General features: G+C 72.2%; 45 protein-coding genes, 1 tRNA gene and 1 pseudogene (2 of these 47 running past the window's edge). 18 read left to right on the top strand and 29 right to left on the bottom strand.

All coding sequences use genetic code 11. From position 1 onward, the window contains the following. On the top strand, nucleotides 1–298 hold the end of the coding sequence (locus ACQYWQ_RS15595; protein WP_431035263.1) for an NHL domain-containing thioredoxin family protein. 1,535 nt of this gene lie to the left of the window's left edge; 298 of the gene's 1,833 nt are visible here — the last part of the coding sequence; its start codon lies beyond the left edge, outside the window; it ends in the stop codon at nucleotides 296–298. 147 nt (nucleotides 299–445) lie between these two features. Here ACQYWQ_RS15595 and ACQYWQ_RS15590 read toward each other — a convergent pair whose 3' ends face one another. The 4 genes from ACQYWQ_RS15590 to ACQYWQ_RS15575 all read right to left on the bottom strand — a co-directional run bounded on the left by ACQYWQ_RS15590 (nucleotide 446) and on the right by ACQYWQ_RS15575 (nucleotide 5,843). Beyond that, nucleotides 446–1,252, bottom strand: a complete 807-nt coding sequence (locus ACQYWQ_RS15590) for an alpha/beta fold hydrolase (RefSeq protein WP_431035262.1) — start codon at nucleotides 1,250–1,252, stop codon at nucleotides 446–448. A gap of 135 nt (nucleotides 1,253–1,387) precedes the next feature. Continuing rightward, complete coding sequence (locus ACQYWQ_RS15585) at nucleotides 1,388–1,642, bottom strand: DUF6458 family protein (protein ID WP_431035261.1); 255 nt, start codon at nucleotides 1,640–1,642, stop codon at nucleotides 1,388–1,390. Between the two features lie 97 nt (nucleotides 1,643–1,739). Further along, nucleotides 1,740–3,047: a M18 family aminopeptidase gene (locus ACQYWQ_RS15580; RefSeq protein ID WP_431035260.1), complete on the bottom strand. Its 1,308-nt coding sequence runs from the start codon at nucleotides 3,045–3,047 to the stop codon at nucleotides 1,740–1,742. A gap of 969 nt (nucleotides 3,048–4,016) precedes the next feature. Further along, entirely contained in the window at nucleotides 4,017–5,843 is a 1,827-nt protein-coding gene (locus ACQYWQ_RS15575; RefSeq protein WP_431035258.1) for an acyl-CoA dehydrogenase, read from the bottom strand. Between the two features lie 283 nt (nucleotides 5,844–6,126). Here ACQYWQ_RS15575 and ACQYWQ_RS15570 point away from each other — a divergent pair, with 283 nt between their 5' ends. Next, on the top strand, nucleotides 6,127–6,624 hold the full coding sequence (locus ACQYWQ_RS15570; protein WP_431035257.1) for an SseB family protein: 498 nt from the start codon (nucleotides 6,127–6,129) through the stop codon (nucleotides 6,622–6,624). Between the two features lie 85 nt (nucleotides 6,625–6,709). Here ACQYWQ_RS15570 and ACQYWQ_RS15565 read toward each other — a convergent pair whose 3' ends face one another. Beyond that, on the bottom strand, nucleotides 6,710–7,084 hold the full coding sequence (locus ACQYWQ_RS15565) for a VOC family protein (RefSeq protein WP_431035255.1): 375 nt from the start codon (nucleotides 7,082–7,084) through the stop codon (nucleotides 6,710–6,712). A 266-nt stretch (nucleotides 7,085–7,350) separates the two neighbouring features. On the opposite strand from ACQYWQ_RS15565, the gene ACQYWQ_RS15560 reads away from it, so the two are divergent. Beyond that, on the top strand, nucleotides 7,351–7,695 hold the full coding sequence (locus tag ACQYWQ_RS15560) for a hypothetical protein (protein WP_431035254.1): 345 nt from the start codon (nucleotides 7,351–7,353) through the stop codon (nucleotides 7,693–7,695). A gap of 104 nt (nucleotides 7,696–7,799) precedes the next feature. On the opposite strand, the gene ACQYWQ_RS15555 is transcribed toward ACQYWQ_RS15560, so the two are convergent. Beyond that, on the bottom strand, nucleotides 7,800–7,991 hold the full coding sequence (locus ACQYWQ_RS15555; protein ID WP_431035252.1) for a DUF397 domain-containing protein: 192 nt from the start codon (nucleotides 7,989–7,991) through the stop codon (nucleotides 7,800–7,802). Continuing rightward, complete coding sequence (locus tag ACQYWQ_RS15550; protein ID WP_431035250.1) at nucleotides 7,988–8,821, bottom strand: helix-turn-helix domain-containing protein; 834 nt, start codon at nucleotides 8,819–8,821, stop codon at nucleotides 7,988–7,990. The genes ACQYWQ_RS15555 and ACQYWQ_RS15550 overlap by 4 nt, the downstream gene beginning before the upstream one ends. Nucleotides 8,822–9,117: 296 nt before the next feature. On the opposite strand from ACQYWQ_RS15550, the gene ACQYWQ_RS15545 reads away from it, so the two are divergent. From ACQYWQ_RS15545 to ACQYWQ_RS15535, 3 genes are all read left to right on the top strand, one after another. Beyond that, nucleotides 9,118–9,801 (top strand): formylmethionine deformylase, encoded by a 684-nt coding sequence (locus ACQYWQ_RS15545; protein ID WP_431035249.1) that lies wholly within the window; start codon nucleotides 9,118–9,120, stop codon nucleotides 9,799–9,801. 341 nt (nucleotides 9,802–10,142) lie between these two features. After that, nucleotides 10,143–11,333, top strand: a complete 1,191-nt coding sequence (locus ACQYWQ_RS15540; protein WP_431035248.1) for a cytochrome P450 — start codon at nucleotides 10,143–10,145, stop codon at nucleotides 11,331–11,333. A 379-nt stretch (nucleotides 11,334–11,712) separates the two neighbouring features. Then, nucleotides 11,713–12,669, top strand: coding sequence for a pirin family protein (locus ACQYWQ_RS15535; RefSeq protein WP_431035246.1), 957 nt, complete (start codon nucleotides 11,713–11,715; stop codon nucleotides 12,667–12,669). 643 nt (nucleotides 12,670–13,312) lie between these two features. On the opposite strand, the gene ACQYWQ_RS15530 is transcribed toward ACQYWQ_RS15535, so the two are convergent. After that, on the bottom strand, nucleotides 13,313–14,215 hold the full coding sequence (locus ACQYWQ_RS15530) for a sulfite exporter TauE/SafE family protein (RefSeq protein ID WP_431035245.1): 903 nt from the start codon (nucleotides 14,213–14,215) through the stop codon (nucleotides 13,313–13,315). Nucleotides 14,216–14,418: 203 nt separating this feature from the next. Between ACQYWQ_RS15530 and ACQYWQ_RS15525 the strand changes: the two genes are divergently transcribed. Then, nucleotides 14,419–15,345 (top strand): D-alanyl-D-alanine carboxypeptidase family protein, encoded by a 927-nt coding sequence (locus ACQYWQ_RS15525; protein WP_431035243.1) that lies wholly within the window; start codon nucleotides 14,419–14,421, stop codon nucleotides 15,343–15,345. Between the two features lie 212 nt (nucleotides 15,346–15,557). Here the strand turns inward: ACQYWQ_RS15525 and ACQYWQ_RS15520 are convergent, their stop codons facing one another. The 3 genes from ACQYWQ_RS15520 to pdhA (ACQYWQ_RS15510) are packed head-to-tail and all read right to left on the bottom strand — an operon-like array spanning nucleotide 15,558 to nucleotide 19,400. Continuing rightward, nucleotides 15,558–17,087 carry a dihydrolipoamide acetyltransferase family protein gene (locus tag ACQYWQ_RS15520; RefSeq protein ID WP_431035241.1) on the bottom strand — a complete coding sequence of 510 codons (1,530 nt, stop codon included), beginning with the start codon at nucleotides 17,085–17,087 and terminating at the stop codon, nucleotides 15,558–15,560. Between the two features lie 16 nt (nucleotides 17,088–17,103). Then, the gene (locus ACQYWQ_RS15515; RefSeq protein ID WP_431035240.1) at nucleotides 17,104–18,084 is read right to left on the bottom strand and encodes an alpha-ketoacid dehydrogenase subunit beta; all 981 of its coding nucleotides are present in this window, start codon (nucleotides 18,082–18,084) and stop codon (nucleotides 17,104–17,106) included. Nucleotides 18,085–18,086: 2 nt separating this feature from the next. Then, nucleotides 18,087–19,400, bottom strand: a complete 1,314-nt coding sequence (pdhA, locus tag ACQYWQ_RS15510) for a pyruvate dehydrogenase (acetyl-transferring) E1 component subunit alpha (protein ID WP_431035238.1) — start codon at nucleotides 19,398–19,400, stop codon at nucleotides 18,087–18,089. Between the two features lie 1,076 nt (nucleotides 19,401–20,476). On the opposite strand from pdhA (ACQYWQ_RS15510), the gene ACQYWQ_RS15505 reads away from it, so the two are divergent. Next, nucleotides 20,477–20,926 carry a DUF6010 family protein gene (locus ACQYWQ_RS15505; RefSeq protein WP_431035237.1) on the top strand — a complete coding sequence of 150 codons (450 nt, stop codon included), beginning with the start codon at nucleotides 20,477–20,479 and terminating at the stop codon, nucleotides 20,924–20,926. Between the two features lie 204 nt (nucleotides 20,927–21,130). Here the strand turns inward: ACQYWQ_RS15505 and ACQYWQ_RS15500 are convergent, their stop codons facing one another. Further along, complete coding sequence (locus ACQYWQ_RS15500; RefSeq protein ID WP_431035236.1) at nucleotides 21,131–22,777, bottom strand: protein kinase domain-containing protein; 1,647 nt, start codon at nucleotides 22,775–22,777, stop codon at nucleotides 21,131–21,133. A 354-nt stretch (nucleotides 22,778–23,131) separates the two neighbouring features. Here ACQYWQ_RS15500 and ACQYWQ_RS15495 point away from each other — a divergent pair, with 354 nt between their 5' ends. After that, nucleotides 23,132–24,925 carry a protein kinase domain-containing protein gene (locus ACQYWQ_RS15495; protein WP_431035234.1) on the top strand — a complete coding sequence of 598 codons (1,794 nt, stop codon included), beginning with the start codon at nucleotides 23,132–23,134 and terminating at the stop codon, nucleotides 24,923–24,925. 452 nt (nucleotides 24,926–25,377) lie between these two features. Here ACQYWQ_RS15495 and ACQYWQ_RS15490 read toward each other — a convergent pair whose 3' ends face one another. From ACQYWQ_RS15490 to pdhA (ACQYWQ_RS15450), 9 genes are all read right to left on the bottom strand, one after another. After that, entirely contained in the window at nucleotides 25,378–25,914 is a 537-nt protein-coding gene (locus ACQYWQ_RS15490; RefSeq protein WP_431035232.1) for a bacterial proteasome activator family protein, read from the bottom strand. A gap of 566 nt (nucleotides 25,915–26,480) precedes the next feature. After that, a complete protein-coding gene (locus ACQYWQ_RS15485) occupies nucleotides 26,481–27,341 on the bottom strand; it encodes a hypothetical protein (protein WP_431035231.1) in 861 nt (286 codons plus the stop codon). Between the two features lie 941 nt (nucleotides 27,342–28,282). Further along, a complete protein-coding gene (locus tag ACQYWQ_RS15480; protein ID WP_431035230.1) occupies nucleotides 28,283–29,263 on the bottom strand; it encodes an NAD(P)H-quinone oxidoreductase in 981 nt (326 codons plus the stop codon). A gap of 544 nt (nucleotides 29,264–29,807) precedes the next feature. After that, on the bottom strand, nucleotides 29,808–30,920 hold the full coding sequence (locus ACQYWQ_RS15475) for a potassium channel family protein (RefSeq protein ID WP_431035229.1): 1,113 nt from the start codon (nucleotides 30,918–30,920) through the stop codon (nucleotides 29,808–29,810). Between the two features lie 101 nt (nucleotides 30,921–31,021). Further along, complete coding sequence (locus ACQYWQ_RS15470; protein WP_431035228.1) at nucleotides 31,022–32,758, bottom strand: molybdopterin molybdotransferase MoeA; 1,737 nt, start codon at nucleotides 32,756–32,758, stop codon at nucleotides 31,022–31,024. 143 nt (nucleotides 32,759–32,901) lie between these two features. Beyond that, on the bottom strand, nucleotides 32,902–33,876 hold the full coding sequence (locus ACQYWQ_RS15465) for a DUF6457 domain-containing protein (protein WP_431035227.1): 975 nt from the start codon (nucleotides 33,874–33,876) through the stop codon (nucleotides 32,902–32,904). A 98-nt stretch (nucleotides 33,877–33,974) separates the two neighbouring features. Further along, entirely contained in the window at nucleotides 33,975–35,378 is a 1,404-nt protein-coding gene (locus ACQYWQ_RS15460) for a dihydrolipoamide acetyltransferase family protein (protein WP_431035226.1), read from the bottom strand. Beyond that, nucleotides 35,378–36,412 carry an alpha-ketoacid dehydrogenase subunit beta gene (locus ACQYWQ_RS15455; protein ID WP_431035225.1) on the bottom strand — a complete coding sequence of 345 codons (1,035 nt, stop codon included), beginning with the start codon at nucleotides 36,410–36,412 and terminating at the stop codon, nucleotides 35,378–35,380. The genes ACQYWQ_RS15460 and ACQYWQ_RS15455 overlap by 1 nt, the downstream gene beginning before the upstream one ends. Further along, nucleotides 36,409–37,674, bottom strand: a complete 1,266-nt coding sequence (gene pdhA, locus ACQYWQ_RS15450; RefSeq protein WP_431035223.1) for a pyruvate dehydrogenase (acetyl-transferring) E1 component subunit alpha — start codon at nucleotides 37,672–37,674, stop codon at nucleotides 36,409–36,411. Before pdhA (ACQYWQ_RS15450) ends, ACQYWQ_RS15455 begins: the two co-directional genes overlap by 4 nt. 686 nt (nucleotides 37,675–38,360) lie before the next feature. Here pdhA (ACQYWQ_RS15450) and ACQYWQ_RS15445 point away from each other — a divergent pair. Together ACQYWQ_RS15445 and ACQYWQ_RS15440 are read left to right on the top strand one after the other, a co-directional pair. After that, on the top strand, nucleotides 38,361–39,044 hold the full coding sequence (locus ACQYWQ_RS15445; RefSeq protein WP_431039206.1) for an Lrp/AsnC family transcriptional regulator: 684 nt from the start codon (nucleotides 38,361–38,363) through the stop codon (nucleotides 39,042–39,044). Nucleotides 39,045–39,163: 119 nt separating this feature from the next. After that, nucleotides 39,164–39,781, top strand: coding sequence for a TetR/AcrR family transcriptional regulator (locus tag ACQYWQ_RS15440; protein ID WP_431035221.1), 618 nt, complete (start codon nucleotides 39,164–39,166; stop codon nucleotides 39,779–39,781). An 87-nt stretch (nucleotides 39,782–39,868) separates the two neighbouring features. On the opposite strand, the gene ACQYWQ_RS15435 is transcribed toward ACQYWQ_RS15440, so the two are convergent. The 7 genes and pseudogenes from ACQYWQ_RS15435 to ACQYWQ_RS15405 all read right to left on the bottom strand — a co-directional run bounded on the left by ACQYWQ_RS15435 (nucleotide 39,869) and on the right by ACQYWQ_RS15405 (nucleotide 46,974). Then, nucleotides 39,869–40,669 (bottom strand): TrmH family RNA methyltransferase, encoded by an 801-nt coding sequence (locus ACQYWQ_RS15435; protein WP_431039205.1) that lies wholly within the window; start codon nucleotides 40,667–40,669, stop codon nucleotides 39,869–39,871. A gap of 1 nt (nucleotide 40,670) precedes the next feature. Then, a complete protein-coding gene (locus ACQYWQ_RS15430; protein ID WP_431035220.1) occupies nucleotides 40,671–41,957 on the bottom strand; it encodes an HTTM domain-containing protein in 1,287 nt (428 codons plus the stop codon). Further along, a complete protein-coding gene (locus ACQYWQ_RS15425) occupies nucleotides 41,954–42,805 on the bottom strand; it encodes a DUF5819 family protein (protein ID WP_431035219.1) in 852 nt (283 codons plus the stop codon). The genes ACQYWQ_RS15430 and ACQYWQ_RS15425 overlap by 4 nt, the downstream gene beginning before the upstream one ends. Nucleotides 42,806–42,827: 22 nt before the next feature. Then, a complete protein-coding gene (locus ACQYWQ_RS15420) occupies nucleotides 42,828–43,172 on the bottom strand; it encodes a rhodanese-like domain-containing protein (protein ID WP_431035217.1) in 345 nt (114 codons plus the stop codon). Between the two features lie 232 nt (nucleotides 43,173–43,404). Next, nucleotides 43,405–44,349: pseudogene (locus ACQYWQ_RS15415) on the bottom strand (hypothetical protein); the annotation flags it as partial. A gap of 378 nt (nucleotides 44,350–44,727) precedes the next feature. Continuing rightward, nucleotides 44,728–46,362, bottom strand: a complete 1,635-nt coding sequence (locus ACQYWQ_RS15410) for a DUF2252 domain-containing protein (protein WP_431035216.1) — start codon at nucleotides 46,360–46,362, stop codon at nucleotides 44,728–44,730. A gap of 198 nt (nucleotides 46,363–46,560) precedes the next feature. After that, nucleotides 46,561–46,974: a winged helix-turn-helix transcriptional regulator gene (locus ACQYWQ_RS15405; protein WP_431035214.1), complete on the bottom strand. Its 414-nt coding sequence runs from the start codon at nucleotides 46,972–46,974 to the stop codon at nucleotides 46,561–46,563. Nucleotides 46,975–47,145: 171 nt separating this feature from the next. Here ACQYWQ_RS15405 and ACQYWQ_RS15400 point away from each other — a divergent pair, with 171 nt between their 5' ends. Continuing rightward, on the top strand, nucleotides 47,146–47,793 hold the full coding sequence (locus ACQYWQ_RS15400) for an FMN-dependent NADH-azoreductase (protein ID WP_431035213.1): 648 nt from the start codon (nucleotides 47,146–47,148) through the stop codon (nucleotides 47,791–47,793). 284 nt (nucleotides 47,794–48,077) lie between these two features. Here the strand turns inward: ACQYWQ_RS15400 and ACQYWQ_RS15395 are convergent. Then, nucleotides 48,078–48,161, bottom strand: a tRNA-Leu gene (locus ACQYWQ_RS15395). An 877-nt stretch (nucleotides 48,162–49,038) separates the two neighbouring features. Between ACQYWQ_RS15395 and ACQYWQ_RS15390 the strand changes: the two genes are divergently transcribed. The 6 genes from ACQYWQ_RS15390 to pknB all read left to right on the top strand — a co-directional run. Beyond that, nucleotides 49,039–49,869 (top strand): FhaA domain-containing protein, encoded by an 831-nt coding sequence (locus tag ACQYWQ_RS15390; RefSeq protein ID WP_431035212.1) that lies wholly within the window; start codon nucleotides 49,039–49,041, stop codon nucleotides 49,867–49,869. 10 nt (nucleotides 49,870–49,879) lie between these two features. Beyond that, nucleotides 49,880–50,401 carry an FHA domain-containing protein FhaB/FipA gene (locus ACQYWQ_RS15385; RefSeq protein WP_361332684.1) on the top strand — a complete coding sequence of 174 codons (522 nt, stop codon included), beginning with the start codon at nucleotides 49,880–49,882 and terminating at the stop codon, nucleotides 50,399–50,401. A gap of 184 nt (nucleotides 50,402–50,585) precedes the next feature. Further along, nucleotides 50,586–52,127, top strand: a complete 1,542-nt coding sequence (locus ACQYWQ_RS15380; RefSeq protein ID WP_431035211.1) for a PP2C family protein-serine/threonine phosphatase — start codon at nucleotides 50,586–50,588, stop codon at nucleotides 52,125–52,127. Between the two features lie 25 nt (nucleotides 52,128–52,152). After that, nucleotides 52,153–53,574: an FtsW/RodA/SpoVE family cell cycle protein gene (locus ACQYWQ_RS15375; protein WP_431035209.1), complete on the top strand. Its 1,422-nt coding sequence runs from the start codon at nucleotides 52,153–52,155 to the stop codon at nucleotides 53,572–53,574. After that, nucleotides 53,571–55,022, top strand: a complete 1,452-nt coding sequence (locus tag ACQYWQ_RS15370) for a peptidoglycan D,D-transpeptidase FtsI family protein (protein WP_431035208.1) — start codon at nucleotides 53,571–53,573, stop codon at nucleotides 55,020–55,022. The genes ACQYWQ_RS15375 and ACQYWQ_RS15370 overlap by 4 nt, the downstream gene beginning before the upstream one ends. A 209-nt stretch (nucleotides 55,023–55,231) precedes the next feature. Continuing rightward, a protein-coding gene (gene pknB, locus ACQYWQ_RS15365; RefSeq protein ID WP_431035207.1) for a Stk1 family PASTA domain-containing Ser/Thr kinase crosses the window boundary here: on the top strand, nucleotides 55,232–56,935 show its 5' portion. It continues 252 nt past the right edge of the window; the window shows 1,704 of its 1,956 coding nt (coding positions 1–1,704); it begins with the start codon at nucleotides 55,232–55,234; its stop codon lies off the right edge, out of view.

The raw sequence follows: 56,935 nt of genomic DNA, 5'->3' as shown, positions 1-56,935 counted from the left end.
GAAGCTCGACACGCGCTACGGCCCTTCGACGCGCCTCCTGGTCTCGTCGACGCCCCCCGAACTGCTGCTCTCCGGCGAGGGCGCGGGCACCGACCTGGCCCGCCCCCTGGAGCTGAACCCGGACATCCCGGAGGGCGTCCTGCACGTCTCCGCGATGGCGGCCTCGTGCGACGACGCCGAGGACAACGAGTACCCCGCGTGCCACGTGCACCAGCAGGACTGGGGCGTCCCCGTGAAGCTCGTCACCGAGGGCGGTGAGACGCGGCTCGCCCTGGTCCTCGCCGGGCTGGACGGCTGAGGGAGCCGTGCGGTGGCGGGGCCCCGGCGGGCGGCGCGCCACCGCACGCGGCGCGCCCGTGCCCCCGCACGCACCGCGGGACCCCTCGCACGCACCGCAGGAGACCCGCGCACGCACCGCCGCAGGCCCCCGCCCGCGCCGCCGCCGCTACTTCACGCTCCGCCCCAGGAAGTCCCGCACGAGCCTCGTCGTCTCCTCCGGCCGCTCGACGCTCGGGAGGTGACCGGTGTCGCGGAGGTCCACGTACTCCGTCTCGCGCGCGCCCGTGAGCCGGGCGGGGAGACCAGCGGCCAGCGCACGGAACTCCGGGAGGTCGTGGGCGGCCGTGGCGACGAGGGTGGGCGCGGTGACGGCGGAGAGGGGGACGGGGCCGCCCTCCTCCGTACGGCCGGAGCCCTCGGGGGCGGCGAGCTGGACCTCGTAGGCGCGGCGTTGCATGCGTACGACGTCGGCCCGTACGGACGCGTCGGCGTCGGGTCCCAGCCAGGTGTCCGCCATCAGCGCGCAGGCGCCGTCGAGGTCCCCGGAGGCGACCAGCTCCTCCTCGCGCGCCGCGAGCGCCGCCAGCGCCTCGGTCTCGACGAGCCCGGGGGCCGCGGGGCACAACAGCACGAGGGCCTGGACCCGCTCGGGCACGAGCCCGGCGATGCGGAGCGCGACCCGGCCCCCGTACGAGGAACCGACGAGGGCGAAGCGCTCGACGCCGATGCCGTCGAGGAGCCTGAGGACATCGCGCGCGTCGTCGTGCGGGATGTCCTCGTCGAGCGTGCTGTCGCCGAATCCGCGCAGGTCGGGGGCGAGACCGCGGTACGTGGGCGGCAGCGCGGCGAGCAGCGGCGCCCACATGCGGCGGTCGCAGACGCTGGAGTGGAGCAGGACGACGGTGGGGGCGCCGGAACGCGCGTTCCCCGTGTCGCTGAAGTAGAGCGGCAGAGCCGGGTAGGGCGGGGTCATGCCCCGGATGGTGCGCGAAGGGACCACGAGGCGCCACCCCTTATCGCCTCACGCCCCGCATACGCCACCGGCCGCCACCCGTGGACGGTGACGGCCGGTCAGGGAGCGGCGGAAGCTGCGTAACGGAGGGGCCCGTCAGTAGCCGCCGTGCTCACGACGGATGCGCTCCTCCTCGGTCATCGGCTGCGAGGTCATGATCGGCGCGCCACCGGTCGTCGTGATCATGCGCCGCTTGCGCGCGATGCTCGTGAAGGTCACGACGCCGATGATGCCGACGACCATGAGAATCACGCCGACGATGTCGAGATTGAGCCCACTGAGGTGCCAGTCGGTCGCGAAAGCGAGGATCGCGCCGACCGCGATCAGGATGATGCATCCACCAAGTCCCATGACGAGCCTCCTTGTTGCCGTCCGTTTCGCACGGGTACCCCCGGGGGCGCACCGCACACAGCCGTGCGCCCCGTACCGGAACCGGACGGCGGGAGCCTCAGCCCTCCAGGAACGCCACCAGCGTGTTCGCGAGGTAGTACGGGTCCTTGTCCCCGCACAGCTCCCGCACGCTGTGCATGGAGAGGATCGCGACGCCGATGTCGACGGTCTTGATGCCGTGGCGCGCGGCGGTGATGGGCCCGATGGTGGTCCCGCACGGCATCGCGTTGTTGGAGACGAAGCTCTGGTACGGGGTCCCGGCGCGCTCGGCGGCCGCGACGAAGACGGAGCGGCCCGCCCCGTCGGTGGCGTAGCGGTTGTTGACGTTGACCTTGAGGATCGGGCCGCCGTTGATGCGCGGGTGGTGGGTCGGGTCGTGCTTCTCCGCGTAGTTGGGGTGCACGGCGTGCCCCGTGTCCGAGGAGAGGCTCACCGAGGAGGCGAGCGCGCGGGCACGGTCCTCGTAGGAGCCGCCGCGCGAGGCGACGGAGCGCTTGATGACGTTGCCGAGGAGCGGCCCGTCGGCGCCCGTGTCGGACTGGGAGCCCGTCTCCTCGTGGTCGAAGGCGGCGAGGACGGGGATGGAGGACAGCTCGCCCGAGCGGGACGCGGCGATGAGCGCGGCGACACCGGAGTGGACGGAGAACAGGTTGTCCATGCGCGGGCCCGCGACGAACTCGTTCTCGCGGCCGAGGTACGCGGGCGCCTCGACGGGATAGGCGAGCAGGTCCCACCCGGTGACGCTGCCGGGTTCGAGGCCCGCCTCCCGCTCGGCGAAGGCGATCAGCTCGCCCTCATGGCCCTCGCCGAGGCCCCAAACGGGCTGGAGGTGGCGCTGCCTGTCGAGCTTGAGGCCGTCGTTGACGCCCCGGTCGAGGTGGACGGCGAGTTGCGGGACGCGCAGCAGGGGGCGGTCGACGGTGAGGAGCCTCGTCGAGCCGTCGCGCAGGCTCAGGCGCCCGGCGAGGCCGAGGTCGCGGTCGAGCCAGGAGTTGAGCAGCGGCCCCCCGTACAGCTCGACGGCGACCTGCCGGAAGCCGTGCGCCGAGAAGTCGGGTTGCGGCTTGACGCGCAGGCCCGGAGAGTCGGTGTGCGCGCCGACGATGCGGAACGGGGTGTGCGCCTCGACGCCCTCGGGGACGTACCAGGCCACGAGCGCCCCGCCGCGCAGCACGTACGTGCCACCGGGCGTGCCCTCCCACGCCGCCTCCTCGGCGACCTGCCGGAACCCGGCCTCTTCCAGGCGCCGCGCCGCCTCGGCGACGGCGTGGTACGGCGTCGGGGACGCCGCGAGGAAGGTCAGGAGGTCGTCGGTGTGTGCGCGATCGAAGGGCGCGGAGGCAGGGGCGGAGGTGCTGGTCGTCATGGGGAGAGCCTAACGAGGGGGGTCCGGCCGGGACCGGGAAGCCTCGGACACCCGCACGGGGCAGCCACCCGGACACCAGACCCGCGCCCAGGCGGGACAGGCGCCCGGACACCAGACCCGCGCCTACGTGGGACAGGCGCCCGGGCACCAAACCCGCGCCTACGTGGGACAGGCGCCCGGGCACCAAACCCCCGCACCCACGTGGGACAGGCCCGCGCCCACGCAGACCCGCACCCAGGCGCGGCAGGCCCCCGGCCCGCACAGGCAGACCCGCCTACGCAGGGCAGACCCGCCATCCCACGCAAGGCAGACCCGCCATCCCACGCAGGGCAGACCCGGCCCCGGCAGACCCGGCCCAGACGCCCGCCCACGCGGGGCAGACCCCCTGCCCATGCGCGGCAGACCCGGCCCCGGCAGACCCGGCCCCCGCAGCCCCGGCCCAGACGCCCGCCCACGCGGGGCAGACCCCCTGTCCATGCACGGCAGACCCCCGCTCACGCAGGACAGACCCACACCCATGCGCGGCAGCCCACGCCCACGCGGGGCAGACCCGCCCACGCGGGGCAAACCCCCCATCCACGCAGGGCAGACCCGACCCCGACGCCCGCCCACGCGGGGCAGACCCGCCTACGCAGGGCAGACCCTCGCTCACGCAAGACAGACCCCCACTCCCGCACGGGGGGGGCAGGCCCCACCCCCCGCAGCGCCGCCCCCCACCCACTCAGGGCAGACCCCCACCCACCCGGGGGGCTCCCCTGTAACCATCCTTCCGCACCCCCCACCCCCCAGCCCCTCCTCCCGCCCAATCTGTGGATAACTCCGCCGAAGTCGCAAAACGCCCCACTCCTTCGAGTGAGAACCGTCCCCGCGATGCAGCTACGAGCGAACGAAAGACATACGAACGGCCCGCCCCACACCAGTGGGACGGGCCGTTCGGGCCGAAGCCTCAGCGTTCTGCGAGCACCGGGCTCAGAACGCCTCCTCCGCGAGGTCCATCAGCTCCAGGTCCGTCGACTCGGCGAGCGCACGCTCGACCGCGACGCGCGGCAGGATGTTCGCCGCGAAGAACTTGGCGGCCGCGATCTTGCCCTCGTAGAAGGGCTTGTCCTTCGAGGAGGCCGAGGCGAGCTTCTCCTCCGCGACGGCCGCGCCGCGAAGCAGCAGGTAGCCGACGACGACGTCACCGGCGGCGAGCAGCAGGCGCGAGGTGTTGAGGCCGACCTTGTAGATCTCGCGGGCGTTCTCCTGCGTCGCCGCGAGCTGCGTGAGCATCGCGCCGACGAGCGCCTCCAGCTCACCGGCGGCCTTCGCCAGCTCCCCGCGCGCGGCGGCCAGCGTCTCGCCGCCGGAACCCACGGCGAGGAACTTCTTGATGTCCTCCGCGACCGAGTTCAGCGCCGCACCCTGGTTGCGGACGATCTTGCGGAAGAAGAAGTCCTGGCCCTGGATCGCCGTCGTGCCCTCGTAGAGGGTGTCGATCTTGGCGTCGCGGATGTACTGCTCGACCGGGTACTCCTGGAGGTAGCCGGAGCCGCCGAAGGTCTGGAGCGACTGCGCGAGCTGCTCGTAGGACTTCTCGGAGCCGTAGCCCTTGACGATCGGCAGGAGCAGGTCGTTGAGGGCGTGCAGCTCGGCGGCGTCCTCGCCGGCGGCCTCGGCCAGCGCGATCGAGTCCTGGACGGCGGCGGTGTGCATGACGAGCGCGCGCATGCCCTCCGCGTACGCCTTCTGCGTCATGAGCGAGCGGCGCACGTCGGGGTGGTGCGTGATGGTGACCTTGGGCGCGGTCTTGTCGGTGAAGTTGGCGAGGTCGGGACCCTGCACGCGCTCCTTGGCGTACTCCAGGGCGTTGAGGTAGCCGGTGGAGAGGGTCGCGATGGCCTTCGTGCCGACCATCATGCGGGCGAACTCGATGATGCGGAACATCTGGCGGATGCCGTCGTGCTTGTCGCCGATGAGCCAGCCCTTGGCGGGGTGGCGGTCGCCGAAGGTCATCTCGCACGTGTTGGAGGCCTTGAGGCCCATCTTGTGCTCGACGTTCGTCGCGTAGACGCCGTTGCGCTCGCCCAGCTCGCCGGTCTCCCAGTCGAACTCGTACTTCGGCACGAGGAAGAGCGAGAGGCCCTTGGTGCCGGGCTTGCCGCCCTCGGGACGCGCGAGGACGTAGTGGAGGATGTTCTCCGACATGTCGTGCTCGCCGGACGTGATGAACCGCTTCACGCCCTCGATGTGCCAGCTGCCGTCGGCCTGCTCGATGGCCTTGGTGCGCCCGGCGCCGACGTCCGAACCCGCGTCGGGCTCCGTGAGGACCATCGTGGAGCCCCACTGCTTCTCGACGGCGATCTCGGCGACCTTCTTCTGCGCCTCGTTGCCCTCATCGAAGAGGATGCCGGCGAAGGCCGGGCCCGAGGAGTACATCCAGATGGCCGGGTTCGCGCCGAGGATCAGTTCCGCGTACGCCCAGATGAGGGAACGCGGCGCGGTCGTGCCGCCGATCTCCTCGGGGAGGCCGAGGCGCCAGTACTCGGAGTCCATGAAGGCCTTGTAGGACTTCTTGAAGGTCTCGGGGACGGGCGCGGTGTTCGTCTCGGGGTCGAAGACGGGCGGGTTGCGGTCCGCGTCGGCGAAGGACTCGGCAAGCTCGTTCTCGGAGAGCCGGGCCAGCTCGGCGAGGATCGACTTGGCGGTGTCGGCGTCCATCTCGGCGAAGGGACCGGAACCGTAGACCTTGTCGCGGCCCAGGACCTCGAAGAGGTTGAACTCGATGTCTCGGAGATTCGACTTGTAGTGCCCCACGGCGACGGCTCCCTTACGCGGTACGGGGAGGCTGCCCTCCACCCGGACGTATCAGACATACAAGCCGATATCAGTACGGGACGCCCAAGCGTGCCCGAGCGTACCCAGCACACCCATACCTGTACCGGCCAGTAGCTACGATGATGCTACCCGTCAGTAATAAGGCGCAAGCCCTGAAGGCCCCCAGGGGTGAGGAAATCGTCACTCGCGAGGCCCTCGCCGGAGTGTCCGGAACGGCGCGACCCCCGTGGGGGGAGCGGTGCGGGCGGCTACCCTTTCCCCCATGTACGGCTACGACCCGAACGCGGGCGCACAGCAGCAGTACGCGCAGCCGCCGCAGCAGCCCCAGCCCGGCGCGTACGGCCAGCAGCAGCCGTCGGACGCGTACGGCCAGCAGCAGCCCCCGCTGTACCCCGAGCCGTCCCCGCCCTCGCTCGCGGAGGCGGTCCGCGCGTTCACGACGGGCCAGTTCACCTCGGACGACTTCCAGCAGATCTTCGCCGCGTCGAAGGTCTACTGCCCCCGGGGCGACACCCCCGGCTTCCTGGCCCTGCACAACACGCAGCAGCCGGTGATCCCGATGTTCACGTCCCTGAAGGAGCTGCGCCGCTACGCGGGCAAGGACTCCAAGTACTTCGTGATCACGGGCGCGGAAGTCCTGGACCTCCTCCCCACGGGCTACGGCTTCGTCCTCGACATGGAGGGCGAGCACCGCATCGTCTTCGACGCGAAGGCGGTCGAGGAGATGGTCGACTACGCGATGCGAAGGATGTACGGCTGACGCCTTCGCGTCGGCGCGGGGCGAGGTGCGGCCGCGCCGGGTACGGGGGGTACGAGGCCCGGGTGCGCCGGGCGGGGCGCGGGCCTCAGGCGGCGGCGGGCGCGAACACGCAGAACTCGTTCCCCTCGGGGTCCCGCATGACGTGCCACGGAATCCCCTTCGCGGCATCGGGCTCCTGAAGGACGACCGCCCCGAGCCCCCGCAACCGCTCGACATCCCCGTACACGTCCAGGTGCATCCGGTTCTTGACCACCTTGCCCTCGGGCACGGGAATCACCCAGATCAGGGGCCCTTCCCCCGCCGCGTCGACAATCGCCACGGGCTCGTCGACGGGCTCCCCGTCCTCCCGCCGCACATACCCCATCGCGGCGCACCACCAGTCGGCCAGCGCCTGATGATCCCGCGCGTCCAGACAAAGATCCTTGAACCGAGCCGGCGCACTCCCCGAACCAGATGTCATGCCCCCAGCCTGCCGCCCACCCCACCCGCCACGCCACCCTCCGCCCCTTCACTTCGGCGCAAGGAGCGCAACTAGGGGCACTTGGGGCACACAGGGGCGCATTCACGGATACCGGGAAGTAACTGGACGGAGAATGATTTAAGGCATTACGGGGCGCACAGAAAAGCCCTGACGGGCTGTTGGCGCAACCCGTCAGGGCCGCCGACTCAGCCTCTACCAAAGGCGGGTCGGCCAGCCGCTTCAGCCCCACAACGACTGGAACGACCGTGCTGCGCGATTCTATCGCCCGCGCCCTCTGCTGGGTGCTCTGTCTGCTTTTTCCCCGCCCCCGTCCGGGCCGTCGCACCGCCGCGTATCTCGCCTTCGTACAGGCCGAGTCGCGCGTCGCCGCACGGGCCGCGCTGCGGCAGTCGCCGTGGCGCAACCCCTGGACCGGTCCCACGAAAGCCGATGCCCTGGCGCACTTCGCGCGCCACAAGAACTGCGATTCCCCCGCCGCCCAGGCCGAGTTGCGCGCCATCCGCGAACGCCGCCGCGCCGCAGCCCTCGCCACGATGGGCATCGACTACCCGTACACCTATCCAGGGGCGCACGTTCCGCCCCCGACGTGACGCCGGAGGCGGCCGCTTCAAGGCCACGCCGCCGCCCTCTCCTCGCGGAGCGGGCGAAGGCGCCGCCCCGGGCCCGCGAGGCGGGCTCGTGCGCATCTCCGGCTTCAGCCCTCGCGGACCGCGCCGAGGAAAGCGGTGAAGGCGGGACGGGTGAACTCGATGACCGGACCGTCGTCGGCACGCTTGCTGTCGCGCACGGGGACGGCGGGCTCGCCCAGCGCGACCTCTACACAGTTCCCGCCGCTGGCGCCGCTGTAGCTCGACTTGGTCCACCGGCCGGGTCGTACCTGTGTCATGAATCATGCTCCTTCAACATCGCGCGGAAGATGTCCGCCGAGGCCTGTTCACTCGCGGCGGTCATGCGCAGACGGTCGCAGATCGAGACGGCGTGCGCCACCGCCGCAGGGCTGTAGTCCACTTGCCCGCCCGAGGGCGACTCGGAATAGACGATGTCGGGATTCCTGCCCCCCATCGCGAGCATCGTGAAGGGGACGTGGCTCGGTGGCGCCCCGGCCGAAAAGGGGAGAATTTGCAGGGTGACTCGCGGTCGTTCCGCCATCTCCAAGAGATGTTGGATCTGCTTGCGCATGACCTCCGGGCCACCGACAGGGGTGCGCAACACGCCCTCGTGGATGATCCCCCACAGACTCCGAAGCGTGGGCCTCCTCAGCTCCTCCGCACGTTTCATGCGCTCCGCCACGAGCGCGCGCACCTGTACGTCCTCTCTTCTCGGCAAGCCCGCGCGAAAGATGGCCTCCGCGTACTCCTCGACCTGGAGCATGCCCATCACAAAGCCATTGCAGTAGTCAGTGATCGCTACCGCTCGCCGCTCCAAGTCAAGGTATGGCCCGAACCACTCCGGCTGCGCTTCTTCCTCAAGCATTCGCTTCAATATGTCCTGGTAGACCTCACCCGTACCGGTAGCCGCGTCCATGCTCGCCGCGAAGGCCAGCGACGGCGGCGCCGTACCGTTCTCCACCTTGGCGACCTGGGCTTGTGAGTAGTGCAGCAGGTCTGCGAATGCCCGTTGCGAAAGCCCCAGGCGGTTGCGGAGCTTCTGCACCTCGATCCTGAAGGTCCAAGTGCCCCGTGAGGAATCGGGGTCCGGAACCAAGGAATCAGTCATGCGTTCCAACACCTCCCTCTTGCGTACGCGTTGAAGCGATGCGCCAGCGATTCAGAATCGAATTCGCTAAGGCGGAATCGGTAGATAAGTACGCGCTCCCCGCCCCTGGCGCAAGCTATGTCCATGCTCAAGGAATCCACGGATCAGGTGCCGCCCACGGATTGCGCGACGTGCGCCCAACTCGCCCGTGAGGAAAGGGAGGTGGAGGCGCGCGGGGATCTTTCCCGGGCGGTCGACTGCCGCGTACTGAGGGCCCGTCACCCGTACCACGGCGGTGCGGTGTGATCGTCGCTTCGTTGGGTGGTGACGCCCACCGGGCCGTGCTGCTCGGGCGGGCGCGGGTCGGGACGCCGGAGGCGGCCGCCGCGTGGTTGCGCGGGGAGGCATTGCGGCTCGCGGTGCGGCTCGATCCGGGGCCCCGTACGCGGTGGGCGGTGGCGCCCGGGGTCGTACGGCCCGCCTACGGGCCGGGGCCCGACGCGCCGACGGCGCTGCGGGAGTGGGCGGAGTGTTCCGAACAGAGCAGGTACGTGCGGATGTTGCTGGCCCAGGGCCACCCGTACGCACGGCGATTCCAGGACCCGGGCGGCTCCTGGTACGAACTGACCGCCGCCCTCATGGAGAACGCAGGTGAAGCGATGAGCAAGTCCCCCGACGACGTGGCGCGTTGTGAGGCGACCGGACACGTGACGCAGATCGTCGGGGAGTTGGCGAGTGAGGTGACGCGGACGCCAGGGGCGCCGCCCCGGTCCCGTATCCGCTGCGCGCTGGCCCCGCATCCGACGTACGAACACCAGGGGATCGTACGCGAGTTGAGCGGGGGCGGAGGGCATGTGTGGGGGACGTTCGGGGCGGCCGTGCCGGTGTGGCGGGTGCGCGTCGCGCCGCCGTGCCCGCACTGGGCGGGGGCGCTGCGGCGCGGCTTGTACGCCGACCATCCCGGCGGGTGCGTGCCCGCGCGGACGAGCGAGCCCGCGTAGGGGAGACCACGGCGGAGCCGCCAGGACATCGCACGTTCTCGGTCGGCGGGGTCCGGCCGAGCGGCCACCCTCCGGCGGCTTCGTGCGCCGTTCGCGGCGAGGACGGTGCCCGGCCCCGTGCGCCCGGCGTACGGCGGGGCCCGGACGCCCCGGCCCGCCACCGCCCCGGCGCGCGCGCCCGCGCGGACAGCCGGTCCGAGGCGACAGGTACGCCGGGGGCGGGGAGGGCCGGGGTCCGGTGCGGTACTGCGGTGACCTGGGCAGACGTCACGTCGTTGGTCGGGGCAGGGTCCGCCCGGGGCGATCCGGGCCGACAGGACTGCCTTCACAGGAGGAACGCCGTGACCACTCCCCGCACCGCCCCCTTGCACAGGATCACCGGTCAGGAGACCGGTCCGCCCCGGCTCGTCGAACTGCCGGACGGGACGCCGGTGTGGCTCGTCACCCGGTACGACGACGTGCACCAGGTCCTCAGCGACCAGCGTTTCGGCCGCGCGCCGGTCCAGGCACCCGGGGCACCGCCCGTCGCCGACAACCCCAGCGTGCTGAAGAGCCGCGACGCCATCGGGCGGCAGGACGGCGAGGCCCACCTGCGCCTGCGGCGAGCCGTCGGCAGGGCCTTCACGCCGCGCGCGGTCGCGCACCTGCGGCCGTGGGTCGCCGACGTCGTCGGCCAGTTGCTCGACGGCCTCGTCAAGCAGGGGCCGCCCGGCGACCTCGTCAGGGACTACGCCCTGCCGTTGCCCTCCCTGGTGATGCACCGGCTGCTCGCCGTGGACGACGTGCCCTTCGAAAAGCTGCTCCACTGGTCCAGGCACGCGATGGCGGGCGCCAGCGCCGCCCCGGAGGAGGGTGCCCGGGCCCGGGCCGAACTGGCCGATTTCGCCGGTGCGTTGATCACCGCGCGCCGTGCGGCACCCGGCGACGATCTCGTCAGCTCCGTCGTCCTGGCCACCGACGGGGAGGGCGGCATCCCGGAAGCCGCGCTGGTCAATCTGATCTCCACCATGATCATCGGTGGCCACGACACGACGATGACCATGCTCAGCAACTCCCTCCTCTACCTCCTGACCGAGCAGCCCGGCGCCTGGCAACGGCTGGGTACGGGCGAGGAGGCGGCGGCGGCGCTCACGGAGCGGCTGCTGTACCTGATCCCCATCGGCGATCCCGAGGAGCGCGCCGGGCACCTCGTCACCGCGCGCGCGGACATCGGCGTCGGCGGCGTGACGATCCCGGCCGGGGCGCTCGTCACGACGGACCGCATCGCCGCGCAGCGTGACCCAGGGGCCTTCCCCGGCGACCCGCACGACCCCGAGGCGCTGTTCGCCCCCCTGCCCCGGCCCACGCTCGCCTTCGGCGCGGGGCGGCACTACTGCCTGGGTACGTGGCTCGCCCGGGCCGAGCTGCAACTCGCCCTGCACCGGCTCGCCGAGCGCCTTCCCACGCTCCGGCTCGCCGTGGCCACCGAGGAGGTCGAGTGGCGGCACGGCACGATCACGCGCAGCCCCGTGCGGCTGCCCGCGAGCTGGTGAGGCGGCGCGGGTGAGCGGATGCGGGTGAGCGGATGCGGGTGAGCGGATGCGGTGCGGGTGGTTCGGTGGCGGGGTGATCCGGGGCGGGGTGGAAGGAGGCGGCGCGGCGGCCTGGGGCGCGGTGGCCTCGTAGTGCCGTGGACTCGTGACGCGGTGGCCTCGTAGCGCCGTGGCCTCGTAGCGCCGTGGCCTCGTAGCGCGGTTGATGGGGTGGCGCGCGGCGAACGGTGCGTCCTCGCGTGCGGGGAATGTCACGTCGCTGCGGGTCGTTCCCCCTGGCGAGAAGTTCGAGATTCAACTAATCTCGGGTTCAGAAAGTTCGAGTTTCAACGGCTCGGACCAGTCGAGCCGTGCAGACGAGGACGAGAAGGAGCGCGCCATGCCCGCCGTGACCGTGGAGAATCCGCTGACCCTGCCGAGGGTGACCGTGCCCGCAGGCGCCCAGGCCCGCCCCGTGCTCGGGGTCTCGACCGCGCCGAGCGGCTTCGAGGGGGAGGGCTTCCCGGTGCGCCGGGCCTTCGCAGGGATCGACTACCGGTACCTGGACCCGTTCATCATGATGGACCAGATGGGCGAGGTGGAGTACGGCGTCGGCGAGGCCAAGGGCACGCCCTGGCACCCGCACCGCGGCTTCGAGACCGTCACGTACATCATCGACGGCACCTTCATCCACCAGGACTCCCACGGTGGCGGCGGGACGATCACCAACGGTGACACGCAGTGGATGACGGCCGGGTCCGGGCTGCTGCACATCGAGGCGCCGCCGGAGCAGCTCGTCATGAGCGGCGGCGTCTTCCACGGCATCCAGCTGTGGGTGAACCTGCCCGCCAAGGACAAGATGAAGGACCCCGGCTACCAGGACATCCGCGGCGGGCAGGTCAAGCTCCTCACCACCCCCGACGGCGGCGCGCTGCTCCGCGTCATCGCCGGTGAGCTGGACGGGCACGAGGGCCCCGGCATCACGCACACGCCGATCAGCCTCGTGCACGCGACCGTACGGCCCGGCGCGGAGGCGACGCTGCCGTGGCGCGAGGACTTCAACGGCCTCGCGTACGTGCTCGCGGGGCGCGGTTCCGTCGGCACCGACCGGCGGCCCGTGCACACCGGACAGGCCGCCGTCTTCGGCTCGGGCGGCTCCGTGACCGTACGGGCCGACGAGTCGCAGGACAGCCACACGCCGGACCTGGAGGTGTTGCTCCTCGGCGGGCGGCCGATCCGCGAACCGATGGCGCAGTACGGGCCGTTCGTCATGAACACCCGCGAAGAACTCCAGCAGGCCTTCGAGGACTTCAGCGCCGGACGGCTCGGGACCGTCCCCGCCGTGCACGGCATGTGAGCCGACGCGTTAAGGTGGACAAACGGGTGCACAAGCGCCGGGCACGGACGGTACGGCCGACAGGCCGCCGATCCCCGTAGGCCCCGGCGCGGCGCCCCTCCGGTACGGAAGGCCGGGTGTCTCTCTCCCCCGTGGGCGCCCGGCCTTCCCCGTACCCGGACACCGTGGTGCGGGGGCTCCGGCCTTGACCGGCGGGCGGTACTGCGGTGGCTCGCGCAGGACACGTACCGCGAAGTGGGCCGTCACGCGGAGCACCGGAGCACGAGGGCGGCGAAGGGGCCCGCAGCGGGCACACCCGCCACAGCGGCCCGTGCGCGTCGCGCTGGACGATCGCGACCACGAGCCGGGAAAGCACAGCACCACCCCGTACGTGCCGACGACCGCCCGCAGCCCTCGCCTGCCGGCACCCGCGACGCGCGCACGGGTGCCGCACCGCCCGGGCCATCGCAGTGGCGAGGTGACCTGCCCGTCCTTCGTGCGCCCCGCCGTCTCGCGGCGTGTCTCCCCCGCGCTCAGCCCCCCCCAGGCGCCCATCGGCGAGCGCACTCCGTGCCGCGAGCGCCCCGCCCGCCTCCTCGCCGGATCGGACGAGGAGCCGCAGGACCGCACCGGATCGGACGAGGAGCCGCACGACCGCACCGGATCAGACGAGGAGCCGCACGACCGCCACCAGGCCGATCACGATGACCGTGGTCCGCAGCACGGTCGGCGAGAGGCGGCGTCCGATGCGGGCGCCGAGGAAGCCGCCGAGGATCGAGCCGACGGCGAGGATCGCGATGACCGCCCAGTCCACGGGGGCCACGACCGCGTAGATGACCCCGGCGACGAAGTTCACGACGGCGGAGAGGACGTTCTTGAAGGCGTTGACGCGCTGGAGCGGGTCGGCGAGGAGCAGACCCATCACGCCGACGAGCATGATGCCCTGGGCCGCCGTGAAGTAGCCGCCGTAGACGCCGATGAGGAAGATCAAGACGTAGAGGAGCGGCGTGAAGGGGGCGGCTTCGGTCCCCGCAGGGGTCGTGGGGGGCGTCGCAGGGGCAGCGGCAGGGGACGTGGGGGGCGTCGCAGGGCCGTCGGCGGGTGTCGCAGGGCCGTCGGCGGGTGTCGGCTCCGCGGGCGTGATCGTCGCTGCCGCCGCCTCCGCCTCCGCCTTCGCCGCCTTTCGTTCCCTCAACCGCCGTGTCGCGAGCGGCTGGAGGGCCACGAGGAGGACCGACATGCCGACGAGGACGGGGACGATGACCTCGAAGGCGTCCTTCGGGAGCGAGAGCAGCAGCACCGTGCCGCCGATCGCGCCGAAGAACGAGGCGACGGCGAGGCGGGCCACGCGGCGGCCCTGACCGGTGAGTTCGTGGCGGTAGCCGTACGCGCCCGTGATGGTGCCCGTGATGAGGCCGACCGCGTTCGATGTCGTCGCCGTCACCGGCGGGTAGCCGAGCGCGACGAGGACGGGGAACGTCACGAGCGTCCCCGAGCCCACCACGGTGTTGATCGCCCCGGCCCACACCCCGGCGATCCCGATCAGCAAGCCCTCCCACCACATCATGGCCACGACAGTAGAGGGCAGGGGCGAGGGATGCGGGGCGAGGGCCGGGTCCCGCACCCCTTAGCACCCCACGTCGCGAGAAAAGCGCACAACTCGTGTCCGCCCACGTGCAACTCCCCAGGCCGGCTCGTTGTCTGACTGGGGTAGGCGTGTGCTGTGCGCCACTCCGGTTTTCTTCTCTCCCGCCTCTTACGGAGCATCGTGTGAACCTCGGTCTTAGTCCGCGCCGTACCGTCACCGTCGCCCTCACCGCCGGTGCCGTCCTCGTCGCGCCGCTCGTCGGTACGGCGCAGGCCGCCTCGGCGCCCTCGGTGAGCGCCAAGGGCGCCTTCCTGCTCGACACGTCCTCGGGCAAGACGCTCTACAGCAAGGCCGCCGACACCAAGCGGCAGATGGCGAGCACCACCAAGGTCATGACCGCGGCCGTGGTCCTCGACACGAAGGGTGTCAATCTCGACAAGAAGGTCACGATCAAGCAGGCGTACCGCGACTACGTCGTCAAGAAGGGCGCGAGCACCGCGGATCTACGCACGGGCGACAAGGTCACGGTCCGTCAGCTCCTCTACGCGACACTCCTGCCGTCCGGCTGCGACGCCGCGTACGCCCTCGCCGACACCTTCGGCACCGGCAAGACCGCGTCGGCGCGCACCGCGAACTTCATCTCCAAGATGAACGCCAAGGCGAAGTCGCTGAAGATGAAGAACACGTCCTACGACTCCTTCGACGGCATCCCGACGAAGAGCAAGAACTACACGACACCGCGCGACGCCTCGCTCCTCGCCCGGCACGCGCTCAAGAACGCGACCTTCCGTACGGTGGTCAAGGCGAAGAGCACGAAGCAGAAGGCGACCGCGAGCAACGGCAAGGCGCGTACGTACACCTGGTACAACACGAACAAGCTGCTCGGCTCCTACAAGGGCGCGATCGGCATCAAGACCGGCACCGCGAGCGGCTCGGGCCCCTGCCTCGTCTTCGCCGCGACGCGCGACGGGAAGACCGTCGCGGGCGTGATCCTCAACGACAGCAACCGCTTTGAGGACGCCGCCAAGATCATGGACTACGCGTTCAAGTCGAACAGCGCGAAGTCGATGAAGCTCCAGCCGCTGCCGAAGGGCGCGCAGAAGGACTGATGGCGGGGCGCGTCGGGGAGCGGATGTTTCACGTGAAACATCCGCTCCCTGCGGGCCTGTTGATGTTTCACGTGAAACATCGGGAATGACACGGGGCCCGGCCCGCACGTCGTGTGCGGACCGGGCCCCGCTTCGTGCGGTGGGTGCGGTCCCTGCCCCTGCCTCGTGCGGCGGGTGCGGTCCCTGCCCCCGCTTCGTGCGGTGGGTGCGGATCAGCCCCAGGTCAGGAGGCGCTTGGGCTGCTCCAGGACCGCCGCGATGTCCGCGAGCACCTTCGAGCCGAGTTCGCCGTCGACGAGCCGGTGGTCGAAGGAGAGCGCGAGCGTGGTGACCTGCCGGGGCTTCACCTTGCCCTTGTGGACCCACGGTTGGGGCTTGATCGCGCCGACGGCGAGGATCGCGGACTCGCCGGGGTTGAGGATCGGCGTGCCCGTGTCGACGCCGAAGACGCCGACGTTGGTGATCGTCACCGTGCCGCCGCGCATCGCCGCCGGGCTCGTACGGCCCTCGCGGGCGGTCCCCACGAGGTCCGAGAGCGCGGTCGACAGCTCGGCGAGCGAGAGGTCTTCCGCGTTCTTGATGTTCGGCACGATGAGGCCGCGCGGGGTCGCCGCCGCGATACCGAGGTTCACGTAGTGCTTGACCACGATCTCCTGGTTCTCCTCGTCCCACGCCGCGTTGATCTCCGGGTTGCGGCGGATCGCGAGGAGCAGGGCGCGGGCGATGAGGAGCAGCGGGTTGACCCGCAACCCCGCCATGTCCGGGTCGGCCTTGAGCTTCTCGACGAGCTTCATCGTGCGCGTCACGTCGACGGTGACGAACTCCGTGACGTGCGGCGCCGTGAAGGCCGAGCCGATCATGGCCTGCGCGGTCGCCTTGCGGACGCCCTTGATGGGGATACGCGTCTCGCGGGAGGGCTGCGCGGGTCCTTCCGCGGCGGAGGCGTCCGCAGGGGCCGACGCGGGGGCCGGGGACACCTCCACGGGTGCCGCGTCCTGCTGCGCGGGCTGCGGAGCGGTCTGCGGTACGGGGGTTGCCGCCGCGTGCACGTCCTCGCGCGTGATGACACCGTCCGGGCCGCTCGGGACGACCGCGGCGAGGTCGACGCCGAGGTCCTTCGCGAGCTTGCGGACGGGCGGCTTGGCGAGGGGGCGGGCGGAGGAGGCCGCAGGCGCGGGGGCGGGTGCGGGGGCGGGTGCGGGGGCGGGCTCGGGTGCGGGGGCGGGCTCGGGTGCGGCGGCGGCCTCGGGGGCCGGGGCCGTACGTGCCGTGCCGTTGACCTGCGCGGGCCGGGCCGCCTGTGCCGCCTTGCGCGGGCGCCGCTTCGTCGAGGACTCGGCGACGCCGTAGCCGACCAGGACGGGCTGGCGGGCGGCCGCCGCCTTCTCCTCGGGTGCCGCGGGCGCCTCGGCGGTCGGCTCCGGTGCCGTGTCCGTACCCGTCTCGGCCGTCCCCGTGTCCCCGTCTCCTTCGCCGCCGCCCGTGTCCACCACGATGATCACCTGGCCGACATCGACCGTGGTGCCCTCGGGGAAGCGCAGTTCGCGGACCACGCCGTCGAAGGGGATGGGCAGTTCGACGGCGGCCTTCGCCGTCTCGACCTCGCACACGACCTGGCCGTCGGTCACGGTGTCGCCGGGCTGGACGTACCAGCCGAGGATCTCGGCCTCGGTGAGCCCCTCGCCCACGTCGGGCATCTTGAACTCGCGGAGGCCTGTGGTCTGTCGCGTCATCGTCGTCATGGCTCCTTCCCGCCGCTCAGTACGCGAGCGAGCGGTCGACGGCGTCGAGCACCCGGTCGAGGCCGGGGAGGTACTCGTCCTCCAGGCGCGCGGGCGGGTACGGGACGTGGTAGCCGCCGACCCGCAGGACGGGGGCCTCCAGGTGGTAGAAGGAGCGCTCGGTGACGCGCGCGGCGATCTCCGCGCCCGTACCGAGGAAGACGGGGGCCTCGTGCACGACGACGAGCCGCCCGGTCTTCTCCGTCGTGGCCTGCACGGTGTCGAAGTCGATCGGGGACATCGAGCGCAGGTCGACGACCTCGACGGACTTGCCCTCGGCCGCGGCGGCCTCGGCGGCCTCCAGGCACGTCTTCACCATCGGCCCGTACGCGACGAGCGAGACGTCCGTGCCCTCGCGCAGGACACGCGCCTTGTGGAGCGGACCGGGGATCGACTCGCGCTCGACCTCGGCGCGGTCCCAGTAGCGCCGCTTGGGCTCGAAGAAGATCACCGGGTCGTCGCTCTGGATGGCCTGCTGCATCATCCAGTACGCGTCGGACGCGTTCGACGGCGAGACGACCTTGAGACCGGCGACGTGCGCGAACAGCGTCTCCGGCGACTCGCTGTGGTGCTCGACGGCGCCGATGCCACCCCCGTAGGGGATGCGCACGACGACGGGCAGTTTGATCTTGCCGAGCGCGCGGGCGTGCATCTTCGCGAGCTGCGTGACGATCTGGTCGTACGCGGGGAAGACGAAGCCGTCGAACTGGATCTCCACGACGGGCCGGTAGCCGCGCAGCGCGAGGCCGATCGCGGTGCCGACGATGCCGGACTCGGCGAGCGGTGTGTCGATGACGCGGCGCTCGCCGAAGTCCTTCTGGAGCCCGTCGGTGACGCGGAAGACGCCGCCGAGCTTGCCGACGTCCTCCCCCATCACGATGACCTTGGGGTCGTTCTCCATAGCGGTGCGCAGCGACTCGTTGATCGCTTTCGCCAGTGCCAGTTTCTCCGCAGCCACGGTCACTCGCCCTCTCCGGCCGAGACGTCCGCGAAGGACGCCTGGTACTCCTCGAACTGCGCGCGCTCCTCGTCGACGAGGGAGCTTCCGTCCGCGTAGGCGTTCTCGAAGATCGCCAGGCGGTCGGGGTCCGGCATGGCGCGGATCGCCTCCCGCACGCTCCGCCCCATCGCCTCGCTCTCCTCCTCCAGCGAGGCGAAGAACGCCTCGTCGGCGAGGCCCTCGGCGAGCAGGTGGGCGCGCAGCCGCTCGATGGGGTCCTTCGCCTCCCACGCCTGCCGCTCGTCGTCGGTGCGGTAGCGGGTGGGGTCGTCGGAGGTCGTGTGAGCGCCCATGCGGTACGTGAACGCCTCGACGAGCATCGGGCCCTGGCCGGAGCGGATGTGCGCGAGGGCCGCGCGGGTCACGGCGAGGACGGCGAGGACGTCGTTGCCGTCGACGCGGACACCGGGGAAGCCGTAGCCGCGGGCGCGCTGGTAGAGCGGCACGCGCGTCTGGCGCTCGGTGGGCTCGGAGATGGCCCACTGGTTGTTCTGGCAGAAGAACAGCGTCGGCGCGTTGTACACGGCCGAGAAGGTGAACGCCTCGGCCACGTCGCCCTGGCTCGACGCGCCGTCGCCGAAGTAGGCGACGACGGCCGAGTCGGCGCCGTCGAGGCCGATGCCCATCGCGTAGCCGGTCGCGTGCAGGGCCTGGGAGCCGATCACGATCGTGTACAGGTGGAAGTTGTTGCTCGTGGGGTCCCAGCCACCGTTGTTCACGCCGCGGAACATGCCGAGGAGGAGGGTCGGGTCCACGCCCCTGCACCACGCGACGCCGTGCTCGCGGTAGGTCGGGAAGACGTAGTCGTCGGGGCGCAGCGCCCGGCCCGAGCCGATCTGCGCGGCCTCCTGGCCGAGCAGCGAGGGCCACAGGCCCAGCTCGCCCTGGCGCTGGAGGCTCGTGGCCTCCGCGTCGAAGCGACGTGTGAGGACCATGTCGCGGTAGAAACCGCGCAGCTCGTCCGCGGTGATGTCCTCGACCCAGCGGTCGTACTCCGGATGGGGGACGCGGACGCCCTCCGGGGTGAGGAGCTGGACCAGCTCGGGGTCACCGGCAGGGGTGGCGGGGGCGGGCGCGGCGGGGGCCTTCTTCGCGGGGGCCTTCTTCGCGGGGGTCGCCTTGGACTTGCGAGCCGTGGCGGGCGATGTGGCCGCCGAGCCGCGGCGGGCGGGGGCCTTGGCGGCGTTCTTGGCCGGGGCGGCGCCCCTCGATGTGGCGGCGCTCTTCGCCGGGGCGGGCGCTGCGGCTCGGGCCGGCGCCTTCTTGGCAGTCACGTGTGTTCCTCCGTCGGTCCGGCTCCCGGGATCTGCCGGAAGCTGGGTATCCCTCCGTCTCCTGGGACGGAGAGGGAAGGCGCCTGCTCCCCTCCCGCGCACGGGGTGGGTGCGGCTCGGCCGGGAACAGGCGTGACAAGTGCCCCGGTGAGCCCCTGCAACGTGCACGTTACCCAGTGCGGCAATACTCCGCGAACCCCCGCTGACCTGCAATTTTGCTTGGATTTCCAAGTAAATCGAGAAAGCCGGGGGAAGCTTCGCCTGCATCTCCTGGTCACAGCCTCGCAGGGGGCCGGAACACCGGCACGTTAACCCGCGCACCCCGGGCGCGGGAAGAGCCGAGGTGAGGCCCGCATCCCGGGCGCACGACGAAGGGGGACGGGAAACCGCCCGCGCGAGCGAGAACGGACAAATGGCCGCTTTCCTGCTCGATGATCACGAGGCGGTCCACCAAGACGCCCACGGACACGAAACCGTGTGGTATCTCGCGCTCATCTCTTTCCCCGATGTCTCCGGCGACGAGATCCTTTTGCGGACGATTGCTGCATGGCCTCGGGTTATGCCCTGAAAAGGACGCCCGCAGGGCGAGCAAAAAGCGGCGGAAAGGAGGCCGGCCACCTCGCGCACCCCGCTGACCAGGACCGGAGATCCGCGACCTCAGCGGCGGGGCTCCACCGATCACGCCACCGGGGGACTCTTTCTTCCCACCGAGAAAATCGATCAAGAACGGTGCCCCTGCCCTTCTCACGAAATGCGGCGGCGGGAACAACGCATTGGGGTGGGAGGGACGGCTATCGGGGTGAAGCGGCGGGGACGAGGGGGGCGGCGAGGACAGCAGGGGCAGCGAGGACGACGGGGGCGGCGAGGACGACGGGGGCAACGAGGACAGCGGGGGCAGCGCGGAGGGCCGGAGAGCGGCTTGGCGGAAATCCGGTGCTGCGTGTCGGCGACGGGTCTGGGAGCGGGCAGGGCGGCTGCCTAGCGTCGTAAGCGCGGACCGGACACCCGGACCCCACCCGACACCAGGGCCCGGGCCCCGAACCCGCATCCCCACCACACCCGAAAGGCGCCTCCGCATGTCCTCGCTCGCCCTCACCGTCGTCCCGCCCGTCCTCATCGGGCTCTGCTACGCGCTCCTGATGTCCCTCGTGCGTCCCCCGCACCGCAGGAAGCTCAACGCGGTGATGGTGGCCGGGGCGGGAGCGACGTACCTCGGCGGGGGCGACCTCGGCGGCTGGGAGTTCGCGTTCACGGCGGCGGCCACGTACGTGGCGTACCGGGCGCTGGACTCCTGGACGTTCGTGGGCATCGGCTGGCTGCTCCACACGGCCTGGGACATCGTCCACCACCTCAAGGGCTCTCCCCTGCTGCCCTTCGCGCACACGTCCTCGCTGGGCTGCGCCCTCTGCGACCCGGTCATCGCGCTGTGGTGCTTCGCCGGAGGACGAACGCCGCGTGAACTGGCGGACGTGGTACGGGAGAAGCGGGTGGCGCGGGCCAAAGGCGTGGTGGGAGTGGGCGGATGACGATGTTTCACGTGAAACATCGCGAGCCGCGCGGAAAGGGCGAGCCGGATGTTTCACGTGAAACATCATGTGGCCGACAGGGAGGGATGTTCCACGTGAAACATCGCGTGCCCGACGAGGGCGAAGGTTTCACGTGAAACATCGCCAAAGGGCCGGGCCGATCAGGGAGATCGGTCCGGCCCTTGTCGTCGTCGTGAGTGCGGCTCAGGTGCCCGAGCCCGCTGTCTCTCCGCCCTCGCCGGGGTCACCGCCGCCGGTGGCCGTACCGTCGCCCGGGTCCTCGCCACCCTGACCGCCGTCGTCGCCACCGGGATCGGTCGGCTGGGTCTGCCCGTCGCCCGGGTCCTTGGTGTTCTGGCCCGTGCCGGGGTCGGTGCCCCCGCTGCCCTCGGTGTTGCTGGGCTGCGGGTCGCCGCCACCGGCAGGAGCCTCGTCAGTCGTGCTCGGGCTCGGCTGGGACTGCTGGTTGCCGCCGCCGCTGGGCTGATCCTGGCCCCAGCCGTTCCCGTTGCCCGTACCGGTACCGGTCTCCGTGTCGCCGCCCTGCTGCTCCTCGGCGGTCTTGGAGGGCTCGGTGGTCTTCTTCTCCTTCTTCTCCGTCTGCGAGACGGTGGGCTGCGGCGACTTGTCGGTGTCCCCGGCGGTGCCATCGTTCCAGTTCTTCACCGCGAAGGCGGCTCCGACGACGATCGCGACGACGGCGAGCGCGGCAATGACGTACAGCCTGGTCCGGCTGCCCCCGCGCCGGGAGTCGCCCCCGCCCTCGTACCCACCGTCGTCCTCGCCGAGCGGACGGAGCATCGGCTGCTGCGGAATCTGCGCCGTGCCGCTGCCGAACGGCGTCGTCGCCGGTCCCGACTGGGGCGCAGCGAACGCGGTCACATCAACGTGCCCGGTGTTCCAGCTGCCCGTGAACGCGCCCTGATCGTGGAGCATTTGCAGCGCGTACTGGACGAGCCCGCTCATCTCCTCGGCGCTCTGGAAGCGGTCGTCCGGCTCCTTGGCGAGCGCGCGCAGGACGAGACCGTCCAGCTCGGGCGGGCAGTTCTCCGCCATCTGTGAGGGCGGTACGGGCGGGTCCTGCACGTGCTGGTAGACCACCGAGAGCGGGGTCTCACCGGTGAACGGCGGGCGCGAGGTGAGAAGTTCGTAGAGGAGGCAGCCGGTCGCGTAGAGGTCGCTGCGGTGGTCGACGGCCTTGCCGAGCGCCTGCTCGGGGGAGAGGTACTGCGGGGTGCCCATGACCATGCCGGTCTGCGTCATCGTGGACTGCGCGCCGTGCAGCGCGCGGGCGATGCCGAAGTCCATGACCTTGACGGCGCCCGAGTTCGTGATGATGACGTTGGCCGGCTTGATGTCGCGGTGCACGATGCCGTGCTGGTGCGAGTAGGCGAGCGCGTCGAGAACGCCGGCGACGATGATCAGCGCCTGATCGGCGGTGGGCGCCTCGGCGCTGAGCAGCAGGTCGCGGATCGTACGGCCCTCGACCAGCTCCATGACGATGTACGGGACGACGTTGCCGCCGACCGTGTCCTCGCCGGAGTCGTAGACCGCGACGACCGCGTGGTGGTTGAGCCCGGCGACGGACTGCGCCTCGCGCGTGAACCGGGCCTTGGAGACCGGGTCTTCGGCGAGATCGGCACGCAGCAGCTTGACCGCGACGGTGCGGCCGAGACGCACGTCCTCGGCGGCCCACACCTCCGCCATGCCGCCCCGCCCGAGCCGGTGGGTCAGCCGGTAGCGGCCGTCGCCGACCAGTCCTCCGTTACCGAAGGACTCGGGGGCGTCCGACAGGGGGCCGCCAGTCGCCTCCGGGTCGGACGGGCCCTGGGCGCGCTGCGTCTGTGCCATCGGTCCTCGCCGTCGTTTCTGTCCCGCGGTCCGTGCGGGGGTTGTTACGGTCCTCCATCGCCACGCTACAGCCTCACAGGGGGCGCGCGGTCCGGGACGGATCGGCCATCAGGCCCGCCACACGCCAGGCCGGGCATATTCCCTGGCCCTGCGGGTGTGCGCCGCGTCACGCCCGTCGCGTACTTCCGCTGCGTACGGTCACGACTCGGGCACCTCGCTTGACCTGACCGTGCCCTGGGGCAGACTTGGCCGGGACCGGTCAGGGATCATCGCACGCGGCCGGAGCACACAAGGACGGCCGGGAGGCCGGTACGCGCCCCGGGCGGCACGGGGACGGCGGGGACGGCGGGGGACATGAGCCAGAACGACGACGCGCGCGACCGGAACACCGGGTCCGACGAGGAGACGCGCGACCGGTACACGGGGTCCGGCGACGAGACACGCGACCGGTACATCGGCAAGACGGTGGCGGGTGGCCGGTACCGGCTTGAGGAGCTGCTCGGGGCCGGAGGCATGGCGTCCGTGCACCTCGCGTACGACTCCGCGCTCGACCGCCGGGTCGCGATCAAGACGCTCCACACCGATCTCGGCCGCGAACCCGCCTTCCGGGAACGCTTCCGCCGCGAGGCCCAGGCGGTCGCGAAACTCGCGCACCCGCACATCGTGTCGGTCTTCGACACGGGCGAGGACCAGCTCGACGGCGCGACGACCCCGTACATCGTCATGGAGTACATCGAGGGCGATCCGCTCGGCACACTCTTCGAGCAGGACGTACGGGCGTACGGGGCGATGCCCGCGCAGCGCGCGCTGAAGATCACCGGGGACGTGCTCGCGGCCCTGGAGCTGAGCCACGAGATGGGGCTCGTGCACCGCGACATCAAGCCGGGCAACGTCATGGTGAACCGGCGCGGTGTCGTGAAGGTGATGGACTTCGGCATCGCGCGCGCCATCCAGTCCGGGGTCACGTCGATGACGCAGACCGGAATGGTCGTCGGCACCCCGCAGTACCTCTCCCCCGAACAGGCGCTGGGCCGCCCCGTGGACGCGCGCAGCGACATCTACTCGGTCGGCGTCATGCTCTTCCAGCTGCTCACCGGGCGGCTCCCCTTCGACGCCGACTCGCCCTTCGCGATCGCGTACGCGCACGTCCAGGAGCCCCCGCCCGTCCCCTCGACGCTGAACAGCGCGCTGCCCCCGGCGATCGACGCGCTCATCGCCCGCGCCCTGCGCAAGAACCCCGCCGAACGCTTCCCGCACGCGGAGGCGATGCGGGAGGAGTGCGAACGGGTGGCGGGGGCGCTGACGGGAGCGCGGCCGAGCGTGGGAGGAGCGGGTGGCCAGGACGCCGGGCAGGGCGCGAGCGGGCAGGTAGGGCAGGCGGGGCAGGCGGTCTTCCCGCCGGTGCCGCAGCAGGGTTTCCCGCCCGCGCCGCAGCCGCAGCCACAGCCACAGCCACAGCCACAGGCGTACGGGACGCCCCCGCCCGCGTACGGCTCCCCGCAGGGCGGCTACCAGAGCCCGCCGCCGAACCCGTACGGACAGACGCAGCCGTACGGAAACGGGCCCGCCGCCGCGTACGGCGGTGCGCCCTCGTACGGACAGGACTCCGGCGCGTACGGCTACCCGCAGACCGGTGCGGCGCAGGCCGGGCGTGACGGGGGCGCGGGAGGCGGGGGCGCGGTCGGTGGAAGCACGCCGAAGCCGGGGAAGAAACGCCGGATCGTGCTCACGGTCGCGCTCACGGCGCTCGTCCTCGTGGCCGGATCGCTGTGGGTCGCGTTCGGGCCGGACGGCAAGAAGGACGGCCCTGATGACAAGCCCGTGGCCAAGGAGTCCAGCGTGCACCCGCCCGGCTACCGGAGCCCCGAGCCGGATCGGACGATGGACCCCGACAAGTGCGCCGACCGCACGCCGAGCGAATGGGACGACCCGAAGAAGGTGGACGTACCGGACGTCCAGTACAAGTACATGAAGTCCGTGGAGGCTTGTCTGCGCGCGGGCGGCTGGGAGTGGAAGGTCGAGAAGGTCGACAACAACACCTTCGGCGAGGGCACGGTCATCAGCCAGAAGCCCGAGCCGAACAAGCAGGTCGACAGGGCGGACCGCCCGTCGATCACCCTGCGCGTCTCGACGGGGAACCCGGCCTGAGGCGAGTCCCCCGGGGGCGCGGGTTCGACCGAACAGGGGCGGGAGCGGGGGTTCCGTCGGCGGGAGCGGTGGCTGGGTGGCGTCGCGTCGGCGAAAGCGGTGGCCGGGTGGCGTCGCGTCGGGGCGGTGGCCGGGCCCCGGCGGTGGCGGCCGGGCGGGGCTGTCGTGGGCGGGGGCGAGGGTTGTCCCCGTCGGCAGGGGTCAGTGCGGCCTCAGCGGGGACGGCGATGCGCCGGGGGCCGGTGCCCTGGGAAGGTTCTGGGCGCCGGGAGCGCCTGGCGTCCGGGAAGGGGTTCGGGGCTGAGGGCTCGGGGTTCGGGGTTCGTGCACGCGGGCCACGACATCGGCAGTTCGGACAGCGCGGACGGCGAAGGGCGGCGCCGGATTCTTTGTCCGGCTGCCGCCCTTCTTCGCTTCGCCGGTCCTGACGGTCCCGGTGTCCGCGTGCGTGGTCAGAGGTAGGGGCCACCCGTACGGCCGCCGCCGAGGTCGGCCTCGTCCCCGCCGCTGCCGGGCGGCAGCGCGCGGCGCATCTGCTCAAGCTGAGCGCGGGCGGCCATCTGCTGGGCGAAAAGGGTGGTCTGGATGCCGTGGAAGAGGCCCTCCAGCCAGCCCACCAGCTGAGCCTGCGCGATCCGCAGCTCCGCGTCGCTCGGCGTGACCTCGTCGGTGAAGGGGAGCGAGATCCGCTCCAGCTCCTCCACCAGCTCCGGCGCGAGCCCGTCCTCCAGCTCCTTCACGGAACTGGCGTGGATCTCCCGCAGCCGGGCCCGGCTCGCCTCGTCGAGAGGCGCCGCCCGCACCTCCTCCAGCAACTGCTTGATCATGCTGCCGATCCGCATGACCTTCGCGGGCTGGGCGACCATCTCGGTGATCGGGGTCTCGCCCGACTCGTCATCCACACCCCCACCGCCGAGCGCCATCCCCTCCTGCCCGACGACCAGGACCTGCGGCTGCTCCTGCGACCGTTCGTTCCTCGGGATCTCCATACGGCCATTCTCTCGCACGGGTGAGGTTTGCTTGAAGGGAGTGCGGGGGTGGGGGCACGGACGGGGCAGCGATACGGGGAAGGCGGGTGGGACGCCGGGCCCGGAGGCAGGCGCCCGGCGGGGTGGGCGCTGCGGCGCGGGGTGACGGTGGAGTCGCACCGGCCACCGCAGACGGCAGTCGCGGCGCGGAGTGACGATGGAGTCGCACCGGCCACCGCAGACGGCAGTCGCGGCGCAGAGCAGGAGGCGGCAGCAGGGCCCGCGCCGGGGGGCGACTGCCGGGCCGGACGCGAGGGGGCACGCGGGGCGGCGCGGCGAGGCGCCGGTCCAGGCGGGCGTCGGAGGGGCGTCAGGGCCACCGAGCGGAGGCGGTCGCGGCGTACAGCATGCGGCACCTCGGCCTCGTACGGGCTGCGGGCGACCTGCCGAGTCAGGCGCGGGCGCAGGCTGAAGCTGGAGAGCCGTGTGCGGCGTGCGGCGTGCAGCATGCGGCGTGCGCGCCGGGCAGGGCCGGGCAGTGCGCGTACGAGGCGGGGCCGCGGTGTGCGACGTGCGGGCGTGCGGAGTCAGGCGCGGCGGAGGCGCAGGGCGAGGAGGGCGGTGGCGAGGCCACAGCCCAGGCAGATGAGGCCGCCGCCGAGGACGAGACGGCCTCGCGCGTCGGTGAGAACCCCCGTACCGCTCGCTCCCACCCTGAAGGGGATCTCATCGGCGGAGGGCATCTCCTCGGCGAGCGCCTCCGCTCCCGCACGCTCCCCCTCGGGCGACTGCGCGAGCGGAGCGAGGGGCGCGCGACTGCGGCGCGGCGTGGAGGGGGTGAGCGGGAGCCGCGACGGGGGAGCTGGAACAACGAAGGGCGCGTGCGACGCGGCAGGGGGACGCGGCTCCTTCGGGGGCGCTCCGTGCCCCGTACGGGACGGCAGGACGCTCGCGTCGGCACCGGCCGTCCCGCCACTGGGCACGGCGGAGGCTACGGAGGGGCTCGGGCTCTCGGAACGGTGCGGAGTGTCGGAGGGGGAAGCTGCGGCCGGGGTGCTGCCCGGGGCTGTCGGGGAGGGCGCGGTGGGCAGGACGGGGAACCCGGTGCCGGGGAACGGCGGGAGCGCGGGGGCCGTGCTCGGGTCGGGGGCGAAGGGGGGCACGGCGGCGGGAGGCTGCGGGGTGTCGCTGGGGGAAGGGCCCGGGTGTTCGGGGGGTGGTGCGGGGGCCGGCAGGTGGCTCTGGGCAGCTTCGAGGCCGGTCAGAGGACGGGACGGCTCGGCGAAGGGGCGGAGGGGCGCGGGGGAAGCCGTGCCGTGCGGGAGTGCGCGCGGGGTCCGGCCCATCGCGTAGGCCAAGCCGTCCGGCAGCAGAAGGACCAGTACGAGGGCCAGAAGGAGCACCAGCGAAGCGGCAGGAGCCGTCACCGCACGCAGCCCAGCGGTCATGTCGTCCCTCCCACAGAGCCCCGGTCCACGTGACCAGACTCACACGCCGAAGCCCCCTCGGCGAGCGGGAACGCGGGGGCACATAGGTGAGGGGCGCAGGGGGTGCGAGGGCAAGCGCGGGTGAGGGGGTGGGGGGTGGGGTGAGGGGGGTGCTTGGGGGCGCGGAGGTGCCGAGGGGGGTATGGCCGGGGCTCGGTAGCGGGAGTAGGGGCGGAGGGCAACGGCTGAGCGGAGGGCCAAGGGCTGAGCGGAGGCGAAGGCAGGCGGGGGTGAGGGCGGAAGCGAGCGTGCAGGGCGGCGGCGAGAGCCTGGGCAAGAGCCAACGTGCAGGCGCGGCGGCGAGGGCCTGGGCGGGAAGCCAAGGACCCTGGGAGGCGGGGGCGGAGGGCAGGGGCAGCTCCAGGGAACGGGTCTCGGGGCCGGGGGCTGGCAAGCGGGAGCGGGAGCGGCAGGCGGGAGCGGGAGCGGCAGGCGGGAGCGGGAGCGGCAGGCGGGAGCGGGAGCGGGAGCGGGAGCGGCAGGCGGGAGCGGGAGCGGGAGCGGTAGGCGGGAGCGGGAGCGGTAGGCGGGAGCGGGAGCGGGCGCGGCAGGCGAAGGCCGGGGCGGCGCGCGGGGCCGGGGCGGCGCGATCGCGGCGCACTGCGTCAGGACAGCCCCCACCCACCCGGGGGGCTCCCCTGTAACCATCCTTTCAGGCCCATCAGCACCCCCACCCCCATCCACCCGAATCTGTGGATAACTCCGCGAAACCCGCAACGCCGCTCACTCCGAAGAGTGAGCGGCGTGATGACTTCACCGAAGTTATCCACAGATTCGCCGTTTTAGGCTTCTTCGCGCCCGAAGTGGCGGAATCACGGGCCAGACTGGTAGCACCGAGTCCCCCGTGTGCGGGAGGAGCCACGGGTGCCCGCCGACCCACCACGGCTGTGTGCCCGGGGAGTTCAGCCCGTCGTCAGCAGCACCTTGCCGATGTGGCTGCTCTCGTCGAGGACACGGTGTCCGGTCGCCGCTTCGCTCATGGGAATGCGGCGGTCGACGATCGGCTTGACCGCACCCGAGGAAAGGAGGGGCCACACATGTTCGCGTACCGCCGCCACCACCGCGGCCTTCTCCGCCGCCGGGCGGGCACGCAGCGACGTCGCGGTGACCGCCGCGCGCTTGCCCATCAAGGCGGACAGGTTCAGTTCGCCCTTGGCCCCGCCCTGCATTCCGATGATCGCGAGGCGGCCGCTCGTGGCCAAGGCCTGGATATTGCGGTCCAGGTACTTCGCGCCCATGTTGTCCAGGATCACGTCGGCGCCGTGCCCCTCCGTCGCCTTCCCCAGCTCGGCGACGAAGTCCTGCTCGCGGTAGTTGATGAGGATGTCGGCGCCGAGCTCGCGGCAGCGGTCCAGCTTCGCCGCCGTGCCCGCCGTCACCGCGACGCGGGCGTCCACCGCCTTCGCGAGCTGGATCGCCATCGTCCCGATTCCGCTCGAACCGCCGTGCACCAGAAGGGTTTCCCCCGGCCGCAGCCCAGCGACCATGAACACGTTCGACCAGACCGTGCACACCACCTCCGGCAGCGCCGCCGCATCCACCAGATCGACGCCGTCGGGCACAGGGAGGAGCTGGCCTGCCGGTACGGCGACCTTCTCGGCGTAGCCACCACCGCCGAGGAGCGCGCACACCTCGTCGCCCACCGCCCAGCCCGAGACGCCCGCGCCGAGCGCGGCGATCCGGCCGGAGACCTCCAGGCCCGGGTACGGGGAGGCACCGGGCGGCGGATCGTAGAAGCCCTGGCGCTGGAGGAGGTCGGCGCGGTTCACCGCGCTCGCCGCCACCTCGACCAGCACCTCTCCGGGCGCCGGACGGGGATCGTCGACCTCGGACCAGAGGAGCACGTCCGGTCCACCGGGTTCGGAAATCGTGATCGCATGCATGCTCGCGAGGCTACTCGCCAGTGCCGCTCCGTCCCGAGGACCCGCCGCCCGCTCCCGGACCGCGGCCCGGACCGGGGCCCGGACCGGGCCGCACCGTGCTCACTGGACCACCGCCCGGTCCCGGCGGCGGCCCGTCCCTGCACGGCGCACGCCTCTCCCGCGCACGCCCGGGGCCCTTCACCCGTACGTACGTCGGCATTCCGTACGCCGACGCCGACGGCCGGCCGATCCGGGCCGCGCGGACCACCATCCCGGCGCCGCACGACCTACCCGGCCGAGCGCGGCCGAATGCTCACCAGGCCACGGCCGCGCGACGCCGTCCACACCCGCGTACGGACCGACAGCCCCGTACGTCGGCCTCACCAGGCCCGCGGGAACGCCCACTCACGCAGCGACTCGGTCCTGGCTGTCGCCCCGGCCCATCGCGACAACCCCACCCAAGCCAGGGCTGCCCCGCCGGTTCCCCCAGGGCAGCCCCCACCGGTTCCGCAAGCCGGCCCGTCGGCCGGATGAGCCCCCCGTCCGGCCCGGTCCTCCGCGCCGCTCAGGACGGGTGGCCTCGCAGCGGACGGGCGTCACGGAGGGTTCGGGGGTCCGGGCCGGCGCGGACGATGGTGATGAGGCGGTCCGTGGCCTGGAGGGTGCCGACCGCCGGGTCGTCGTAGCCGAGGACCCGGTGACCGCGTACGACGCTGACCACGAGGTCGTCCGTCTCGCGCGGTCCGCGCCCGATCTCGGCCTTTATCACCGGCCGTTCGACGAGATCGAGGCCCGTGCCCTGCTGGATGAGGTCCTCCATCACGGTGCCCGCGCTGGGGCTGAGGACCGAGAGCCCGAGGAGGCGCCCCGCCGCGCTCGCGCTCGTGATGACCGCGTCCGCGCCGGACTGTCGCAGAAGCGGGGCGTTCTCCTCCTCACGCACGGCCGCGACGATGTGCGCGGCGCGGTTGAGTTGCCGTGCTGTCAGGGCCACCAGGACGGCGGTGTCGTCGCGCTGGGTGGCAATGATGATCTGCCGCGCCTTGCTCACCTCCGCACGCGCGAGGACATCGCTGCGCGTGGCATCGCCGACGACGCCCGCGAAGCCCTCGGCCGTGGCGAGTTCGATCACCTTCTCGCTGGGGTCGACGACGACGACCTGCTGCGGGGTCAGGGACCCGGCGGCCAGCACGGTCTTGATCGCCGAACGTCCCTTCGTACCGAAGCCGACGACGACGGTGTGTTCCCTCAAGGCATGCCTCCAGCGGTGCAGCCGCCATTCCTCACGGGTTCGTTCCGTGAGGACCTCCAAGGTGGTCCCGACCAGGATGATCAGGAAGAGCACGCGCAGGGGCGTGACGACGAGGATATTGATCAGCCGCGCCGTGTCGCTCACGGGGACGATGTCGCCGTACCCGGTCGTGGAGAGCGTCACGGTCGCGTAGTAGAAGGCGTCGAGCAGATCGACCCGGTGATCGGAGTTGTCTCCGTATCCGTCGCGGCCCGCGTAGACGAGGAGAGCGGTGCCGACCAGTACCGCGAGTGCCATCGCGATGCGTTTGGCGACCTGACGGAACGGCTGCTCGACGACGCGGCGAGGCAGTTTGATGCGCGTGGCGACCAGTTGCTCACCCGCCTGACGCGCGATCGCGTCCTGCCCGGGCAGTTTCACGTACATCCTCCATCAAGACCCTGGGGACGTTCCACGTGAAACATCCCCCTCACACCGCCCCACGATGTTTCACGTGAAACATCGTGCTCGTCCATCCGGGCCATGTTTCACGTGAAACATCCGCCCGGTCGTGGCAGGTCGAGTACCTCCACGGCGGTTCCGGCCTCTGCCCCGCCCGGAGGGACGACCGCGAGACTGTCGGCATTCGCGATTCCGCGCAACATCGCGGGGCCGTTGTAGCGCAGTGGACACAGCCTGCCCTCATGGATACGGGCCGGCAGGAGCCGGGTGTCCCGGGGATGGCCCTCCACTCGCTCGGCGAGCGGCAAGCGGGTGCGGGGGAGTTCGGCACGGCCCGCGAGGACGGCGATCAGCGGGGCGGCGAGCGTCAGCAGCCCGGCGACAGCCGCGAGGGGATTGCCCGGCAGGCCCACGAGGTGCTGGCCAGGGGCGGTCGCCGCGAGCAGCATCGGATGGCCCGGCCGGACCGCGACCCCGTCCACGAGGAGGCGCGCGCCGAGCCGGGAGAGGACAGGGCGGACGTGGTCGACGGGACCCGCCGCCGTACCGCCCGTCGTGAGGACGAGGTCCGCCTCCGACGCGGCGAGTGCTGCGGCGAGATCGTCTTCCTCGTCGCGCAGGCGGTGCACGCCGAGGACGCGGGTGCCGAGCGCTTCGAGCCAGGCGGGGAGCATCGGGCCGAGCGCATCGCGGATCAGGCCGTCCGCAGGGATTCCCCGGCCGAGCAGTTCGTCGCCGAGGACGAAGACTTCGGCGGTGGGGCGAGGGTGGGCGCGCACGGCGTCGTAGCCGGCTGCGGCCGCGAGGCCGAGCACCGGGGGCGTTACGACCGTTCCCTCGTCGACGAGGGCGTCGCCCGTGCGGCACTCCTGCCCGCGCGGGCGGATGTCCTCGCCCTGGGCGAGCGGGTGGAGCGCGTGCAGGCGCGTGCCCTCTGCTGTCACCTCGCCGTGCTCGCTGCGGAGCACGCCGGTCGCCCCGTCCGGCACCCGGGCGCCCGTGGCCACGGGCACGGCGGCGCCGTCGTCGAGTCGCCCGTCGGCATCCTTGAGTTGATGCCCGGCCAGCACCTGGGCGCCGGGAAGCAGGCGCCACGGTCCTGGGCCTGCGACGGCCCAGCCGTCCATCGCCGAGGTATCGAAGGACGGGAGGTCGGTGAGGGCGGTGAGCGGTTCCGCGAGGGCGAGCCCACGCGACTGCTCCAAGGGCAGGAGGGGTACCGGCTGTGCTGCCGTGCGCGCCACGGTCGCGCGCGCTGCCCGGAGCACCGCTTCGCGTGCGTCCTCCCAGGTCGCCACGGTGGCGGACCGCGCGCGGGAGGAAGCCGCAGGACGGTGGTGCGGCGAGTCCGGCGTCCCTGCGGCCGACCGGCCGCCCGCGAGCGGCGTTACGTGTGTGGCGTTCTGCGGCCCGTCGGCCACGTTCGCGCCGTCCTCCGGTCGCGCGTCGCCTTCCGGCCGCGCGCCGTCCGTCCTGGTCGCGGTCGTCCGTACGTCCCCCGCCCAGGCGTCCTCGATCGCGGTCCACGCGTCATCGGCGCCGGCCTGTGCTCCGCCGGTCACGGTCCCGCCGGACGCGTCCTCCGCGTCGTGGGCGGCCCAGTCGTAGGCCTCGCGCGGCTTCTCCGGATCGTCCTCCTGATCCGCGGTGGCAACGGCTCCGGCGACGTCAGCGGGCGCAGGACGAGGATGAGGCGTCGTCGTATGGGCGCGGGCCAGAGCGAGAGCCTGATCGAATGCGGCGTCGTAGGCGGCCTCGACGGCTGCCGCGGCCTCAGCTGCCTCAGCGGCTTCCGCGGCTTCAGCCGCCTCAGCGGTGCTCATCGGGGCATCGCCCTGCGCGGAACGCGCCTCGCCGGACGCGGCCCCCCGTACGACTCCCGGCGTGGTGTCCGGCGTCGCGGCTTTCGACCCCGGGTCCGGGTCCGTCCGGGAGTCGCGCGGGTTCGTACTACCGCCTGCGGCGCTCACTTCGCCTCAGCCGCCCAGCGCTTCGCGAGCGCCTCCGCCTTGCGCACCGCTTCGGCGACGGCCTCGGGGCCGCCCTCGGCCCTGCCCGCCGCGTAACCGACGAGGAAGGTCGTGAGCGGCGCCGCCGGGCGATCGACGCCGTGCGCCGCGTCGCGGGCGAGGTCGAGCAGCAGACGTACGTCCACGTCGAGGGTGATGCCGAGTTCGGCCTTGACCGCGGAAATCCATTCGTCCAACACGTGACCATGCTCCCTGATCCGGTCCTGGGCGACGGCGAGGTCCTCCCAGGTGTCGCAGTCGAAGGAGACGCGCTCCTCGTCGGGCACCCGGACGAGATCCAGCGGGCCGAGCAGCCGTCGCAGGGACAGCCCACCGGTTCTCGCCTGCCCGCTGTTCCCGCCCCGTAGTTCGCCTGGCGTGCTGTCCCCACCTTCTCGCAGGCGTTCCAGCCCCTCGCGCAGCGGCCCGGTGCGGTAGACGGCGGTGAGGTACTGCTCGCGGCCGTCCGCGTCGGTGTAGAGGGCGCCGTCCTTCGCCGGTTCCGCGTCGAGCGCGGCGTGCAGGCGGGTGAGTGCCGCGGGGGTGAGGAAGGGAAGGTCGGCGGAGAGCAGGCAGAGGCGTGGGGCGCTGACGTGGCGCAGTCCCGCGTCGAGCGCGGCGAGCGGCCCTCCGCCCGGCGGTTCCTCGCGCGCCCACATGACGGGCCGGGCGACGGAACGCGGCGCCGCGACGACGACAGTCGTCCGGGCTTCGGCGCACGCGGCGAGCACCCGGTCGATGAGTCTGAGGCCGCCGACCCGCAGCCCCGGCTTGTCCGCACCCCCGAGCCGCCGGGCCCCGCCCCCGGCGAGGACGACGGCGTCGTACGCCCCGGGAACACCGCCGGGCCCCCCGCCCGCCCCGGGATCGGGTGGACCCGCGTCCCAAGCGTCGTCAGCCCCGCCGCTCCGTCGCCCCACCACCGTCCGCATATCCGCAGTATGCGCGGGCGGGGTGGTGGGAGCGGGGAGCGGGCGTGCCGTGATGTTTCACGTGAAACATCACGGCACGCGAGGAGACCGGGTCGGGGTCAGAGGGTGCGGAGGAGGAGGGCGGGGTGTTCGACGCAGTCGGCGACGTAACGGAGGAATCCGCCTGCGACGCCACCGTCGCAGACGCGGTGGTCGAAGGTGAGGGAGAGCTGCACGACCTGACGGACGGCGAGTTCACCCTCGTGGACCCACGGCTTCGGCGTGATGCGGCCGATGCCGAGCATCGCGGCCTCGGGGTGGTTGATGATCGGGGTCGATCCGTCCACGCCGAAGACGCCGTAGTTGTTGAGAGTGAAGGTGCCGCCGGTGAGCTGGGCCGGGGTCAGGCGCCCCTCGCGTGCGGTGCGGGTCAGGGCCGCGAGCCCGGCCGAGAGCTGTTCGGCATTCTGATCCTGGACCTCGCGCAGCACCGGGACGACGAGCCCGCGTTCGGTCTGGGCCGCGAAGCCGAGGTGAACGGACTTCAGGCGCACGATCTCCTTGTTGACCGTGTCCACACGCGAGTTCAGCTCGGGGAAACGGGCCAGCGCCGCGCTCGTGATGCGGGCGAAGAACGCGAGGACGGAGATCTTCTCGCCGCCCGCCGCGTTCATCGCCGCGCGTGCGGCGAGGAGTTCGGTGGCGTCGGCGTCGACCCAGCAGGTCGCGTCGGGAATCTCGGTGCGGCTGCGGGAGAGCTTCTCGGCGGCCGCGCCGCGCATCCCGGTCAGGGGGACGCGCTCCTCGGCGGAGTCCGGCACGGCCTCGGCATCGGCCACGGCGGGGGTATGGGCCGAATCGGTGACCGCACGCTCGACGTCGGCGCGCACGATGAGGCCCTCAGGGCCGCTGCCGCTGAGGGAGCGCAGGTCGATGCCGTTGTCCCGGGCGAGCTTGCGCACGAGCGGCGAGATGACGGGCACGGGGCCCTCGGTCGCGGTGGCCTGCACGGCGACGGGCTCGGGGGCCGCAGGGGCGGGGGACTCGGCCTCACGGACCTGTACGGCCGGCGTGCCCGTCGTGCGCGTACGGACCCTGCGACGCCGCACGGCGGTCGCTGTGCCCGTGCCGTAGCCGACGAGCACGTTCCCGGAGCCGCCGTCGTCGGTGGCGGAGGCATCGGAGGAAGCGGAGCCCGCAGGCGCGGCACCCGCCGCCGTACCAGCACCGGCACCCGCACCGGCGGCGGCACCGCTGCCCGCGCCGGGGCCGGTCTCCTCCTCCACCGCGATGCTCACGAGCGGCGCGCCGACCGGCAGGGACTGGCCCTCGTCACCGTGGCGCGCGGTGACGACACCGCCGTGCGGGCACGGGACCTCGACCATCGCCTTGGCGGTCTCGACCTCCACGACGGGCTGGTCGATCGCGACGGTGTCGCCGACCTCCACGAGCCACGTCACGATCTGTGCTTCCGTCAGCCCCTCACCGAGATCCGGCAGGGCGAACTCCAGGACCTGCGGCATCAGCGTTCAGCCTCCCACTGCAAGCGCGCGACGGCGTCGAGAATGCGGTCCACACCAGGAAGATGGTGCCGCTCCAGCATGGGGGGCGGGAAGGGGATGTCGAAACCTGTCACGCGGAGCACGGGCGCCTCCAGGTGATGGAAGCAGCGCTCGGTGACGCGCGCGGCGATCTCGCCGCCGGGGCCCGCGAAACCCTGCGCCTCGTGGACGACGACGGCGCGACCCGTGCGGCGTACGGAGGCGGCGACGGTCTCGTCGTCGAAGGGGACGAGCGAGCGCAGGTCGACGACCTCCAGGTCCCAGCCCTCGGCGACGGCGGCCTCGGCGGCCTCCATGCAGACGGGCAGCGAGGGCCCGTACGTGAGGAGCGTCGCGCTGCGGCCCGGGCGGCGCACGACGGCGCGGCCGATGGGCTCGACGGGCTCGGGACTCTCCGGCGACCAGTCGGCCTTCGACCAGTACAGGCGCTTCGGCTCCATGAAGACGACCGGGTCGTCCGACGCGATCGCGGCGCGCAGCAGGCCATAGGCGTCGGCGACGGTCGCGGGTGTGACGACGTGCAGGCCCGGGGTCGCCATGTAGTAGATCTCGGAGGAGTCGCTGTGGTGCTCGACGCCGCCGATGCCGCCGCCGTACGGGATGCGGATCGTCAGCGGGAGCGGGAGGCGCCCGCCCGTGCGGTTGCGCATCTTCGCGACGTGGCTCGCGACCTGCTCGAAGGCCGGGTAGGCGAAGGCGTCGAACTGCATCTCGACGACGGGCCGCAGCCCGTACATCGCCATGCCGACCGCGGCACCGAGGATGCCCGCCTCGGCGAGCGGCGTGTCGAGGCAGCGCTGCTCGCCGAACTCGGCGGCGAGGCCGTCGGTGATGCGGAAGACGCCGCCGAGGGCGCCGACGTCCTCGCCGAGCACGTGCACGGCGGGGTCCTCGGTCATCGCGTCGCGCAGCGCGCGATTGAGCGCGGCGGCCATCGTGGTGGGCCGGGGCGCGTCCGTCGCGGGTGTGCTGGTGACCGTCGTGGCCGTCGTCATCGGCGGCTCTCCCGTTCCGTGTCGTGCGCGGCGTCGCGCGGGGTACTGGGCGCGGCGCCCGCTCCCTCGCCGTGGGCTTCGGCCTCCGCCTCGCGCTCCGCGCGCAGCTGCTCCGCCTGCTCGGCGAGCTGCGGGGTCGGCGTGGCGTAGACGTGGGCGAAGAGTTCCTCGGGGTGCAGCTCGGCGTCGGCGTTGAGGCGGGCGCGGAGCCCTGCGGCGAACTCCTCGGCGCGCTCGCGCTCCGCCTCGATCGCGTCCTCGTCCAGGAGACCGAGGGCGAGCAGTTCGCGCTCCAGGAGCCGCACGGGGTCGTGCGCGCGCCAGGTCTCGACCTCTTCGGCGTCGCGGTAGCGCGTGGCGTCGTCGGCGTTGGTGTGTGCGTCGAGGCGGTACGTGACGGCTTCGACGAGCGTCGGCCCGCCTCCCGTCCTGGCCCGCTGGACGGCCTCGCCGAGCACCTCGTGCAGGGCGAGTACGTCGTTGCCGTCCACGAGCCGGCCCGGCATCCCGTAGCCCACGGCCTTGTGGGCGAGCGAGGGGGCGGCGGTCTGCTTGTCGAGGGGCACGGAGATCGCGTAGCCGTTGTTCTGCACGAGGAAGACGACGGGTGCCTGCCAGACGGCGGCGAAGTTGAGGGCCTCGTGGAAGTCGCCCTCGCTCGTGCCGCCGTCGCCGCACATCGCGAGCGCCACGACGTCGTCGCCGCGCAGCCGGGCGGCGTGCGCGAGGCCGACCGCGTGCGGCAGGTGCGTGGCGAGCGGCGTGGACAGGGGCGCGACACGGGTCGCGTGCGGGTCGTAGCCGGTGTGCTTGTCGCCGCGCAGGAGCGTCAGGGTCTCCAGCGGGTCGACGCCGCGCGCGACGATCGCGAGGGTGTCGCGGTAGCTGGGGAAGAGCCAGTCCTGGTCCTGGAGCACGAGCGCCGCCGCGATCTCGGCGGCCTCCTGCCCGGTGGTCGAGGGGTAGACGGCGAGCCTGCCCTGCCGGGTGAGGGCCGTGGCCTGCGCGTTGTAGCGGCGGCCGCGGACCAGTTCGGCGTAGAGGCGGAGGAGGAGGTCGGGGTCGGCCGCGGCGGCCGGGGGCTTCTTCGGCCCGGCCTTGGCGCGGCGGGCGCCGGGCTTGGCGGGCGCCGCGGCCACGCCGAGGAGCCGGTAGGGCTCGGCGTCGGGCAGCAGGGGGGCCGGGTCGGTACGCGGCCGCCAGTGCGGGGGCGGGGCGGGGCGGGGCGTGTCCCTCTGCCCCTGATGCTCGACGACCGTCATGTCCGGCACCTCCTTGTGAGAACACCACGTCTGGGAAAGCTGGGCGAGGCGGGTCCGCGCGTGACCCACTTCACCTCCTGATGGTGCGAGGATCAGCGCATTTTGGCCACAGGCGACCCGGGCCTGTGGACAATCGGTGTCATTCGGCGTCTGATGTTGACCAGGCGTCCATGAGGGGCCGTTCGGTACCGGCCCCGCCTGAACGATTGGCCGCGACCCTCCCCTCCCGTCCAGCCTCCCGTCCTGCGGCAGGGCCGGGGGGCACGGATCGGCGGGGGAATGCGGGAGGGTAGGAACAAGGAAGCGGGAACGTCGTACGGGCCGCCCGCCGCACACGGCGGAGAGCGCCCGACGGAGCCGTCGGCACGGACGCCTCGGCACGGGCACCCGGCGGTACGGGTACGAGTGCGGCAGGGCGCCGGGTCCGGGCGGTACGGGTACGGAGCCGACGCGGACCCGGCGGTAGGGCCGCGAGGCCGCGGCCCGGCGCCGTACGCGGCGGTACGTGGGCACGGCAGCGATGACAGTGGCAGGACCGACAGGGCACGGGGCGGGACATGACACGACGGGAACGAACCGACGACAGCAGGCCCGGCGAGCAGGCCCGCGCGGCCGGGCACGCCCGCCCGCGCCACGAAGCGGCACCGCAGGCCGAGACGCGCCCCCGCGAAGTCCCGCCACCCCGGCTGCGCCCCCCGGCCCCCCGCACGAGCGCGGCCGGAGCGGCAGGCGCTCCAGGCACGGCAGGCGCGGCAGGAGCACCAGGCACGGCAGGCACCGCGGGCCCGGCAGCCCCGCCCGGCGCTCCCGGCACCTCCGGCACCCCTGGTGCGGCCGAGCGCGCCCCCGCCTCCCCACCCGCCTCACGCCCCCGCGAGCCGCGCCCGCTGGACGCGGTGGACCACGACATCCTGCGCATCCTCCAGGCGGACGGACGGGCCTCGATCCGCTCGGTCGCCGAGCAGGTGCACGTCTCGCGCGCGAACGCCTACGCCCGCATCAACCGCCTCGTCGAGGACGGCGTGATCCTCGGCTTCGGTGCCCGCGTGCACCATGAACGCGCAGGTCAGGGCGCCTCCGCCTACCTGACCCTGCGCATCGTGCAGAACTCCTGGCGCACCGTCCACCGCCAGTTGCGCGCGCTGCCCGGCGTCTCCCACATCGCGCTCGTCTCGGGCGACTTCGACGTCCTGGTCCTCGTGCACTCGCCGGACAACCGGGCCCTGCGCGAACTCGTCCTCACCCGCCTCCAGGCGATCCCCGAGATCCTCAGCACACGTACGCTGCTGGTGTTCGAGGAGGAAGAGGTCGGACAGGGCCCCGAGCCCTCGGGAGCGCCGGAACACCCGGCGGACCACCCGGCCCGCTGAGCACTCCCGTCGCGGACCTTCGCTCTGGGCAAGGCGGCGCGGCGGGCGTTAGAGTGACCGAACGATCGGTCGGCACAAAGGAGAGCCGCTGAGCCCTCCCCGGAACGGTGGTCCTGATCATGACGGCTGCGGTCAAGCGCGATGCCTACACGCCGGAATCCCTCCTCTCCGTCGCGGTGGGCGTCTTCAACGAACGCGGGTACGACGGCACCTCGATGGAGCACCTGGCGCGGGCCGCCGGGATCTCGAAGTCCTCGATCTACCACCACGTCTCCAGCAAGGAAGAGCTGCTGCGCAGGGCCGTGAGCCGCGCGCTCGACGGACTCTTCGGCGTGCTCGACGAGGAGGGCGCGCGCACGGGCACGGCGACGGAGCGCCTGGAGTACGTCGTACGGGGGACGGTCGCCGTCCTGGTCGCGGAGCTTCCGTACGTGACGCTGCTCCTGCGGGTACGCGGCAACACGGACGCGGAGCGCTGGGCGATGGAGCGCCGCCGCGACTTCGACCACCGCCTCGCCGACCTCGTCCAGGCGGCCGTCACGGAGGGCGGCCTGCGCGCGGACATCAGCCCGCGCCTCGCGACCCGCCTCCTCTACGGCATGATCAACTCGATCGTCGAGTGGTACCGCCCGGCCGACGGCGGGAACGCGGACGCGCGCGCACAGCAGCGGGACCGGGCCAAGGACCTCGCGGACGCCGTGCTCCACCTCGCCTTCGACGGACTGCGCCCGCGCTGACCTCTGAGGCACCGCCGACCGTCCGGAGGGCCAGGGGCGTGCCCGGAGCGCCCACGGCATCCGCGCCGCGTGCCGCCCGGCAGCGCCTCATGGTCGCCCGGCCCCCGAAGACCAGTGGTAGAGGGCCATCCCCACGCTCGTCGCGAGGTTGTAGCTGGAGACGTGGGGGCGCATGGGCAGCGCGACGAGGCGGTCTGCCCGTTCCCGTACCGACGCCGTGAGGCCGTGCCGCTCGGAGCCGAAGGCGAGCAGCGCGTCATCCGGGACGCGCAGGCCACGCAGGTCCTCGCCCTCCGCGTCGAAGGCCCACAGCGGCCCTGCGGGCAGCTCGGGAACGGTGCGGCGCGCCACCGGCGTCGCGAAGTGCAGCCCGGCGCCCGCGCGGACCACTGCGGGGTGCCAGGGGTCGAGGTCGCCCGTCGTCACGACGCCGCTCGCGCCGAAACCGGCGGCGAGCCTGATCACCGCGCCCGCGTTGCCGAGGTTGCGCGGCTCGTCGAGGACGAGGAGCGGGCTCGTACGGGGCCCGGCGAAGTCCGGCACGGGTGGTCGTCCCGCGAGCGCCGCGACGCCGGTCGGGTGCGGGCGTGGCACGAGCGAGCGGTAGAGGGCCGTGGGGACGGGGACGAGCAGTTCGGCGAGGCGTGGCGCGAGGTCGGGGGCCAGCTCATCGGCGAGGGCGAGCGCGGCCGCACGGTCCTCGGCGACAGCGAGCGGCACGTCCGCGCCGAAGCGCAGGGCGTGCTTGAGCGCGTGGAAACCGTCGATGAGTACGACGGCCATCCCCTCAAGACCCGCTGTGAGCGCGTGCCAGCGCCCGGCCGCCTCTCGGGCGGCGGCCTCCCGCACGGCCTCCCCGGCCGCCTCGTTCTCCCGCATGCCGTGCACCCTACGGGGCGGCACTGACACTCCCCGTCTCCGCACGCCCGGGAGCCTCGCGGTCGGCGGTGCGCACCGGGCGGCGCGCCCCGTACCGCGGCGCCCGGCGCGTCACCCTGCCCGCCCCGCGCTCCACCGCGCGCAGTAAACCGGTCGGCAGGAAGACCGCGTCGGCGGCGAGCATCGCGAGGGAGAAGAAGGGGAGTCCGAGGAGGACGGCGATCCCGAGGTGCTCGGCGGCCAGGACGATGATCAGAACATTCTTGGCCCGGCGATTCAGGAGCGAGAACGGGAACGCGACCTGCGCGAAGACCGTTGCGTAGGTCAGCAGGGTGATCAAGGTCCCGTGGGCGGCGAGGGCGTGGGAGAGCGCCGGCCAGGGGGAGAAGGAGTCGAGTTCGAGGGGGTAGTAGACAGCGGTGCCGTCCTGCCAGCGGCTGCCCTGGATCTTGTACCAGCCGGCCGTGGCGTAGACGAGGCAGGTCTCCGCCATGATGATCAGCGATCCGGCGTGGTGCAGGAGGTTGCCGAGGACATTGGCGAGCGCGCGCGTCTCGCCGAGCGGGTGGCGTTCGAGGAACCACCAGGCGCCGAGGGCGGCCCAGGTCGCCGCGAGGGTGAGGGTCCAGCCCGGGGTGAGGCGGTCGCTCAGGCGGGCGCTGAGCAGCGCCGCGCCGAGCGAGGCCCACAACCAGGGGCCCACCCGGTCGGGGCGCACACCTTCGGGGTCCCGGGCACGGCGGCGGGCGTCGAGCGACCACACCTGCCCGCAGCGGGTGAGGCACAGGTACAGGGCGAGCAGGTGGATGAGGTTGTCGCCGCCGTCGCCGACGAAGACCGAACGGTTCTGGAGCGAGAGCACGGTCAGCGCGAAGAGCACGGACATCGTCCGCGTGCGCCAGCCGAGCACGAGCAGGAAGGAGACGAGCAGGGCGAGCACGTACACGAAGGTGAACCACACCTCGCCGCGTGACCACAGCAGCGCGGTGAACGCCCCGTTGCCATCGACGAGTTGCCGCGCGAGGTCCCAGCCCCAGGCGCTGCCGGGGCCGTACAGCTCCGCGCGGTGCGGCCACTCGCGCAGCAGGTAGCCGCCCCACGTCGCGGCGACCCCGATCCGTACGGCGGCGAGCTGCCGCGTACCGAGCGTCGAGCCGGTGACCCGCGCGACGGCGGTACGGAGCAGCGCGCGCGGGGCGGCGAGGCGGGACGGGCGCGGTCGTGCGGAGCTTGCGGGGGACCGTGGCCGGGGGACGGCGGCGGGTCCCGGCGTGCCCTGCGAGGGGGACCCGGTCATCGGTGGGCCTCCGCCCAGTCGAGGGTGCGGTAGGCAGGGCGGGTGCCGAGCTTCTCGCCGCTCCAGGGCGGGGGCGGTACGGGGGTGAACCGGGCCCGTACCCGTACGCGGATCAGCTCGGCGCCCGGGCCGCCCGCGCCCGCACGCTCCAGGCGCTGCGTCGCGAGGCGGGTGAGGTAGGCGGCGGACAGCCGGCCCCGGGTGCCGAGGGGGCGGCCGTCGTTGTCGTGCGAGGAGGCGTAGAGGTCCCAGGCGCGGCGGAGGACGTTCTGCCGGGCGTGGCTCGGCAGCAGCTCACCGTGCAGCGCCGCGCCGTCGCGCGCCGACAGGTCGTACCAGCCCGTCATGAAGCTGGTGCCGTCCGCGTGCAGGCCGCTCGCGCGCGCCTGCACGGCGGTGTCCTGCTGTATCGGGTTGGGGGCGAAGAGCTTCCAGTTCTGTTCGAACTCCGGGTAGATCCAGGCGTTCACGGCCTTCGCCTGGCGTTTGCTGACCGTGTTCGCCGGGGCGACGTGGAGGAAGAGGAAGGAAAGGTGCAGGGCGGTGAGAACGAGCACGGCGGCGAGCGCGAGCGCGCCGACGGCGCGGAAGGGGAGGGAGAGCGCGGCCAGCCCGGCGGCGGGAGCGGGGTCCGGGGCGGGGACGGGGTCCGGGGCGGGGACGGGGGCGACTTCGGGCGTGGGGGGCGCGTCCGGCGTGGGGGTGACGTCCAGCGCGGGGGCGCGCACCGGTCGCGTACCGCAGGGGTCCTGTTCACCACCGGCCGGTCCGCCACCGGCCGGTCCGCCACCCGCCTCCGCGCCGTCGGGCACCGGAGCGTCGCGCGTTATGCCCTCGTCCGCGCTCATCCCATCCCGCTCCACCGCCGGCTCACATGACGAAACCGGCGGCGCCCTTGTCGTCGACGACAGGCTTGCCCGCCGACTCCCACGCCTGCATCCCGCCCTCGACGTTGACCGCGTCGATGCCCTGCTGGGCGAGGTACATCGTGACCTGGGCCGAACGGCCGCCGGAGCGGCAGATGACGTTGACCGTGCCGTCCTGCGGCGCGGCCTCGGTGAGTTCGCCGTACCGCGCGACGAAATCACTCATCGGGATGTGCAGGGCGCCCTCGATGTGACCCGCCTGCCATTCGTCGTCCTCACGGACGTCGAGGAGGAAGTCGTCGGCCTTCAGCTCGCCGACACCGACACTGGGCAGAGATCCGAAATGCATGCCTGAGACGCTACCCGACCCGCCCGCTCCCGGACGCCGGGTCGTCCCCGGAGCCGAGAGAATCGGCAGGCGAGGCAGGATTGGCGGCGGAATGGGCAGGATTGGCAGGGTCCGCTGCGGGTGCGGCAGGGTCCGCACCCGTCCCCGTATCCGTACCGGCGTTCGAGCCCGCGCCCGCCGTGCCCTCCCCCGTGCCGCCACCGGGCTGTGCCTCTCCCGAGGTCCAGCGGAGCAGTTCGTGCTCCTTCTCGGCGACCTGGGCGAGGAGTTGCTCGGCGACCTCCTCGATGAGGCGGTCGGGGTCGTCGGGGGCGAGGCGGAGCATCGAGCCGATCGCGCTCTCCTCCAGCTCGCGCGCCGTCGCCGCGATCATGTCCTTGCGCTGCGCGAGCCACTCCAGGCGCGCGTACAGCTCCTCGCTGCGGCTGGGGAAGGCGGGCTGCGGCGCCGGGCCCGACTCCCACTCGGTGGCGAGCGCGCGCAGCGCCGCCTCGTCCCCGCGCCCGTACGCCGTCGTGACACGGCTGATGAACTCGTCGCGCCGCGCACGTTCCTTCTCGTCCTGTACGAGGTCGGGGTGGGCCTTGCGGACGAGTTCGCGGTAGAGCGCGCGGGCCTCCTCGCTCGGCCGGACGCGCTCCGGGGGGCGGACGGGCTGCTCGGTGAGCATCGCGGCGGCCTCGGGCCACAGGCCTTCGGAGCCCATCCAGCCGTGGAACAGCTCCTCGACGGCGGGCATCGGCATGGCCTCGGCGCGCAGCCGCGCGGCGGTGAGCCGGTCCTCGTCGTCGCCGGTGCGCGCCGCGCGGGCCTCGGCGATGAGGGCGTCGAGTTCGTCGAGGCGGGCGTAGACCGGGCCGAGGCGCTGGTGGTGGAGGCGGGAGAAGTTGTCGACCTCGATACGGAAGGTCTCGACGGCGATCTCGTACTCGATGAGCGCCTGCTCGGCGGCGCGGACGGCCCGCTCCAGGCGCGCTTCGGGGCGGGCGGCCTCGTCGGCGGGAGGCGCGTCGGGGGCGGAGGTCGCGTCGGCGGCGCGGGGTGCGTCTGGGGAGGGGGGCGCGGCGGCGGGTGTTCCGCCGGGCGGTCCGGCGGCCGGGCCCGGCGCCGGAGCGGCGCCCTCGCCCTGCGGCGTCGGCGGGGCGGGCTGTGGGGACTCGTCTTCCGGGATCGTCACCAGGCCAGCCTAGGTCACGCGGCGGATGATATGAGGGTTTGGGGTTTCGGGCCGAAATCTGTGGATAACTCGACTGATTTCTCTGCCGCGTTCAGTCTCACGGGTGAGAGGTTTTATGGGTTTGCTGGAGTTGTCCACAGATGGGGGTGGAGGGGTGGGGTGGGGGTGGTGAGGGCTGAAAGAATGGTCACAGGGGAGCCCCCCGGGTGGGTGGGGGACTGTCTCGGGCCAGGCGCGCGCCACACCCCCGCCCGGGTGGGTGGGGGACTGTCTCAGGCCAGGCGCGCGCCACACCCCCTCCCCCCTCCCACCCCTCCCAGCACCCTCCCCCCACTCCCTCGCCTCCCCCTCACCTCACCTCCCCTCACCCCACCCCCCTCACCCCCTCACCCCACCCCCCGCCACAAACCGCGCATGATCCCCCTCCGTCACATCCGCGTACACCCGCGCGAATTCCCCCACCGCGGCCTCGAACTCCCCGCTCTTCCCGCAGTATCCGGCGATCACCCGGGGGTCGGCCGTGTGCGCGTGCGCCCGCGCCAGCAGCGCCCCCGTCATCCGCGCGTAGTCGTCCAGCTCCGCCGGAGCCAGCGACACCGGATCGACGCTCCCCTTCCGGTTCCGGAACTGCCGCACCTGGTAGGGAAGTTCATCGATCGTCGTCCACCCCAGCAGGTGATCGCTGACGACCTGCATCCGCCGCTGCCCGAGCACCACACGCCGCCCCTCGTGCGTCACAGGTTCGTGCGCGGGGAAACCGGCCGTCGCGAGGTGCGGCAGGAGCGCCGAGGGGCGCGCCTCCTTCACCTGGAGGACGAGCGCCTCGCCCCGGTGGTCGAGGAGCAGCACCACGTACGAGCGCGTCCCGACACTCCCCGTGCCGACGACGCGGAAGGCGACATCGTGCACGGCGTAACGGGCGAGGAGCGGCAGCCGGTCCTCGGCGATCGTCCCGAGCCAGTCGCCGAGCGCTCGCGCGACGCCTGCCGCCTCGGCGTCCCCGACGCGGCGCAGCACGGGCGGCGCGTCCACGAAGCGCCGCCCGCCCTCCGGCGTCGCCTCGGTCGAACGCGCCGCGAAACGCGCGCTCGTATTGCGCCTGGCCTTCGCGGCGACGCGCCCGAGCGTGCCCGCCAGGTCCTTCGCGTCCGCGTGCGAGACGAGGCTCTCGTCGGCGACCGCGTGCCAGGCGTCGAGCGCCGGGAGCTTCGCGAGGAGCCGCATCGTGTGCCGGTACGCGCCCGCCGCGTCGCGCGCCGCGTCCGCGCACACCTCCTCGCTCGCCCCCGCCTCACGCCCCGCGAGCACGAGTGAGGTCGCGAGCCGCTTGACGTCCCACTCCCAGGGGCCGTACACGGTCTCGTCGAAGTCGTTGAGGTCGATGACGAGTTCGCCGCGCGCGTCCCCGTAGAGCCCGAAGTTCGCGGCGTGCGCGTCGCCGCACAGCTGGGCGCCGACGCCGGTCACGGGCGTGCGCGCGAGGTCGTACGCCATGAGCCCGGCGGTGCCGCGCAGGAAGGCGAAGGGGCTCGCGGCCATGCGCTCCGCGCGCAGCGGCGTGAGCGCGGGCAGCCGTCCCCGGTTCGACTCCTCGACGGCGTCGACCGGATCGGGCCGCTCGGGATCGCGGACGAAATCCGCGTGCGCGGCCCGTGGCACCCGCTCGCGCAGCGCCTTCCCGTACGCCTTCCCGCCCCCGGCCCGCCCGCGCCGCGCGAAACCGGCCACCTCGGGAATCCGCCCCCGCCCCACTCCGGCGCCCGCTCCACCCCGTACGACCACCGCGCCTCCGGTACGCGCCACGTCGCCCACTCCCGCACCCGCCGACGCACCCACCCCCGTACCCGCCGACGCACCCGCCTCCGTGGGCGTCACAGCGTCCGCCCCCGCACGCGCCCCGGCATCCGCCCCCGCACGGATCACCGCCCCCGCCACCGTGTCCGCGTCCGTGCGCGCACCCGCGTCCGCGTCCGTGCCCGTGTCCGCACCCGTGTCCGTGCCCGTGTCCGTCATGCGCCGACCGCCCCCTCGTCCGCGCGCCCTCCCGTTCCCACGGCACGGGTGTACGGGGTCCAGGCGCTGTACGTGTGGCAGGCACCCTACGACGCGGCCCCCCGCCGTCCCTGGCGGCCCCGGCCCCTCAGCCAGAGGCTGGCCACGAGCCCAGGGCAGCCCTCCGGCCCCCGGAACCCGGTCTCGCCCGCGCCGCGCTCAGCAGTCCCCGCCGCCCGCACGCCCCTCCGTCGCCCGCATCGCCGCCGCGCGGGCCTCCGCGCAGGGGGTGCCCGCGTGGTCCAGGTAGCGCTCCGCCCACTCGCCGAGCGAGGCGAGGGAGGGGCCGAGGGCCTCACCGGCCTCGGTGAGGCGGTAGCTGACGCGCAGCGGCGGGCCCTCGTCGACCTCACGTACGACGAGCCGCGCGCCCGCGAGTTCGGTGAGGCGGTCCGAGAGCATCCGCTCGCTGATGCCGGGGATCGCCCGGCGCAGGTCGGCGAAGTGCGCGGGGCCGGGGATCAGCACGGCCACGATCAGCCCGGTCCAGCGTTTGCCCAGGAGGTTGAAGACGAGGGTCATCCCTCTGCCGACCTCGGTACACGCCGTGTCGCTCTCCGTCTTCTCCGCCATGCGTCCCAGGGTACTGCCCCTCCGGAACCCACTGCGAAAAAGTAAGTGCCTGTGTTATTACTAGTTGCAGAGGAAAGTTCACGACCTCCGCGTGCCGGCCCGTATCCCTGAGCCGCCGCCCTTCCCTTTCCACCCGCCCGGGCCGCGCCCGGGAGATATCCGGAGTTCCTCATGGCAACCCTGCTGCACATCGACTCGGCCGTTTCCCCCCAGCAGTCCTCCTCCCGCGAGGTCGGCGCGGCCTTCGTCAAGAACTGGCTGGAGGCACACCCCGGCGGCACCGTCGTCCACCGCGACCTCGCCACGCACCCCGTTCCGCACCTCGACTGGGAGACGCTGTCCGCCGACTTCGTGCCCGCCGAGCAGCAGACCGCTGAGCAGCGCGCCGCCGTCGCCGCGCGCGAGGAGCTGATCACCGAGCTGGAGGCCGCCGACGCGGTACTGCTCGCCGCGCCCATGTACAACTTCACGATCCCCTCGACGCTCAAGGCGTGGCTGGACCAGGTGATCGTCGTCGGGCGCACCGCGGGCGGCGGTGGCACCGTCAAGGGGACGCCGTTCACCGTGATCGCGAGCCGGGGTGGTTCCTACGCGCCCGGAACGCCGCGCGAGAGCTTCGAGTTCGTGACGAACTACGTCGAGAAGCTGCTCACCGGGATGCTGGAGGCCGAGGTCGACTTCATCGTGCCGGAGCTGACACTGGCGCCCGTGAAGGAGGAGATGGCCGAGCTGCGGCCGCTCGCCGAGGCGAGCCGCGAGAAGGCGTTCGAAGAGGCGGACGTCAAGGCGAAGGCGCTGGCCGCACGACTGGCCGCGTGAGGTTTCGCCCCTCGCCCGGGGTTCCGGGGCACCGCCCCGGGCCCCGGGCCAGGCCCCCGGCCCGGGGCGAATCGACCTCGTCGCCCCACCCGGATCGACCTCGTCGCCCCACCCGGATCGGCCTCGCCGTTCTCCGCCCCGATCGGCCTCGCCGTTCTCCGCGCGAATCGGCGTCCCCACCCCGTACGCATCGGCACCCACCCGAACCCACGCGTCGACGCCCACGCACCGGCACCCACGCAAAAAGAGGCGGCACCGCTTTCGCGATGCCGCCTCTTACTGTGTGCGCGAGGGGGGAGTTGAACCCCCACGCCCTTTCGGGCACTGGAACCTGAATCCAGCGCGTCTGCCTATTCCGCCACCCGCGCATATTGGGTGTCTGCCGCCGTGTTGCCGTGGCGACATCAGAAGATTAGCACGCTGACCGGGTCGGATTCATCTCGCTTCGGCAGCCCCCGGGGTGACTCCCACCACCCGTCGGCCACCCGTCGGCCACCCCGTCGGCCCCGGCCGAAACAGGCCGGCCACCCCGGCGGAAGCCGACCCTCGCCCCGTACGTGAACAGCCTCACCTCCCCACGAGAAGAGCCCCACGCCCGCACGAGGACAGCCCCACCCCGGCACGAGGACAGCCCCGCCCCCGTACGAGCCCCGTACGAGGACAGCCTCCCGCCCGTACGAGGACAGCCCCCACCCCCCGTACGACGACACCCCCCGCGCCCCCGTACGAAAGTCCCCGGCACGCGCCCCCGTCTCCGCCCGGAGCGCCGCCGGGGGCGCCCCCGTCCGCCCCCTTCGCCCCCGCTGCCGCCCCCGGCCCGACCCTGCCCCCGCGCACCTCGTGGCCGAGGTGGGGGACACTGGGCGGTGAGCGGCTTTACGATCCCTGTTCGAGGGGGCGGGGGCGGAAGCGGCTCGCGCTCCAACACCGCGCGTCTGTACCGGATTCGGGGCACTCGCGGCGCTGTCGGCGGGTACGTCTTGTGAGGGGCGACACTCGTGACCGGGGGCGACAGGGGGAACCACCCGTTTTCCCCGCGCGTGGATACGATCAGTAAGCAGTACCAGTAGCAGCGGTTCCGGCAGCCGTTCCGGCGGCAGGAGCGACACAGCTTCAGAGCGGCACAAGGCAAGAGCAGCACAAGGCAAGAGCGGCAGCAGTGGCAGTACCGGCAGCGGTACGGACGAAGTACAAGACGCGGTACAGACGCGGTACAGCGACGAGCACGGCTTGGGAGGTGCCCTCATGGGAGTCATGAAACGGTTCGAGCAGCGCCTCGAAGGTCTGGTCAACGGCACCTTCGCGAAGGTCTTCAAGTCGGAGGTGCAGCCCGTCGAGATCGCCGGAGCGCTTCAGCGCGAGTGCGACAACAACGCGACGATCTGGAACCGCGACAGGACCGTCGTGCCCAATGACTTCATCGTCGAGCTGAGCGCCCCCGACTTCGAGCGCCTGAGCCCCTACTCCGGGCAGCTCGGCGAGGAGCTGGCGGGCATGGTGCGCGACTACGCGGGCCAGCAGCGGTACACCTTCATGGGCCCCATCAAGGTCCACCTGGAACGCGCCGACGACCTCGACACAGGCCTCTACCGCGTCCGCAGCCGCACGCTCGCCTCCAGCAGCAGCGCCGAGCCGCAGCAGCAACAGCAGCCCCACGCCGCCCCGCCCGGCTACGGCTACCCTCCGCGCCCCGTGAGCGCGCCGCCGATGCCCCAGGGCCCGCCCCCCGGCCAGCCCCACGCCCAGCCGGTGCGCCCCGCGCCCGCGCCCGGCGGCGGTTTCGGCGGGCAGGACAGGACCAGGCGCTGGGTGGAGATCAACAACAACCGCCACCAGATCACCCGCTCGACGCTGGTGCTCGGCCGCAGCACCGAAGCCGATGTGCGGATCGACGACCCCGGCGTCTCCCGCCGGCACTGCGAGATCCGGACCGGAACGCCCTCGACGATCCAGGATCTCGGGTCCACCAACGGCATCGTGGTGGACGGGCAGCACACCACCCGCGCTACGCTCCGCGACGGCTCGCGGATCGTCGTGGGCAACACGACCATTATTTTCCGGCAAGCCGAAGGGTGAAGCGGGGGCAATGTCAGAGCTGACCCTGACGGTCATGCGGCTGGGTTTCCTGGCTGTTCTGTGGCTGTTCGTCATCGTGGCCGTCCAGGTCATCCGCAGCGACCTCTTCGGTACGCGCGTCACCCAGCGCGGTTCGCAGCGCAGGGCCCAGCGCGGGGGTGGCGACGGGGGCCGGGCACGCGCGGCGAGCAGCCCCCCGCCGCAGCGCCAGCAGCAGGGCGGCAGGCAGCGCAGGGGGGCGCCCACCAAGCTGATCATCAGCGAGGGCAGTCTTACGGGCACGACGGTCGCCCTCCAGGGGCAGACCATCACGCTCGGCCGCGCGCACGATTCCACGATCGTCCTCGACGACGACTACGCCTCCAGCCGCCATGCCAGGATCTACCCCGATCGCGACGGGCAGTGGATCGTCGAGGACCTCGGTTCCACCAACGGCACCTACCTGGACCGCAACCGGCTCACCACGCCGGTCCCCGTCCCGCTGGGCGCGCCGATCCGCATCGGCAAGACCGTGATCGAGCTGCGGAAGTAGTACGACAAATGAGCGAGCGGAGCGAGCGAACCCCGGCGGCCACGAAGGCGTCCGCCGGGGCGGTCCCCGCCGTGGAACCGGCGGCGGTCCCCGACGCGGAACCGACCGTGCTCCCGACCGGAGGGTGGGCAGTGTGGCTCGACAGGACCGGTTGTCCCCGGACCAGCCGAGAGGCGAGGTACGCATGAGTCTTTCCCTGCGCTTCGCCGCCGGCTCGCACAAGGGCATGATCCGTCAGGGCAACGAGGACTCCGGCTACGCCGGTCCCCGGCTGCTCGCCATCGCCGACGGCATGGGCGGCGCCGCCGCCGGCGAGGTCGCCAGCTCCGAGGTGATCTCCTCGCTCGTCGATCTCGACGACGAGATCCCCGGCTCCGACATCCTCACCTCGCTCGGCGTCGCCGTGCAGCGCGCCAACGAACGCCTGCGCCTCATGGTCGACGAGGACCCCCAGCTCGACGGCATGGGCACGACGCTCACCGCGCTGCTCTGGACCGGTCAGCGCCTCGGCCTCGTCCACGTCGGCGACTCCCGCGCCTACCTGCTGCGCGACGGGGTCCTCACCCAGATCACCCAGGACCACACCTGGGTCGCGCGCCTCGTCGACGAGGGCAGGATCACCGAGGAAGAGGCCACGACGCACCCGCAGCGCTCGCTGCTCATGCGCAACCTCGGCAGCGCCGACCAGGTCGAGCCCGACCTCTCGATCCGCGAGGTGCGCCCGGGCGACCGCTACCTGCTCTGCTCCGACGGGCTCTCCGGCGTCGTCAGCCACCAGACGATGGAGGAGACCCTCGCCAGCTACCAGGGCCCGCAGGAGACGGTCCAGGACCTGATCCAGCTCGCGCTGCGCGGCGGCGGCCCCGACAACGTGACGGTCATCGTCGCCGACGTCCTCGACGTCGACCACACGGACACGATGTCCGTCGCGCTCAACGACACCCCCGTCGTCGTCGGCGCCGTCGCGGAGAACCAGCACCAGTCCCACGACGACGGCGCCATGCAGACCCCCGCGGGACGCGCCTCCGGGCTCGGCCGCCAGGCCCCCGGCGGCTACGGCCCCGCGGGCGACGGCGCCGCGCCCGCGTACGCCCCCGACGACTGGGACGACGACGGCGAGTACGGGAAGCGGCGCGGCGGCAGGCGCTGGCTCAAGCGGAGCCTGTGGACCGTCGTCGCGCTCGCCGTGATCGGCGGCGGCCTCTACGGCGGCTACCGCTGGACGCAGAACCAGTACTACGTGGGCGTAGAGGACGACCACGTCGCCCTCTACCAGGGCATCAGCCAGGACCTCGCCTGGGTCGACCTCTCGAAGGTCGCCCGCTCCCACCCCGAGATCGAACTCAAGTACCTCCCGCCGTACCAGAAGAAGCAGGTCGAAAGCACGATCGTGGAGTCCTCGCGCGCCGAGGCCCAGAAGAAGATCGCCGAGCTGCACACGCAGGCGGGAGCGTGCAAGAAGGACGCCGAGCGCCGCAAGGCGGCGGCGAAGGCCCAGGCCGAGAAGGAGGCCAGGGACAAGCGCGCGAAGGAGCAGCGGGAGAAGGAGCAGCAGCAGGGCACCGCGGGGACCTCGCAGGGCACCACCCCGGGCACCACGCCCGGTGGTACGAGCACCGCGAACCCCGTCGCCTGGCACGCCACCACGACCGCAGCAAGCCCGTCGCCCGGCCCCAGCCTCTCGGAGGAAGAGCAGAAGCTGGTCCCGCTGTGCGGAAAGCAGTAAGCGCCACAGGGGGCCGGAGCACACCATGAGCAGCAGTACGACACAGACATCGACCATCGGTTCCATCGGCGCGCCCAGCCGCCGCAACACCGAACTCGCCCTTCTCGTCTTCGCCGTCGTGATCCCGGTCTTCGCCTACGCGAACGTCGGGCTCGCGATCGACGGCTCGCTCCCGGCGGGACTGCTCGGCTACGGAGTCGGCCTCGGCCTCCTCGCGGGCGTCGCGCACCTCGCGGTCCGCCGCTTCGCGCCGTACGCCGACCCGCTGCTCCTGCCGCTCGCGACGCTCCTCAACGGGCTCGGACTCGTCATCATCTGGCGCCTGGACCAGTCCGAGCGGCTCCAGCAGGTGAAGACGTTCTCACCCGCCGCGCCCAAGCAGCTCATGTACTCGGCGATCGGCATCGCGCTCTTCGCCGGGGTGCTCCTGGTCCTCAAGGACCACCGCATCCTCCAGCGGTACACGTACATCTCGATGGTCGGCGCGATCGTCCTGCTGCTGCTCCCGCTCGTGCCGGGGCTCGGCCTGAACATCTTCGGCGCGAGGATCTGGATCCGCGTCGGCGGATTCCAGATCCAGCCGGGGGAGTTCGCGAAGATCGTGATCGCGATCTTCTTCGCCGGGTACCTCATGGTGAAACGCGACGCGCTCGCGCTCGCGAGCCGCCGCGTCCTCGGCCTCTACCTGCCGCGCGGCCGGGACCTCGGCCCGATCATCGCCGTGTGGATCATGTCGATCCTCATCCTGATCTTCGAGACCGACCTCGGTACCTCGCTGCTCTTCTTCGGCATGTTCATCGTCATGCTGTACGTGGCGACCGAGCGGACGAGCTGGATCGTCTTCGGGCTGCTCATGTCGGCGGTGGGCGCGGTCGGCGTCGCCTCCTTCGAGCCGCACGTGCACAGCCGCGTGCAGGCGTGGCTCAACCCGGCACATGAGTTCGAACTCGCGAAGACCGTCGCCGGCCACTCGCAGCAGGCCATGCAGGCCCTGTGGTCCTTCGGCTCGGGTGGCACCCTCGGCAGCGGCCTCGGGCAGGGCAACTCCGACCTCATCGGCTTCGCGGCGAACTCCGACTTCATCCTCGCGACCTTCGGCGAGGAGCTGGGGCTCACCGGGCTCATGGCGATCCTGATCATCTACGCCCTCATCGTGGAGCGCGGGCTGCGCACCGCCCTCGCCGCGCGCGACCCCTTCGGCAAGCTCCTCGCCGCAGGGCTCGCCGGGTCCTTCGCGATCCAGGTGTTCGTGGTCGCCGGCGGCGTCATGAACCTCATCCCGCTCACCGGTATGACGATGCCGTTCCTCGCGTACGGCGGTTCCTCCGTCATCGCGAACTGGGCGCTCATCGCCATTCTGCTGCGCATCAGCGACACCGCCCGCAGGCCGGCCCCCGCACCCGCACAGAATTCCGACGCAGAGATGACGCAGGTGGTCCGCCCGTGAACAAGCCGCTCCGCCGTATCGCGATCTTCTGCGGGCTGCTCGTCCTGGCCCTGCTGCTGCGCGACAACTGGATTCAGTACGTCAAGGCGGACAGCCTCCAGAGCGACGAGGCCAACCCCCGCGTCACCATCGAGCGCTACGCCCAGCCGCGCGGCGACATCATCGCCGGCGGGAAGCCGGTGACCGGCTCGAAGAACACCGACGGCATCAGCTACAAGTACAAGCGGACGTGGAAGAACGGCCCCATGTGGGCCCCCGTGACCGGGTACTCCTCGCAGCTCATCGGCGCGACGCAGCTCGAAAAGATCAACGACGACATCCTCACCGGCAACGACGACCGGCTCTTCTTCCGCAACACGCTCGACATGCTCACCGGCAAGCCGAAGCAGGGCGGCAACGTCGTCACGACGATCAACCCGGACGCGCAGAAGGCGGCGTTCGACGGGCTCGGCTCCAAGAAGGGCGCGGCCGTCGCGATCGACCCGTCCACGGGCGCGATCCTCGCGCTGGCCTCGACGCCCTCGTACGACCCCTCGTCCTTCGCCGGGGTGTCCGCCAAGGACGGCGACACCTTCGCGAAGCTCGACAAGGACAAGGACAAGCCGCTCACGAACCGGGCGCTGCGCGAGACGTACCCGCCGGGTTCGACGTTCAAGGTCGTGACGGCCGCCGCGGCCCTGGAGAGCGGCAAGTACGAGCCGGACCAGAAGACGGACACACCGCTGCCGTGGATCATGCCCGGTACGAGGACGCCGCTGAACAACGAGGGGAACATCCCCTGCGAGGACGCGACGCTGCGGAACGCGCTCAAGTACTCGTGCAACACCGTCTTCGGCAAGATCGGCGCCGACCTCGGCCAGGACGCGATGCTGGAGGAGGCCGAGAAGTTCGGCTTCAACGTCAAGCACGACGTCCCTGTGCGCTCCGCCGCTTCGAACTTCTCGAAGGACATGTCGCCCGACGGTGTCGCGCAGTCCTCGATCGGCCAGTTCAACACGGCGGCGACCCCGCTCCAGATGGCGATGGTCGCCGCGGCGGTCGCCAATGACGGCAAGCTCATGAAGCCGTACATGGTGAGCGAGCTCCAGTCGCCGAGCGTCGACACGATCGAGAAGACCGAGCCGAAGGAGATGAGCCGCCCGCTGTCCGCGGAGAACGCGCAGAAGCTCCAGTCGATGATGGAGACCGTCGTCAACGAGGGCACGGGAACCAACGCGAAGATCCCCGGCGTCACCGTGGGCGGCAAGACGGGTACGGCGCAGCACGGTGTCGCCAACAGCGAGCTGCCCTACGCCTGGTTCGTCAGCTACGCCAAGACCGACCAGGGCTCGCCCGTCGCCGTCGCCGTCGTGGTCGAGGACGGCGCGGCCAACCACGACGACATCTCCGGCGGCGGTCTCGCCGCGCCGATCGCGAAGGCGGTCATGGAGGCGGTCATCAAGAAGTGACCGGCAGGGACCGAGTGACCGAAATCGCCCCTCACGGGTGAAGCCGGTCACGAGCCCGCGGCATCCGCGCACGTGGCGGTACCGGTCCGGTATCAGCTTCCCGGTCCGGGCCGGGAGGCATGGTACGGGGCGGGTACGGTAAGCCGGACAGCACACCGCCGGACCACACACGGGTGCGGTCGGGATCGACGGAGAGGGCTGGATCAGTTATGGAAGAGCCGCGTCGCCTCGGCGGCCGGTACGAGCTGGGCCACGTGCTCGGCCGCGGTGGCATGGCCGAGGTGTACCTCGCCCACGACACCCGTCTCGGCCGCACCGTCGCGGTCAAGACCCTGCGCGTCGATCTCGCCCGTGATCCCTCGTTCCAGGCCCGCTTCCGGCGTGAGGCCCAGTCCGCGGCCTCGCTCAACCACCCGGCGATCGTCGCGGTGTACGACACCGGCGAGGACTACGTCGACGGCGTCTCGATCCCGTACATCGTCATGGAGTACGTGGACGGCTCCACGCTGCGCGAGCTGCTGCACTCGGGGCGCAAGCTGCTGCCCGAGCGCTCGATGGAGATGACCATCGGCATCCTCCAGGCGCTGGAGTACTCGCACCGCGCCGGGATCGTCCACCGCGACATCAAGCCCGCGAACGTCATGCTGACGCGCACCGGGCAGGTCAAGGTCATGGACTTCGGCATCGCCCGCGCGATGGGCGACTCCGGGATGACGATGACGCAGACCGCGGCCGTCATCGGCACCGCGCAGTACCTCTCCCCCGAGCAGGCCCAGGGCGAGACCGTCGACGCGCGCTCCGACCTGTACTCGACGGGCTGCCTGCTCTACGAGCTGCTGACCGTGCGGCCCCCGTTCATCGGGGACTCGCCCGTCGCGGTCGCCTACCAGCACGTACGGGAGGAGCCGCAGCCGCCGAGCGTCTTCGACCCCGAGATCACGCCCGACATGGACGCGATCGTGCTCAAGGCGCTCGTGAAGGACCCGAACTACCGCTACCAGTCCGCCGACGACATGCGCGCCGACATCGAGGCGCTCCTCGAAGGCCGTCCGGTCGCGGCGAGCGCGGCGATGGGCATGGCGGGCGCGGGCGGCGGCTACGGCTACGGCGGCGAGCAGCCGACGCAGGCGTTCCACGCGCAGAACGGCGGCGCGGGACCCACCTCGATGCTGCCCCCGGTCAACCCGGACGACGGCGGCTACGGCTACGGCGAGGAGCCGCGCGGACGGCGCAGGCAGGCCCCGCCGAAGAAGAACCACACCTCGACGATCCTCCTCGTCGTCGCCGGTGTCCTCGTCCTCGTCGGCGCGATCCTCATCGGCAGCAAGTTCATCGGCAACGACGACAAGGGGCCCGACAAGATCGCCGCGCCGAGCTACGTCGGCAAGACCTTCGCCGAGGCCCAGCTCATGGCGAGGAACAACGGCGACTTCGACCTGAAGAGCGTCAGCGCGCCCTGCAAGAACCAGCCGGCGAAGAGGATCTGCAAGCAGGACCCGCCCGCGGGCACCGAGGTCGAGAAGGGCTCGGCGATCACCCTCACGGTCTCCACGGGCGCCCCCAAGGAGACCGTCCCCGACGTCACCGGGCTCACCTACGACACCGCGCAGGCCAAGCTCCAGAAGCTCGGCTTCGAGGTGAAGCAGGAGATGAAGGAGTCGGAGCAGAAGGAGGGCGTGGTCATCGAGCAGAGCCCGAACGGCGACACCGACCTCCAGATCGGCAAGACGATCACGCTCACCGTGGCCCGCGCGAAGCAGATGTCCACGGTCCCGAACGTCGTGGGCCAGAACTGCGACGACGCGACGGCCCAGCTGGAGGAGAACGACCTCAAGGCGAACTGTGTCGAGAAGGAGAACGACACGGTGCCCGAGGGAACCATCTTCGAGCAGAGCCTCCAGCCGAACACCCCG

This window comes from Streptomyces sp. P6-2-1 (assembly GCF_050613165.1).
Lineage (GTDB): Bacteria > Actinomycetota > Actinomycetes > Streptomycetales > Streptomycetaceae > Streptomyces.
Note: the sequence above shows the minus strand (reverse complement) of the source record. Positions and strands in the feature narration are given on the sequence as shown.

Bases quoted from the DNA above. Each gene is read 5' to 3' on its own strand.
- ACQYWQ_RS15420 (WP_431035217.1), bottom strand. From the start codon at position 43,172: ATGCATTTCGGATCTCTGCCCAGTGTCGGTGTCGGCGAGCTGAAGGCC.
- ACQYWQ_RS15555 (WP_431035252.1), bottom strand. From the start codon at position 7,991: ATGACACAGGTACGACCCGGCCGGTGGACCAAGTCGAGCTACAGCGGC.
- pdhA (WP_431035223.1), bottom strand. From the start codon at position 37,674: ATGACGGTCGTCGAGCATCAGGGGCAGAGGGACACGCCCCGCCCCGCC.
- ACQYWQ_RS15430 (WP_431035220.1), bottom strand. From the start codon at position 41,957: ATGACCGGGTCCCCCTCGCAGGGCACGCCGGGACCCGCCGCCGTCCCC.
- ACQYWQ_RS15465 (WP_431035227.1), bottom strand. From the start codon at position 33,876: ATGCGGACGGTGGTGGGGCGACGGAGCGGCGGGGCTGACGACGCTTGG.
- ACQYWQ_RS15585 (WP_431035261.1), bottom strand. From the start codon at position 1,642: ATGGGACTTGGTGGATGCATCATCCTGATCGCGGTCGGCGCGATCCTC.
- ACQYWQ_RS15480 (WP_431035230.1), bottom strand. From the start codon at position 29,263: ATGCATGCGATCACGATTTCCGAACCCGGTGGACCGGACGTGCTCCTC.
- ACQYWQ_RS15390 (WP_431035212.1), top strand. From the start codon at position 49,039: ATGGGAGTCATGAAACGGTTCGAGCAGCGCCTCGAAGGTCTGGTCAAC.
- ACQYWQ_RS15520 (WP_431035241.1), bottom strand. From the start codon at position 17,087: ATGACGACGATGACGCGACAGACCACAGGCCTCCGCGAGTTCAAGATG.
- ACQYWQ_RS15580 (WP_431035260.1), bottom strand. From the start codon at position 3,047: ATGACGACCAGCACCTCCGCCCCTGCCTCCGCGCCCTTCGATCGCGCA.
- ACQYWQ_RS15475 (WP_431035229.1), bottom strand. From the start codon at position 30,920: ATGTACGTGAAACTGCCCGGGCAGGACGCGATCGCGCGTCAGGCGGGT.
- ACQYWQ_RS15565 (WP_431035255.1), bottom strand. From the start codon at position 7,084: ATGACATCTGGTTCGGGGAGTGCGCCGGCTCGGTTCAAGGATCTTTGT.
- ACQYWQ_RS15440 (WP_431035221.1), top strand. From the start codon at position 39,164: ATGACGGCTGCGGTCAAGCGCGATGCCTACACGCCGGAATCCCTCCTC.
- ACQYWQ_RS15505 (WP_431035237.1), top strand. From the start codon at position 20,477: ATGTCCTCGCTCGCCCTCACCGTCGTCCCGCCCGTCCTCATCGGGCTC.
- ACQYWQ_RS15470 (WP_431035228.1), bottom strand. From the start codon at position 32,758: ATGAGCACCGCTGAGGCGGCTGAAGCCGCGGAAGCCGCTGAGGCAGCT.
- ACQYWQ_RS15485 (WP_431035231.1), bottom strand. From the start codon at position 27,341: ATGACCGCTGGGCTGCGTGCGGTGACGGCTCCTGCCGCTTCGCTGGTG.
- ACQYWQ_RS15590 (WP_431035262.1), bottom strand. From the start codon at position 1,252: ATGACCCCGCCCTACCCGGCTCTGCCGCTCTACTTCAGCGACACGGGG.
- ACQYWQ_RS15460 (WP_431035226.1), bottom strand. From the start codon at position 35,378: ATGCCGCAGGTCCTGGAGTTCGCCCTGCCGGATCTCGGTGAGGGGCTG.
- ACQYWQ_RS15425 (WP_431035219.1), bottom strand. From the start codon at position 42,805: ATGAGCGCGGACGAGGGCATAACGCGCGACGCTCCGGTGCCCGACGGC.
- ACQYWQ_RS15410 (WP_431035216.1), bottom strand. From the start codon at position 46,362: ATGACGGACACGGGCACGGACACGGGTGCGGACACGGGCACGGACGCG.
- ACQYWQ_RS15490 (WP_431035232.1), bottom strand. From the start codon at position 25,914: ATGGAGATCCCGAGGAACGAACGGTCGCAGGAGCAGCCGCAGGTCCTG.
- ACQYWQ_RS15405 (WP_431035214.1), bottom strand. From the start codon at position 46,974: ATGGCGGAGAAGACGGAGAGCGACACGGCGTGTACCGAGGTCGGCAGA.
- ACQYWQ_RS15530 (WP_431035245.1), bottom strand. From the start codon at position 14,215: ATGATGTGGTGGGAGGGCTTGCTGATCGGGATCGCCGGGGTGTGGGCC.
- ACQYWQ_RS15570 (WP_431035257.1), top strand. From the start codon at position 6,127: ATGTACGGCTACGACCCGAACGCGGGCGCACAGCAGCAGTACGCGCAG.
- ACQYWQ_RS15495 (WP_431035234.1), top strand. From the start codon at position 23,132: ATGAGCCAGAACGACGACGCGCGCGACCGGAACACCGGGTCCGACGAG.
- ACQYWQ_RS15535 (WP_431035246.1), top strand. From the start codon at position 11,713: ATGCCCGCCGTGACCGTGGAGAATCCGCTGACCCTGCCGAGGGTGACC.
- ACQYWQ_RS15500 (WP_431035236.1), bottom strand. From the start codon at position 22,777: ATGGCACAGACGCAGCGCGCCCAGGGCCCGTCCGACCCGGAGGCGACT.
- ACQYWQ_RS15380 (WP_431035211.1), top strand. From the start codon at position 50,586: ATGAGTCTTTCCCTGCGCTTCGCCGCCGGCTCGCACAAGGGCATGATC.
- ACQYWQ_RS15385 (WP_361332684.1), top strand. From the start codon at position 49,880: ATGTCAGAGCTGACCCTGACGGTCATGCGGCTGGGTTTCCTGGCTGTT.
- ACQYWQ_RS15455 (WP_431035225.1), bottom strand. From the start codon at position 36,412: ATGACGACGGCCACGACGGTCACCAGCACACCCGCGACGGACGCGCCC.
- ACQYWQ_RS15375 (WP_431035209.1), top strand. From the start codon at position 52,153: ATGAGCAGCAGTACGACACAGACATCGACCATCGGTTCCATCGGCGCG.
- ACQYWQ_RS15400 (WP_431035213.1), top strand. From the start codon at position 47,146: ATGGCAACCCTGCTGCACATCGACTCGGCCGTTTCCCCCCAGCAGTCC.
- ACQYWQ_RS15550 (WP_431035250.1), bottom strand. From the start codon at position 8,821: ATGACTGATTCCTTGGTTCCGGACCCCGATTCCTCACGGGGCACTTGG.